Genomic DNA, 57,237 nt, shown 5'->3' with positions numbered 1-57,237 from the left:
CCGAACTCCCTCCTCGAGAAGCACCGCGAGCGCCTCGACTCCGCGGTGAAGGCCTGCTCGACGCGCAGCTACTACTCGGCGTTCGACGAGTCGCCGTCCCCCCGGGTGTACGGCGAGCACGCCGCGGCCGAGGGCAAGGCGGCGTTCGAGGCCTGGCAGGGCCAGAGCTTCCCGCTCGACACCCCGGGCTCGCAGGGGCATGTCGCGACCGAGCGGTCGCCGTACGGGTTCGACCTCGAGGTCTCCTACCCTCACGTCACGGACGTCGACCCGCTCATCGAGGCGGCGCTGGCCGGCATGCGGCCGTGGCGCGACGCGCGGCCCGAGGGCCGCACCGGCGTGTGCCTGGAGATCCTGGACCGGCTGCACGCGCGCGTCTTCGAGCTGGCCAACGCGGTGCAGCACACGAGCGGGCAGGCGTTCGTGATGGCGTTCCAGGCCGGTGGCGCGCACGCGCTGGACCGCGCGCTGGAGGCGATCGCCTACTCGTGGACCGAGATGACGCGGACGCCGACCACGGCGCTGTGGGAGAAGCCGGCCCGCGGCGAGCCGCTGGTGATGGAGAAGACGTTCACGGTCGTGCCGCGCGGGCTGGCCCTGGTGATCGGCTGCAACACCTTCCCGACCTGGAACTCGTGGCCCGGGCTCTTCGCGTCGCTGGTCTGCGGCAACCCCGTCGTCGTGAAGCCGCACCCGGGCGCCGTGCTGCCTCTCGCGATCACCGTGCAGGTCTGCCAGCAGGTGCTGGAGGAGGCGGGCTTCGACCCGCACCTGGTCACGCTGGCGGCCGAGGGTCCCGACGACAAGCTGGCCGCCACGCTGGCGGTGCGGCCCGAGGTCAGGCTCATCGACTACACCGGCGGCAACGCCTTCGGCGACTGGCTGGAGGAGCACGCGCGGCAGGCGGTCGTGTTCACCGAGAAGGCCGGGGTGAACACCGTCGTCATCGACTCGACGTCGTCCTTCGCGGGCATGTGCCAGAACCTCGCCTTCTCCTTCGCGCTGTACACCGGCCAGATGTGCACGGCCCCCCAGAACGTCTATCTCCCCGCCGGCGGCATCGACACCGACGAGGGCCACAAGTCCGTCGCCGACGTGGCCGCCGGGCTGGGTGCCGCCCTCGACAAGCTGCTCGGCGACGACGCCCGGGCCGTCGAGCTCCTCGGCGGCGTCGTCAACGGCGGGGTGCTGGCGCGGCTCTCGGAGGCCGCGTCCCACGGCGAGGTGCTCGTCGCGTCGCGGACCGTGACCCACCCGGCGTACCCCGACGCCACCGTCCGCACCCCCACGATCATCGGCCTGACGTCCGAGGACTCCGACGTCTACGAGGCCGAGTGCTTCGGCCCGGTCGCCTACCTGATCGCCACCGCGAGCACCGACGAGTCGACCCAGCTGTTCCGCGACACCGTCCGCCGCCACGGCGCGATGACCGCCTCGGTCTACTCGACGTCGCCGGCGGTGATCGACGACGTGAGGGACGCCGCCCTCGACGCCGGCGTCGCGCTCTCCGAGAACCTCCTCGGCGGCGTGTTCGTCAACCAGTCCGCGGCGTACTCCGACTTCCACGGCACCGGCGCCAACCCCGCCGCCAACGCGTCGTACACCGACGGTGCGTACGTCGCCTCCCGGTTCCGGATCATCCAGTCCCGCCGGCACGTGTGATCGTCGGCCGTCGGAGAGTCAGCCCAGCCGGCGCCGGATCTCGCCGACGATGTCGGTGATCGGGCCGAAGAGCTCGGGCGTCGACAGCTCGAACAACGCGTCCGCCAGGAGGTCGCGGTCACCCGGGTCCAGCTCGATGTCCTCGCGGCCGTGGACCTCTTCCGCCCAGGCGACGAGGTCCGCCTCGGCGAGCGTGCCTTCGTCGAACCGGTCGAGCGCCTTCCTGAGGTCGTCGGTCGTCAGCGTCTGTTGCTCTGGGTTCGAGGTCATGGAACCAACTTGTGCTTGATGTGGAGGACGCTTCCATCGGGCGCGACCTTGGTCTTGGTGTAGGCGATGGTTCTTCCGCTCGCGTCCACCACCTTCTCGTAGATCGCGTACGAGCCCGGAACCCGGCCCGGCACCTTGGTGCTGAGGTGGATCGCGCCGTCGGAACCGCGTGTGATGACCGTGGACTCGGCGCCCGCGGGCAGCTTCTTGGTGTAGCGGGACAAGTTGGCCAGCTGAGCATCGTTGAGATCAGTGCGGCACATGAGCCTGCTGGCGTCCGCCCGCAGGCGCCTCGCCCGCTTCAACCGGGCGAGCACCGACCGCAGCGGACCGATCCGCTCGACGACGCTCGTCAGCCGGGCGACGGCACGAGCGCGGGCGAGCTCGTGCAGGGCGCGGAGGGTGGTGAGCACCTTCTTCGCGGCCGAGGCGATCCGCCAGCCGGCGAGCGCCGCGCCGGCGGCCGCGCCGCCGCCGAAGGTGACGAAGCCGACGACCGCGCCGGCCACGACCGTCAGGCCGGCCTCGACGGCCATCTCGGTGAGGATGCCGCGGACGATCGCGCGGTGCTCCTCGACGACCGCGGCGTACTCCTCGCACGAGTCGCCGACCCCGCGCAGCTCGACGGCCAGGCCGACCACGACGTCGCGCAGGTCCCCGACCGCCCGTGTCGCCAGCGGGATCTCCGGCGACTGCTGGGTCTCGAGCCGGGCGACGGCGGAGTCGCAGCCCGACACCAGCCGCTCCACGTCGTCGGCGGCCGACCACCAGGAGGTGGCCGCGTCGCGGAGGCGGCCGGTGTCGGCGTTCGGCCAGGCGTAGCCCTCGAGGTGGTCGAGGACCTGCTCCCAGAACTGAGGCAGGTCGGCGTCGTTGGCGCCCAGTGCCGTCGGCAGCCGTACCGAGCCGACGTCGACCGTGCCGGGCTCGAAGCCGGGGTCGTCGGGGTCGGCGGCGGGATGGCCGTACGCCGCCGCGGCGTTCGCCCGCCGGTGGTGGGCGTGCGAACGCCGGACCAGCGAGGCGAGCGACCCGAACGCGTCGACCAGGTCGTCGAGCCCGTCGACGGCCTCCTGCGCCGCGGCGTCGTACTGCCGGGCGAACTCCTGCGACGTGACGTCGTCGCCGGCCATCCCGGCGCAGCCCACCAGCTTCTGGGTCAGCGTGCCGTAGTGCTGCGCCGCCAGCTCGTTGCCGCCCAGCAACGCCGAGGCCGCGCCGCCGTAGCCGTGCGCGTCCACCGCAACCCTCACGGAGCGACCTCCCGCCACATCGCGACGTTGGTGGCCGCGGCGCCGGCGTACTCCTCGTGTGCGAGCCGTGCCGCGGCGCGCAGCTCGCCGAGAGAGCCGCGCATCGCGGTCATGCCCTCCGACCAGTCGAGGTGCGCCAGGCGCTGTGCGTCCGCCGCGAGCCCGCGCCAAGTGCCGTGCAGGGCCGCCACCTGGCGGTCGAGGTCCTCGACCAGCAGGGCCAGGTGACGCTCGCACGCCTCGAGGTCACCGACGACGTCGGCCAGCTCGTCGAGCTCGACGACGAAGTCCTCGCTCACCGCAGGTCCTCGGCCACGGCCGTGTCGCGGGCGTGTAGGTCGTGCTGGGTGGCGGCCATCAGCTCCGCCATCGTGGTCAGCCCGTCCTCGACCCGCCGGGCAGCCAGCCGCCAGTCGTCGAAGGCGTCGACGAAGGCCTCGGCGGCCAGGCCCCGCCACCCGGCACCCACGAACCCGGTGACGCGGCGGTCGGCCCGGTCCCGCGCCGTGCGCAGCCGGTGCGCGGCTTCGCGGATGTCGGCGCGTCCGCGGTCGAACGCCGCGTCGTCCAGGTTGATCGTCATCGTCCCTCCCCGAGATGAGAGGGCCCCAGGATCACCCCGGAGAGAGCGCGGCGGAAGGCCCTCCCGGCAGGCTGTGGACGACGACGCCGGACGTCTAGGGTCGCCTTGTGCACCCCGCCCTCCGCGACCTCGTCGCCACCGGCCCGCTCTGCCACCTGACGACGCTCAACCCCGACGGCAGCCCGCAGGTCACCGTGGTCTGGGTGGGCGTCGACGGGGACGACCTGGTCACCGCACACCTGCCGCACAACCAGAAGGTGCGCAACATGGAGCGTGACCCGCGCGTGGTGCTGTCGTTCCTCGCGCCGCACGAGGAGGGCGCGTTCCTCCAGCCGTACGCCGCCGTCCGGGCCCGCGCCACCGTCACCCCCAGCGACGAGGCGTGGGACGTGCTCGACCGCCTGGGTCGCACGTACGTCGGTCCGGACGTCACGTTCCCGGCTCCGCGTTCCCCCGGGTACGTCGTCCGGTACGCCGTGGAGAGGGTCGGTGGCATCGGGCCCTGGGCCTCGCCCGAGCCCTAAGGTCTCGCCATGGACTTCCTCCTCCGTCGCGCCCGCATCGTCGAGCTGGACGGCGGACCGGGGTGGGCCGGTCCGGTGGACGTCCTGGTCGAGGCCGGCCGCATCCGCGACATCGACCACGACCTGCCGCGGCCGCCGGGCATCCCCGAGGTCGACGCCGAGGAGCGCTGGCTCATCCCGGGGCTGTGGGACCACCACACCCACCTGAAGATGTGGACCGCCACGTCCGGCCGGCTCGACACGATCGGCACCCGCTCGGCCGACGAGGTCCTCTCCCGGGTGCGCGGCCGGCTGGCCGCGGCGCCGGGCGAGCCCGTGGTCGGGTACGGCCACCGCCCCGTCACCTGGCCCACCCAGCCGACGGTGGCGGCGCTCGACGCGGTCGCCCCCGACGTACCCGTCGTCCTCGTCAGCGGCGACAGCCACCACGGCTGGCTCAACTCGGTCGCGCTCGAGCAGCTCGGCCTGGCCCCGATCGAGGGCGTGCTGACGGAGGCCGAGTGGTTCTCGGTCTACCCGCGCGTCGCCGAGATCGCCGGGGACGAGAGCTCGGACGAGGCGTACCTGCGCACCCTGCAAGCCGCGACCGCCCTGGGCATCACCGGCGTCGTCGACCTGGAGTACGGCGAGAAGGTCGGTGCCTGGGTACCTCGCTGGGAGGCCGGCGTCGACCTGGTCCGGGTCCGACGGGCGACGTACCCGATGCACCTCGACGAGGTCATCGACGCCGGCCTGCGCTCGGGCGACCCGCTCGTCGAGGGCCAGGACCTGCTGGTGATGGGGCCGCTCAAGGTGATCAGCGACGGCTCGCTGAACACGCGGTCGGCGTGGTGCGAGCACCCGTACGCCGACGGGTCCGGCTCCGGTGCTCCCAACCAGTCGCCGGCCGAGCTGCGGGAGCTGATGAGCCGCGCCACCGAGCACGGCCTGGAGACCGCGATCCACGCGATCGGCGACGCGGCCTGCCACGACGTGCTGGCGGCGTACGAGGAGACGGGCGCCCGCGGCTCGATGGAGCACGCTCAGCTGATGACCCGCGAGGACGTGACCCGCATGGGCCGGCTCGGCGTCCGCGCCAGCGTCCAGCCCGCGCACCTGCTCGACGACCGCGACGTCAGCGAGCTGATCTGGCCCGACCGCACCGACCGCTGCTTCCCGCTGCGGTGGATGCTCGACGACGGCGTGCCGCTCGCCTTCGGCTCCGACGCCCCGGTCTCCCCGCTCGACCCCTGGCTGGCCATCGCCGCGGCCGTGCACCGCTCCGCCGACGACCGCCCGGCGTGGCACGGCGAGCAGGCGGTCACGCCCCGCGAGGCGCTGGCCGCCTCCGTCGACGGGCAGGGTTCGGTGCACGCCGGCGCGCGGGGCGACCTGGTGCTGCTGGACGCCGACCCGCTCGACGACTCGGGTACGACGGCCGACCAGGCCGCCCGCCTGCGCGCCATGCCCGTCGCCGCGACCTGGGTCGCCGGCCGGCTCGTGCACGGCGACGAGGGGCTGTTCGGGGGCTAGCTCGAGTGGAAGTCCAGCACATTCACGCCGACAGCGCGATCGTCAGCTCCAGGACGGTCTCGGGGTCGTCGAGACGGTCGCCGTACAGGTCGCGGAGCTGGTTCATCCGGTACCTGACCGTCTGCGGGTGGACGAACAGCTCGGCGGCGACGTCCTCCCGGCGGCCGTGGTGGAAGAGCCAGGACCTCAGCGTGTCGGTGAGCTTCTCGGCGACCGCGGGCCGCAGGTCGGCGAGGGGTGCCAGGGCCCGGGCCCGCAGGTCGGCCAGGGCCTCGGGGTCGGCGGTGAGCACGAGCTGGGTCAGGTGCAGCTCGGTGTCGCCGGTGAGGCCGCTCTCGTGGGCGCGCAGGGCACGGTCGTACGACGCGCGGACCTGCAGCCACGGCCGCGGCGGGCCGGCGATGCAACCCCGGCCCAGCGCCGCCAGCAGGCCCGCCCGTTCGCGGCCGTGGGCGTCGGGCACCAGGAGGAGGGCGCGGTCCGGGATGTCGCTGCGGTCCACGGCCTGGAGCACGACGCCGGGCAGCGACCCCCGTACCCGCCGCGCCTGGGCCTCCGGGACGATCACGGCCGTCAGCGTCTTGGGCTCCGGCCACTCCGCGCGGGCCGCGGCCTCGACGACCTCGTCGGTCGACGCGCCGTCGAGCAGGTCCTTGGCCAGCCGCTCGAGCAGCCGCTCGCGCACCCGCCCGCTCGTGGCCAGCTCGTCGGTGTGCCCGGCGACGCTGGCCGCCGACAGCTCGTCGATGTAGGCGAACACCAGCTCCGCGAACCCGGCCAGCCGGTCCGCCGGGATCCCCGACCGCACCGCGGTCGCCGACATCTCGCGCCACGCGACCCGGGCGCCGATGCGGTACGCCGACAGGAGGGCGTCGGTCGTGCGGCCGTTGCGCGCCTCGCCGCGCCCGAGCTGGTAGGCGCCCTCGACCGACGGCGCGGCCGGCGTGCCCGGGTCCGCGCCACGTCGCCCGCCGGCCAGGGAGAGGAACCCGCCCAGCGCCAGCTGCACGGCGTTCCGGATGATCTCGCCCATCGAGCCGCTGAGGGCGTCCTGGTAGCTCGGGACCTCCTCGGTGATCGCCGCGACGGTGCGGTCGGCGACGTCGGGCAGGTGGGCGCGCATCTCCGCGATGACCTCGGGGTCCAGGAGGACGCCGTGACCAGCGGTACGCCGTGGACCGCGTGTGGCCATGCTTTCGTTCCCGTCGCACAAATTCGGGCGAGCGATTCACCCGACAGGGTCAGGATTTTGTCACATCACTCGGGCATGCTGGTCAGGTGACCCCCACCGATGCTGTACCGACCCCTGGACCGGCCCCCCGTGGCCGACTGTCCACTCGTCTGGGCGGCCACATCTCGCGCGTCGCGCACGCGGCCAGCAGCCCGCTCGTGCCCGCCGACTTCCTGGACCTGTTCGCCCCGCTGCGCCGGGGCGCCGAGCTCCGCGGCCGGGTCGTCTCGGTCCACCCGGAGACCAAGGACGCCGCGACCCTCCTCATCAAGCCGGGCGCCGACTGGGCCGGGCACGTGCCCGGCCAGTACCTCCGACTCGGCATCGACGTCAACGGCGTCCGCCAGTGGCGCGCCTACTCCCTGACCCACGGCCCGCGCCCCGACGGCCTCATCTCGATCACCGTCAAGGCCGTCCCGGACGGGCTGGTCAGCCACCACGTCGTGCACGACTGCACGCCCGGGACGCTCGTCCACCTCGAGCAGGCGCAGGGCGAGTTCGTCCTCCCCGAGGGCGGCGGCAAGCTCCTCTTCGTGACCGCCGGGTCCGGCATCACGCCGGTCATCGGCATGCTCCGCAACCTCTTCCCCAGCACCGACTCGGGCGTCCTCCGCCTCAAGCGCAGCGCCGACTACGACATCGTCGTGCTGCACGTGGCGCCCAGCCGGCCCGACTCGATCTTCCGCCGCGACCTCCAGGCCCTGCACGACGCGGGCGCGATCCGGCTCGTGGCCCGGTACGACGACGAGCACGGGTTGCTCGACCTCGACCGGCTCACCGAGCTCGTGCCCGACCTCGGTGCGCGCACGACGTTCGGCTGCGGCCCCTCGGGCCTGCTGGACGCCCTGGCCGCCCACCACGAGCGGGCCGGGCTGAAGCTGTTCACCGAGCAGTTCCGCACCACGCGCATCGCCGACCCCGGCGAGGGCGGCACCGTCCGCTTCGAGACCAACGACGTCGTCGTCGAGGCGCCCGGTGACTCACCGATCCTCGACGCGGCCGAGGCGGCCGGTGTGCTGATGCCGAGCGGGTGCCGGATGGGCATCTGCTACGGCTGCGTCCTGCCGCTCAAGGAAGGCAGCGTGCGCGACCTGCGCACGGGCGCCGTCACCACCGCCGTACCGGGCGAGGGCCCGGCCATCAAGGTGCAGACCTGCATCAACGCGGCAGCCGGCGACTGCCACCTCGACCACTGACCACGTTCCACCGACAGACCCCTGAGAGAAGGGAACTCCTGTGACCGTCATCCAGAAGAAGAAGCAGACCGGCGACAGCCAGATCGCGCACCTCACCCCCGAGGACGTCGAGATGCTCGGCATCGAGCTCGACGCGATCCGGCAGAGCGTGATCGACACCCGCGGCGCGAGCGACGCGGCGTACATCCGCAAGGTCATCAAGACCCAGCGCAGCCTGGAGCTCGGCAGCCGCGCCGTGCTGCTGTTCTCGATCTTCCCGCCCGCGTGGCTCGTCGGCACCGCCGGCCTGTCGGTGGCCAAGATCCTCGACAACATGGAGATCGGCCACAACATCCTCCACGGCCAGTGGGACTGGATGCGCGACCCGAAGATCCACTCGACGACCTGGGAGTGGGACCACGCCACGCCGGCCGAGCAGTGGAAGGTCAGCCACAACGAGCTGCACCACAACTTCACCAACGTCGTCGGCAAGGACAACGACCTCGGCTACGGCATCATGCGCGTCGACGAGGACCAGCCCTGGCAGCCCTTCTACATCATCCAGCCCGTGTGGAACTTCCTGAACGCGCTGTTCTTCGAGTACGGCATCGCGGCCTACGACCTGGAGCTGCGTGGCGCGCTGGCGTCCAAGAAGACGAAGGACCCCGAGTTCCGCAAGCAGGCCAAGAAGGTCGTCAACAAGATCCGCCGGCAGATGACCAAGGACTACGTCGTCCACCCGATCCTGTCCGGCCCCTCGGCGCTGCACACCCTCGCCGCGAACTTCACCGCGAACATCGTGCGCAACGTCTGGGCGCACTCGGTCATCATGTGCGGCCACTTCCCCGAGGGCGTCGAGACCTTCGAGCGGAAGTCGATCGAGGGTGAGACGCACGGCGAGTGGTACCTGCGCCAGATGCTCGGCTCGGCCAACATCTCCGGCTCGCCGCTGATGCACCTGATGTCCGGCAACCTGTCCCACCAGATCGAGCACCACCTCTTCCCGGACCTCCCGTCGAACCGTTACAAGGAGATCGCGCCGAAGGTGGAGGCGCTGTTCGAGAAGTACGGCCTGAGCTACTGCGCTCGTCCGCTGCCGCAGCAGGTCTACTCTGCTTGGCACAAGGTGGTGCGCCTGTCCCTGCCGAACGGCTGGCTCGAGGCCACCACCCGCAAGAACCTTCCTTCCCAGCTCGGAAAGCTGTACAAGATGGTGACAGGTACCCCGCGCGAACGCCGCCTCATCCAGGCGTCGCTCACGCGAGAGGTGCGCCGCCTGAAGGCGGCCTGAGGACGCCCCTTGGGGGGGCTGACCGGCGGTGAGGACGCTGCATGGTTCGCGGGGGGCGAGCCGCAGAACCTCACCGCCGGGCTCTACTCAGCTGGTCGGCCTGGTGTGCCGGAAATCGCGCGATCGCGCGGTTATGGCAGATTCCGGGCGCCGAAATCTGTCATACGGCCGCGATCGCGCGATTACCGGCACCAGCGATCTCCGGCACCAGACCAGCTCACACGTACCTGAACGCCCGCCGCTCCGCCCGCTCGTACCTTCCGCGCAGCAGCCTCAGCAGCAGCCCGTACGCCGGCCCGGCCGACTCGACGATGCGTCGGCGTACGTCGTCCGGCAGGCCGTCGGACGCCCACGGCAGCAGGAACGGGATCATCCGCAGCGGGTAGGCGCGCTGGGCCGCCTTCTCGAACGCCGCGTTCTGCTCGACGCTCAGGGTGCGCTGGAGCAGCGGCAGCGCCTCGGTCTCCTCGTGGGCCAGGTGCGCGAGCAGGGCCGCGCGGGTCGCGGTGACGTGCACGTCCAGCGCGTTGCGGTGGTCGGCGCAGGGGTGCTCGACCATCGTGGCGAACCCGGCCGCCACCGCCGTCAGGGACGGGTCGATCCGCTCGTGCTCGGCCTGCATCGCGTGCAGCAGCGCGGTGCCCGTGGCGTCCTCGGTGGTCGCGGCCAGCAGGACCGGCCACAGGTGCTCGTCCTCGACGCCGTGGTGGTGGTGCAGCACCGTCGCGAAGTCGGTCCAGCGGTCTCCCAGCGCGCGCCACGTCGCCGCGTCGCCGATCGGGGTCGCGCGGACGGCGGCCTCGAACGCCGCGAGGTCGCGCCGGAACGCGTGGTGCATGACGTACATCCCGGACTGGTCGTGCGGGCCGTCGGCGACCGACGACTGGCCGGGGAGGGTGATCTGCTCGGGGTACGTGTCGTTCATGGGAGGAGCGTCGCCGCCGCGGCTTTCACGCTCCTTGTGCCCGGCTTGTGCCGTTAGGTTGTGCCGGTGCGCGTGGGGGTGTTCGGGGAGACGCGGGTCGAGGTGCCCGGTGACGACGATGCTCCGCACTGGGTCGACGCGGGTGCCCGCAAGCCCCGCTCGATCGTCGCCGCGCTGGCCCTCGAGCCCGGGCGCCCCCTGGACGCCGACCGGCTGGCCGACCTGGTGTGGGCGGGCGACCCGCCGCGCGCCCCGCACGGTGCGCTGCACGCGTACATCTCGCGGCTGCGGCGGATCCTGGCGCCGGGATCCCTCGAGACGACCGACCACGGGTACGTCCTCCGGGTCGCGCCGGCGGACGTCGACACGCACGCCTTCGCCGCCGCCGTACGGCGCGGGGTCGCGGCCCTCGAACCGCTCCGGGCGCGCGCCCCCTGGCCGGACCGCACGCTCGTCGCCACCCACGTCGACGAGCTCGACCTCGCGCTGGCGTCATGGACGGGCCGGCCGTACGCCGACCTCGGCGAGCACCCCGACGTCGACGCGGAGCGCGCGGCCCTCGACCACCTCCGGGTCGCCGGCGAGCAGGCCCGCGTGCTCGGGCTGCTCGCCCTGGGCGAGCACGCCGGGGTGCTGTCGGCCACCGAGTCGGCGGTGGCCGCCCATCCGCTGGTCGAGCGGTGGTGGGCGTTGCACGCCCTCGCCCTGACCCGGTCCGGTCGGCAGGCGGACGCGCTGGCGGCGCTGCGGCAGGTACGCGAGCTGCTGGCCGACGAGCTCGGCCTCGACCCCGGCCCCGAGCTCCGCGAGCTCGAGGCCGCGATCCTGCGCCAGGACCCCCAGCTCCAGCAGACCCTCGAACAGTCGCCGGTGACCGCACCGGTGCCCGAGCCCGTCATCACGCCGCAGGCCGTCGGCGTCGGCCGTCGGGCCGAGCAGCACGCCCTCGCCGACCTCGTCGAGCGCGCGGCGGCCGGCCGGTCCGGGACCGCGCTCCTGGTCGGTGAGCCCGGGATCGGCAAGTCCTGGCTGCTCGACCGGGTGGCGACGTACGCCGCCGACCACGGCTTCACGGTCGGCCGCGGGCGCTGCTCGCAGGACGACGGGGCACCGCCCCTGTGGCCGTGGCTGCAGGTGCTGCGCGACCTCGACGCCGGCACGTCGCTGGCCGACCTGGTGCAGCCGGAGAGCCCGGGCGAGAGCGCCGCGCGGCTGGCGTTCGAGACCTCCGACCGGATCGCCGAGGCCCTGCTCGCGGCGGCCGCGGAGAAGCCGGTGCTCGTCCTGCTCGACGACCTCCACTGGGCGGACGACGCGACGCTGCGCACGCTGCGTCACGTGCTCGACGTCCTGCCCACGGACTCCCGGCTGCTCGTGGTCGGCACGCGTCGCGTGCACCCCGAGCCGACCGGTGCCGCCGCCCTGGTCGCCGAGGCGTTCGCCCGCCGCCACGCCCTGCGGCTGGACCTCGCCGGTCTCGACCGCGAGGACGCCGCCGAGCTGGCGCGGTCCGTGAGCCCGCGGCACGTCACGATCGTGGAGACCGCCGCGTGGCACCAGCGCTCGGGCGGCAACCCGTTCTTCGTCGTCGAGCTGGCCCGGCTGGGCGACACCGGTGACGACGTACCCGTCAGCGTCCGCGAGGTCGTCGGCCGCCGGTTCGAGGGGCTCCCGGCCCGGGCCGTGGACACGCTGCGGTTCGCGGCCGCGCTCGGGCGTTGGTTCCGGCCCGAGGTGCTCGCCGCCGCGGCGGCCCGGGACGTCGACGAGGTGCTCGACGACCTCGAGGTCGCCCGCTCGGCCGGGCTGGTGGACGAGGACGAGAGCGGCGAGTTCGCGTTCGCGCACGCGCTGACCCGCGACGCCGTGCTGCGGACGATGCCGCCCAACCGCCGCGCGCGGCTGCACGCCGAGCTGGCCCGCGTGCTGGAGTCCGACGCCGAGGTCCGGCGCTGGTACGACGACGCCGAGCTCACCGCGGACCTGGCGCTCCAGTGGCTGGCCGCCGGACCCAGCCACGTGGACCGGGCCTGGCCGGCGGCCCGTGCCGCGGCCGACCTGGCGCACGCGTTGTCGTCCTACCGCGACGCGATGGACCTGCGCCGCGCCGCCGTCGAGGCGCACCGACGGGCCGCCGGCCCCGACGAGACCGAGCGTTTCGCGCTGCTGAGGGAGCTGGCCCGCGAGGCGTCGTACGCCGCGCAGTGGCCCGAGGTCGTGGCGGCCAGCTTCGAGGCGGTCGCGCTCGCCCGCACGCTCGGCTCGCCCGAGCTGGTGGCCGAGGCGGCGGCCGGCATCACGACGTACACGGTCTGGACCCCGCACGACTGGATGGAGCTGTTCGAGGACGTCGTCGACGACCTGCGGTGGGCGCTCGCGACGCTGCCCGAGGACGACTCGGGGGCGCGCTGCCGGCTGCTGCTGTCGCTGGCCGTGGAGCTGTACTACGACGTCGGCGCGATCGCCGAGCGCCAGGCCCTGGTCGAGGCCGGGCTGGCCCTGGCGCGTCGGCTCGGCGACCCGCAGGTCCTGTGGTGGGCGACGCGGGCGGCGTACATCGCGAGCTGGTCGCCGTCCTTCACCGAGCAGCGGATCGCCTGGGGCGAGGAGGGGCTGGTCGCGGCGCGGGAGACCGGTGACCGGGCGGCCGAGGCGGTCACGCTCGTCTGCCTGGCCAACGACCACCTCGAGCTCGGCGACATGGACGCATGGGAGCGGCTGTCCGCCGAGGCCGACGCGCTGTCGCGGCACGAACGCCTGCCCTACGTCCTGTTCACCCTGCGCTGGGTCGAGTCGACGCTCGAGGCCCTGCGCGGCCACCCCGAGGAGCGGGACCGCAGGATCGCGCAGATCGCCGAGGTCGTGCCCGACGTCGCGGTGCCGAGCATCGAGCTGATGGTGCCGGCGATGGCGGTGATCTCCCGGATGTGGGAGCGCGAGATCAGCCAGTACGTCGAGCCGCTGCAGATGATGGCCGCGATGTCGCCGATGTCGCGAGCGACCATGCACGCGCTCCTGGGGCGGGCCGCCGGGCCGGCCGTCGTGCGGGCCAGCCTCGACCAGCAGCCCTACGAGGAGCCGCTGGAGCTGTGGCAGAGCCTGATGACCGCGTGCTGCGAGGCGGAGGCCGCCAGCCACGTCGGCGACGTGGCCCTGGCGCGCCGCGTGAAGCCGATGATGGAGCGCTTCCCCGACCGCAACGCCCTGGCCGGCGTGGCGGTCGTGTTCGGCCCGGTCGCCGGGTACCTCGCCCTCGCCGAGGCCACTCTCGGCGACCACGCCGCCGCGGCCCGTTGGGCCGACCGCGCAGTGGAGCTGGCCGACGAGCGCGGCTTCCCGCCCTACCGCGACTGGCTGCTGGCCCACCGGTCCCGGCTCGGCTTCTGAACCGACCTCTGGGTCACCAGCTCCCGCACCCGCATCAGCGCGAGCACGCCGACCGCCCCCGTGACGGTCAGCAGCAGCACCTGGTACGCCGCCAGCCCGGTCGTCAGCTCGTCGTTCCCGAGCCCGCCGTCGAAGAAGCCGGACGCCACGCTGACCAGGCACGCGGTGGCCAGCAGGCCGGCCGCGACGCGGGAGCGACGGCGTACGGCGAGCCAGGTCAGCGCGACCTGCACCGCGATCATCGGCAGCGGGGCCGCGAGCAGCGCCTTGCTGCCCCACGCCTCGCCCCAGGTGTTCACGTCGGACGCGACGGCCAGCAGGCCGGCGACGAGGTCGGTCGCGAGCAGGAGGCCGACGGGGCCGACCAGCGATGTCGTTGTCTTCATGGGAGGACCGTCGCGCGACGACCTTGCACCGGGCTTGTGCCAGCCTGTCGGTCGTGGACCTGGTGGCCGACTGCTCGCGATGTGTCGGTCTGTGCTGCGTGCTGCTGCCGTTCCAGCGGTCGGCGGACTTCGCCTTCGACAAGGCGGCCGGGGAGCCGTGCCGACACCTGGACGACGGCCACCGCTGCCGCATCCACGCCTCGTTGCTGGAGGACGGGATGCGCGGCTGCGTGGCCTACGACTGCTTCGGGGCCGGCCAGACGGTGACCGAGGCGGACCGTCTCGGCGACTTCCACCTCGTCGAGCAGGTGCACGAGATCGCGTGGTACCTCGCCGACGCCGGTGACTCGACCCTGACGGCCGACGCCGGGCGACTGGCCGGTTCCCCGACCGCCGAGGGAGTAGCGGACCTCCGGGCCCGCGCCGTACCGGTCCTGCGCGCGGCCGCCGAGCGTGCGCGGGCGGCGTACGTCGGGTGGCGCGACCTCGCGGGCGCCGACCTGGCGGGCGCCGACCTCCGTGACGAGGACCTCCGGGGCGCGAGCCTGCGGGGCACGGTGCTCATCGGCGCCGGCCTCGACGGCTGCGACCTCGCCGGCGCCGACATGCTCGGGGCGGACGTCCGGGGCGCGTCGATGGCGGGCGCGGACCTGTCGCGGGCGCTCTACGTGACGCGCCGGCAACTGGGGTCGTTGCGCCTGCGTCCCGACGAGGCGGGAACCCCGCCGCGGCTGCGGGCGTGAGCGCTCAGGCGCTGGCGGCCACCGGCCAGTAGATCTCGGTGCGGGTCTCGTCCTCCGGGGTGCCGGGCTCGCTCCAGTACTCCTCCCACATCGGCTGGCCCCAGGCGACCGGCCGGCCGATCCGGCCCGCCTGCTCCTGGAGGTCGGCGTACGCGGTGGTGAGCTCCTCGTAGGGACCGAGGTGGGTGGTGTGCGCGGCCTCGGCCGCGCTCAGGTCCAACCGCTCGAGTCCCTGTGGCGCCACGAACTCCGGGGCCACGTGGAAGCCGGTGGCGACGTCGAAGCCGTCCGCCGTCGGCTCGTACACCGCGACCGCCGGGCCGTTGGGGATGACTTTCGCCTCCCCGAGCCTCGTCATCACCGACGCGAAGGCCTGCTCCATCCGTTCCCCGATCCTGGGCAGCTCGTCGTGGGTGACGTGGAAGCGGATCACCGCGGCCGTGCTGGCGGGGACCCGCACGATCTCGACCTCGTGCTGCATCTCGACCCTCCTCCCCTCATCTTCCATTGCCTCGCACAGACGCTCCGGTCGCCAGGGGCGAAGGTCCCCGAGTGCGCCGCCGAAGGCCAGCAAGAGCGTCCACACGGCGGCCGCCGCTCACGGCAGGGCGGCGGCGTACCTCTCGGCCAGGTCCCGCACGTGCTCCACGAGCTGCGGCGGTTCGGTGACGTGGAACGGCATGCCCAGCATCGAGATCCAGACGGCGACGACCTCGAGGCTGTCGCCGCCGGTGACGAGGACGCTGCCGCCCTCGGGGTGGGCCTCGACGGTGCCGACCGCCGGGTTGATGCGCGCCACCACCTCGTCCGCCGGGGCGTCGACGCGGATCCGTGCGTGGACGGCCCAGCCGGTGCGGGCCACCTCACGCACGACGAACTCGGTGATGTCGCCCGGGAACCCGGCCGGCGTGAACCGGCGGCCGCCGGGGGTCTTGAGCCGCAGCCAGTCGACGCGGTACGGCGCCCAGGCGTCGGCTCGCGGGTCGCGCGCGACCCGCGGGTCGCGCGCGACGAGGTACCAGCGACGCTGCCAGGCGACCAGGTGGTACGGCTCGATCTCCGTCGGCCGGTCGCGGTAGTCGCAGCGGAGGCCGTCGTGGTCGCGGATCGCGAGGGAGATGGCCTCGAGGACGGCCGGGTCGACCTCCGGGTCCTCGACGTTGCTGTCGGTGTTCACCGGTCCGGCGGTGGTCGCCTTGACCAGGGCGTGCAGCTTGCGGCGAAGCCGCTCGGGCAGCACCTGCTCGAGCTTGGCCAGCGCGCGGGCGCTGGTCTCCTCGACGCCGGCGACACCGGTCGCGGCGCGCAGCCCGACCGCGACCGCGACGGCCTCCTCGTCGTCGAGCAGCAACGGGGGGAGCTTGGCACCGACGCCGAGCCGGTACCGGCCGCCCGGTCCGCGGGTCGCGTCGACCGGGTACCCGAGCTCGCGCAGCCGGCTGACGTCGTGACGGACGGTCCGGTCGGAGACTCCGAGCCGTTGGGCCAGGTCGGCGCCGGACCAGTCGGAGCGCGTCTGCAGCAGCGACAACAGCGCCAGGATCCGGGTAGACGTCTCCATATTTCCGGAACCATATCTTCCGGAGTGCCTCCTAGCGTCAGCGACATGACCACCACCCAGAACACCGAGATCCGCCCCTTCACCGTCACGATCGACCAGGCCGACCTGGACGACCTCCAGCACCGCCTCGAGCGCACCCGCTACGCCGCGCCCGCCCCCGGCGACGGGTGGGAGTACGGCACCCCGACGGCGTACCTGCGCGACATGGTCGAGCGCTGGAAGTCCTTCGACTGGCGCGAGGTCGAGGCGCGCATCAACGCCCACCCGAACTTCACGACCGAGGTCGACGGGCAGACGATCCACTTCGTCCACGTCCGCTCGGAGGTACCGGGTGCCACGGCGCTGCTGCTCGCGCACACCTACCCCGGCTCGTTCCTGGAGTTCCTGCCGCTCGTGGCCCCGCTGACCGACGCCGGCTTCGACCTCGTGATCCCCTCGATGCCCGGCTTCGGCTTCTCCACCCCGGTCGTCGACGGCGGCTGGACCATGGCCCGTGTCGCCCGCGCCTACGACGAGCTGATGCGGCGCCTCGGCTACTCGTCGTACGGCGTCCACGGCTCCGACGGCGGCGCGATGGTCGGCCGCGAGCTGGCGATCCTGGACCCCGAGGGCTTCCTCGGCGCCCACGTGCTGCAGCTGTTCTCGTTCCCGAGCGGTGACCCGGCGGAGTTCGAGGGCTTCGGCCCGAAGGAGTACGCCGCGCTCGAGCACATGCAGTGGTTCCAGTCCGTCGGCGGCTACAACGCGATGAACGGCTCGCGCCCGCAGACCGTCGCCGCCGGCCTGTCCGACAGCCCGGTCGGGCAGCTGGCGTACTCCGAGCTGTTCGAGAGCTTCGGCAACGGGACCTCGCTGGTGCGGCCCGAGCAGGTGCTGGAGCAGGTCACGCTGTACTGGCTGACCAACACCTCGGCCGGCTCGGTGCGCTACCACTACGAGGAGGCGCGCGCCCGGACGAGTGACCAGCGCGAGCCCGTCGTCAGCACCGGCCGCCTGGGCGTCGCGGTCTTCAAGGACGACTTCCAGACCATCCGCTCGCTGGCCGAGCGCGACAACGCCAACATCCAGCACTGGTCGGAGTTCGACGAGGGCGGCCACTTCGCGGTCCTGGAGAACCCGGACGCGATCGTCGCCGACCTGCGGGTGTTCTTCGCCGGCTGAGCCGAGGAGGTCGAGTGCCGGGGGTGGTCGCCAGGACAGCCACCTCGGCACACGATCAGTTGTCAGGGCAGACGGACTGGTAGGGCTGGTCGGGCAGCAGGGTCTCCCACTCCTCCTCCGTCAGGTCTCGTCCGGCCATCTGGCAGGCGAAGTCGATGGCCCGGTACAGGTCGGTCTCCCACCGGTAGACCCGGCCGTCGTACGACGCGATGGCGACGTCGTGGGTGTCGCCGATGAACTGCGCCCCTGCCGGGACCGGCTCTCCCTGGTGCGGTGCATAGACGGTGCCCAGCAGGTCGAGGGTCGTGGCGTCCCAGAGGCTGACCCCGCCGTCCGTGGCGCCGGAGACGAGCAGCTCGCCGTCGTCGGAGTAGTTGAGCCATCGCACGGCGGTGCCGAGCCCGGTTGATCGCCGGTGGTCTCCGGTCAGGACGTCGATGGAGACGATCTCGCCCGCCTGTCCAGCGATCGCGACCACGGAGCCGTCCGGAGAGGCAGCGGATGCATAGGGATAACCGCCGATGTTCACGTCCCCCTCGCGGCCGACCTCGCCGGTGTCGACGTCGATGATCCGCCAGTGGATCGAAGCGCCGTCGTTGGAGTACTCCGGGATCATCGCCGTGCTGCCGTCACCGATCGCGGCGGTGCAGCAGTGCGCGAGCAGGTCGAAGGGCCCACCTCGGGTTTGAAGCGTCTCGGCATCGAGGACGCGGGTGCCGTTCGGATCGCCCACCAGCAGGGAGCGACCCTGGTCGACGTACGCCAGTGAGTAGATCGCGTCCTCGCCGTCGACGACGTCCTGCTCGCGTCGGAGGGGTTGGCCCGTGGCTGAGTCGAGGACGGTCACGGTGCCGGGTCGATGCGCGTTGCACAACAGGTCGTCGCAATACGCGGCGTACTGCCCGCCCTCGGGATGCCAGGCGCCGCTTGCCCAACCGGTCCTCTCGGCCGGCACTCGCGTAGCAGGCGTCGCGTCTCCGGTGACGACGTCGACGAACCTGACCCATCCCCCACTCGTGCTGTCACGCCAGTTGTACGCCACCCGCTGCCCGTCCGGGGAGAAGTCGGCGTGGTGGAACACCTCGGCACCGCCGACCTGGGTCGTCTGCTGCAGGTAGGTGTCCTGCGAGGACAGGTCCCAGGTGCGGAGCATCGCGTCGATGCCGCCGCCGTAGTAGACCAGGTGGTTGTCCGGGCTGAAGCCGACGCCCCACTGGTCGGAGGTGTTCCATCGTTCCAGCTGGTGGCCGGTGAGCGTGTCCCAGACGATGAGCTCGCCGTCGTTGGCGACCGACCCGACGAGCGTGCCGTCGGGTGAGAACCGCAGGTCGCGGACTCCGGCCCGGTGTCCGCGCAGTCTCCGGACGGTCTCGCCGCTGGCGGCGTCCACCAGGAACAGGTCTTTCCCGGACCCCTCCGCAAGGAGGGTTCCCTTCCGGTTCAGGTCGAGGATCCCTTCGGTCAGGTTCGGACGTTCCCAGATCGTGCCGCCCGTCGCCACGTCGTACGCCGTCAGCGGCGAGGCCGTGTAGAGGGTCTGACCGTCCGGACTGAGCGCCATCGACTGGAGGTCTGGGTTGGTCTCCAGTCGCACAGGTGCGGTAGTCGGGGAGCCCAGGTCCCACACCAACGCGTACGCCGGCTTCTCCTCGGTGGTGAAGTTGAGCGCCGGATCCTCCTTCAGCATGGTGACGCCGAGGTAGCGGCCGTCGCCGCTGTACCCGATGTCGAGCGCGAAACCCGGCTCTCCTCGCGGCCGGCTGAGCATCGCCGTCGGCTGCATGGTCGTCGGGTCCAGCAGGCGCACCGGCTCGGTCTCCCCGCGGGTCAGGATGACGGCGAGCTGCCTGCTGTCGGGGCTGAACACCCCCTCGAGCCACACCTGCTCGTCCTCGGAGGGACGGCCGGCGTCGTAGCTGCGCACGTGCCTGTTGGTGGCGGCGTCGTAGAGGTGCATCCGGTTCTGGGCGTCCGATGCGGCGATCCAGCGGCCGTCGCGACTCACGTCGAAAACCTCCATGTATCCGCCCTCGGCGGGTGTGGAGCGGGCCAGCTGGGGCCGCCTCGCGAGCGCGGCGAGGAGGCTCACCCGCGTCTCCGGAGAGTCGTCCAGCCGAACGCCCGCGGCTGCCAGCAGGAGCGACAGGCTGTTGTCGTCGGTGAGCTGCGACCGGGCTCCGACCCGCCGCGCATCGGCGGAGACGGCAGCCTGGCGAGCCGTGTCCGCAGCGGCGCGGGCCTCGGCCGCGTGGCGACCGGCGCGGTTCGACTGCACGACGGCTGTACCGCCGGCGACGAGCGCGAAGACGAGGAGCACGGCGGCGCCACCCAGCACGAACCGGAGTCGGCGGATCAGCCGAGCCTGCGCGCGTGCTCGCTCGGCCACGCTCTCCTGCTCGGCCTCGGCGAGGCGGGAGGACGCTCCGAGGAACTGGATCTCACCCTCGGTGAGGGCCGTGCCGTTGTCGGCATGCCACTCGAGCGCCCGGGCCAGTCTGACGCCGCGGTAGAGCTCGCTGTCAGGACGGTCGAGTGCCTCCCAGGCGTCGGCGGCGGCGGAGAGGTGGTGACGGAGTCGTTGGCCGTCGATGTCGTCGTCGAGCCACGCCCGAAGCCGGGGCCACTCGCGCGCCAAGGCCTCGTGGGCCAGCGTGATGTTGCCGTCGTCGCTGGTGAGGAGGCGCGATCCGACGAGCAGCTCGACCAGCCGCTCCTGCTCGGGCCGGGTGACGGCGCGGTCTCGCGAGATCCGGATCCGCGTCGGCTCGCCCTCGGCGCCGGGAGCCACCAGCCGCATCAGCAGGTCTCGGAGCTGGTCGCGCTGCTCGAGCGGGATCTCGTCGTACACGGCCTCGGCCGACTGCGCGATCGAGCCGCGGACACCGCCGCTCGCGAGGTACCCGTCGACGGTGAGGGTCCTCCCCTCCCGCCGATTCCACGTCTCCACCAGCGAGTGCGACAGCAGGGGAAGGGCGCCGGGCTCGTCGAGGACCTCGCGGAGCAACAGGTCGACGAGGCCGGGTTCGACGAGGAACCCGGCCTGCCGGGCGGGACGCTCGATCGCGGTCCGCAGTCCCGTGGCGTCGATGGCACTCAGCAGGTACCAGCCTCGCTCCAGGAGCCGAGCCAGCTCCGGCTCGCCGGCGAGCTCCGGTGTCCGGTCGGCGCGGAGCGCGACCACCAGCTCGCCTCCGCCGCCCCGTCGGGACAGCGCCTCCAGGTACGCGGCACGGTGCTCGGGCGTGACGCCCGGCGCGAACACCTCCTCCAGCTGGTCGACCACCAGCACCGTGCGGATCGGCGTTCGCAGGACGGCGTCCACCTCGCTCGGGCCGGCACGACCGGGTGACACGACCCTGACCTCCCGACCGCCCGCCTGCAACGACGCAGCGATGCCGGCCCGGAGCAGCGAGGACTTGCCGCTTCCCGATGGGCCGACCACGGCCAGGACCCCTCGGTCCTGCAACAACCGCAAGCAGGCGGCTGTCTCGGTGTCCCTTCCGCAGAACGACTCACGGTCCTCGACGTCGTACGACGTCAGGCCGGGCCACGGGCAGCTCGTTCCCTGACCCGACGTGGCCGCGATCATCAGGTCGGGATCCTGCAGCAGGACTGCCTGCTCCAGCGCCGCGGCCTCGGGGCCGGGGTCGACGCCCAGCTCGTCGAGCAGCCGCTCGCGGAGTCCCCGCAAGGTGGTCAAGGCCTCGACCTGCTCCCCCGAGCGGTACTGCGCCAGGGCGAGCTGGACATGGCGTCTCTCACGCAACGGCTGCTCGGTCACCAGTGCTCGAGCCTGCGACAGCACCTCCTGGTGCTGACCCGCGGCAAGCAGGGCGTCGACCCGGAGCTCCTCCGCACCCCACCGGACCTCGCGCAGACGCTCCGCCTCGAGGACGCCTACGTCCCAGCCCGACAGGTCCTCCAGCGGCTCGCCCTGGAACAGGTCCAGGGCCTCGTCGAGGACGTACGCCGCCCGGTCCGGCTCGCGCAACATCAGCAGCTCGCGGCCGCGTTGCACCAGGTGTTCGAAGGAGTGGCTGTCGATGTCGGTCGGCGGCAGCGCCAATCGGTAGCCCGAGGCGGTGGTCTCGATCGCGTCGCGGCCCAGCTCCTTGCGCAACCGTGCGATGCAGCTCTGCAGGTTCTTGTGGGCCGAAGCAGGCGGCTCCTCACCCCACAGTGCGTCGGCGAGCCAGTCGACGGTCACGTTCTCGCCCGCGCGGATCGTCAGCGCCTCGAGGACCATCCGGTCCCTGGGCGTGATCCGAGGCTGGTGGCCACCGAGACGCAGCGGCCCGAGCACTGCAATCCGGGCCACCTGGGCGACCCGCACTCTCCGAATGTGCAGGTCGGCAGGGGGTACGTCAACACCGGCGATGCGGCCGAAGTCGGCGCTGGAAGTGGCTTGGACGCGGTGACGTGGTGCTGCGCTCATGCAGCACCACGTATCGCGCACCGGTATGCACCTGGTATGCGTCGGACGCAGATCCCCACGTCTGCGGCCGAGCTAGCGGACCGACCGGTGGCATCGGGGCAGCGGACCCTCGAGGGCGACGTCCCAGTCGTGCGGGGTGGTGAAGCAGGCGACCTCCACGAGGTGCCCCTTGTCGACCGGGCCGGAGCCGCCGCCCTGGCCGTCGGTCCGGGTCGGGGCAGCAGTGGAGATGGCCATGGTGGCCATGAGCAGCGTCGCGGCCAGTCCCGAGGAGACCCCTGCAGTGAGAGTTGCTGCGACCAGCTGGCGTCCGGCGGAGTGGCGGGTTGCTGTGGAAGCGTTCATCGATCTGTTCCTTCGGGCTTTCGAGGCCCTGGTGGCCTCCGACTGCCGAAGTTGTCCTCCCACCCGGTATGCGGCCGCCCCACGGCCGGTATGCGACCGGTATGCGCCAGCGCGAACGGCCCGGACCCCATGAGGGGTCCCGGGCCGCTCGTCGGTTCCGCCGGGTGGACACGGCGCCGCTGATCAGTCGCGGGAGGGGCAGCCCTCCGCCTCGTCAGCCCTCGGGAACAGGCGGCTCGTCCTGGACCTGGCGCAGGGTGGCCACGATGCTGGCCTCGGGCCAGTGCTGCGCGTGCAGGTCGGCGAACGCCTGCTGGTCGGCCACGGCGTCCTCGAGGCTGTCGTACTGCAGCAGCGACCAGCCGCCGACGACCTCCTTGGCCTCGGCGTACGGCCCGTCGACCCGGCTGACCGTCCCGTCGCGCACGATGAAGTTCACGGCGTCCTCGGTCCCGTACAGCCCGCCGCCGTCGAGGAAGGTGCCGTTGGCGGCCCGCTCCCCGATGTAGGCGTCCATCGCGTCGAACAGTGACTGCGGCGGCGTACCGACGCCCTCTTCCATCCGGACGAATCCCATGAAACGCGGCATTTCCTCACTCCTACCGATAGCTGGACTGGTGCGTTCTCGCTCGTACGTCGAGCGGCCGGGACCGTCTTCGACATCGACACCCGAGCCGGTTCAGGCGCCCAGCGCTGCTGACACGACCTCCCGCGCCGCGGCCTGCACCTCCGCCAGGTGGTCCGGCCCGCGGAACGACTCGGCGTAGATCTTGTAGACGTCCTCGGTGCCGGACGGGCGGGCCGCGAACCAGGCGCTCTCGGTCGTCACCTTGAGGCCGCCGATCTTGGCGCCGTTGCCGGGAGCCTCGGTGAGCTTGGCCGTGATGGGTTCCCCGGCGAGTGACGTCGCGGAGACGTCGGAAGGCGAGAGGGCGGCGAGCTTGGCCTTCTGCTCGCGGTTGGCGGGGGCGTCGACGCGGGCGTACGCCGGGTCGCCGTACTTCGCCACCAGCTCGGCGTAGTGCCTCGACGGGGTCTCGCCGGTCTTCGCGAGGATCTCGGAGGCCAGCAGGCAGAGCAGGATGCCGTCCTTGTCGGTGGTCCACGACGAGCCGTCCATCCGCAGGAACGACGCGCCCGCGGACTCCTCGCCGCCGAACCCGAACGACCCGTCGATCAGGCCCGGGACGAACCACTTGAAGCCGACCGGCACCTCGACCAGCGGCTTCCCCCTTCCGTTGTCCAGTCCTGAGGCGACGCGGTCGATCATCGAGGAAGAAACAAGCGTCTTGCCGATGCGGGCGGTCTCCGGCCAGCCGGGGCGGGCGCCGCCGAACAGGTAGCCGATCGCGACGGCCAGGTAGTGGTTGGGGTTCATCAGGCCGGCGTCCGGCGTGACGATGCCGTGCCGGTCGGCGTCCGCGTCGTTGCCGGTGGCGATGTCGTAGTCGTCCTTGCGGCCGATCAGGGACGCCATCGCCGACGGCGACGAGCAGTCCATCCGGATCTTGCCGTCCCAGTCCAGCGTCATGAACCGCCACGTCGGGTCCACCAACGGGTTCACCACGGTCAGCTCGAGGCCGTGCCGCTCGCCGATCGCGCCCCAGTAGTCGACCGACGCGCCGCCGAGCGGGTCGGCACCGATCCGCACGCCCGCGGCCCGGATCGCCTCGACGTCCACGACGGACGGCAGGTCGCCGACGTACTCGCCCATGAAGTCGTACGACGACGCGGCCGCACGCGCTCGCGCGAACGGGATGCGCCTCACCTCGCCCAGCCCCGCCTTGATCAGCTCGTTGGCGCGGGCGGCGATCACCGAGGTAGCGTCGGTGTCGGCCGGGCCACCGTGCGGAGGGTTGTACTTGAAGCCGCCGTCGGACGGCGGGTTGTGCGACGGCGTGACGACGATGCCGTCGGCGAGGCCCGACCCGGTCTGCCGGCCGCCGTTCGCCTTGATGATGGCGTGCGAGACCGCAGGCGTCGGCGTGTACCGGTCGGCCCAGTCGACCAGGACCGTCACGTCGTTGGCGGCCAGCACCTCGAGGGCCGTCGCCCAGGCCGGTTCGGAGAGGCCGTGGGTGTCGCGACCGATGAACAGCGGCCCGTCGTACCCCTGCTCCTTGCGGTAGTCGCAGATCGCCTGCGTGGTCGCGAGGATGTGCGTCTCGTTGAACGCCGTCCTGAGGCTGCTGCCGCGGTGACCGCTGGTGCCGAACGCGACCTGCTGGTCGATGTTCTCGGGGTCCGGAACGCCCGTGTAGTACGCCGTCACGAGGTGCGCGACGTCGACCAGGTCGTCGGGGGTGGCGAGGGTTCCAGCACGTGAGCCGGGGTCAGAGGGCATGCTGCCACCCTGACGCACGAGCCCTGCTCTCGCTAGGGTCGATGGATGGCCGTCCCCGGCAGACCTTCCCACTGGGCGCCACCCGATCTCGCCGCGACCGAGCTGTTCGCGGTGGACGCCTACACGACCGAGTTCGCCGCCCAGGTGGTCGAGGTGGACCGCGAGGGCGTCCGGATCCGGCTGGACCGGACGGCGTTCTACCCGGGCGGCGGCGGTCAGCCGCACGACCTCGGCACCATCCAGAGCAGCGAGGGGACGCTGTTCGTCACGTCGGTACGCCGGGAGGGCGGCGCGATCTGGCACACGGTCGGCGACCTCGACCTCGACCTCGACATCTCCGAGGGCACCGAGGTGCAGGGCGTCCTGGACTGGACCCGGCGCCACCAGCTGATGCGCACCCACACCGCGCTGCACATCCTGTGCGGCGTGATCTGGGCCGACCACGGGATCCCGGTCACCGGCGGCAACATGGAGCCCCTCAAGGGCCGGCTCGACTTCCCGTTCCCGTCGATGTCCGCCGACCTCGGCGCGCAGGTCGAGAAGCGGATCAACGAGGAGATCGCGAAGGCGCACGAGATCCTGGTCGACTTCGTGCCGCGGAGCCTGGCCGACGCGGACCCCGCGCTGATCCGCACCAGCGCGAACCTGATCCCCCAGGCGATCGACCCGCTGCGGATCATCGACATCGTCGGCCTGGACAAGCAGGCCGACGGCGGCACGCACGTGCTCTCGACGGCGGAGGTGGGTGCGGTGCGCGTCACCGGCACCGAGAGCAAGGGCAAGGACAACAAGCGGATCCGCTTGGAAGTGCTGGACCCCCAGGCGCACGACACGGAGAGGAGCGAGGATGCCTGACCACCTGATCGGCCTGCTGCTGGGAGCCGAGGAAGACTGGCCGCAAGCGTTCGAGGCGATCCTGGGGCGGGTCGGCAAGATCCAGCTCGCCGACGGGAGCACGCACACCTTCCGCAGCGAGCGCCTGACGATCGAACCGTTCGACCTGGTGGACCCCGTGCGCACCGAGCTGGTGATCGACCGGCTCGCCTACTGGTACTACCACCCGCGCGAGTGGCTCAAGAAGGCCGCGCTGGTCAACGGGACCTACCTGCTCAACAGCCCGTTCACGTTCCAGTCGATGGAGAAGCACTCGGCGTACTGCGCCATGCTCCGCCTCGGGCTCAAGGTGCCGCGCACGATCCTGGTGCCCTACAAGAACCCCGTCGACAACGTGCGCTGGGCCTACACCTCGCAGAAGTACAACCAGCCCTTCGACCTCGACAAGATCGCCGAGGAGCTCGGCTACCCGATGTACATGAAGCCGTTCGACGGCGGCGGCTGGCGCGGCGTCTCGCGGATCAACAACCGCGACGACCTGCACCAGGCGTACGACGAGTCCGGCGAGATGCTGATGCACCTCCAGGCCACCGTCGAGTACGAGCACTTCGCGCGGGCGCTGTCCATCGGGCCCGAGACGATGGTGATGAAGTTCCAGCCGGACGAGCCGATGCACAACCGGTACGCCGTCTCGCACGGCTTCCTCAGCGAGAAGGCCGGCGGCGAGGCGGTCGCCATCTCCCGCATCGTGAACGCCTTCTTCGGCTGGGAGTTCAACTCATGCGAGATGCTGGTGGCCGACGACGAGGTCTACCCGATCGACTACGCCAACGCCTGCCCCGACGTCGCGGTCACGTCGCTGCACTACTACTTCCCGTGGGCGATCTCGGCGCTGGTGCGCTGGTCGGTCTTCACCCTCGCCACCGGCCGCAAGGGCCGCGTCGACCTGCACACCCGCAGGTACTTCGAGATCGCCGACGACGATTCGCTCTCCTACGACGCCAAGATCACGGCGTACCTGGCCCTCGCGGACGAGCACTTCGACAGCGCGAGGTACTGGCAGTGGTGCGCCGAGAACCTCCCGCACCTCGACGAGCAGGTCCACGACTGGGTGACCTCGAAGGACTTCGAGCGCCTGCTGCGCGAGACCGTCGTGTCGATGTACCCCGCCCACGAGCACGACCAGTTCATGGCGCACTTCAAGGGCCTCACCGACCTCTGGGCGGCGGACAACAAGCACTGACCGCTGGTCGAGGAGGGACGCTGGAGTCAAGCGCTGACGGTTCCCAGCGCCACCTCCTCGACCATCGATTCAGTAGCGTTCCGGCATGAGCATCGCCGACTTCCCGCGGTACCCCCTGACGTTCGGGCCGAGCCCCGTGCACGAGCTCAAGCGGCTCGGCGCTCACCTCGGCGGGGCGAACATCTGGGCCAAGCGCGAGGACGTGAGCAGCGGGCTGGCGTACGGCGGCAACAAGGTGCGCAAGCTGGAGTACCTCGTCCCCGAGGCGATCGCCCAGGGCGCGGACACCCTGGTCAGCATCGGCGGCTACCAGTCCAACCACACCCGACAGGTCGCGGCCGTCGCCGCGCACCTCGGCATGGCGTGCGTGCTGGTGCAGGAGAAGTGGGTCGACTGGCCGGACTCGGTCAACGACCGGGTCGGCAACATCATGCTCAGCCGGATCATGGGCGCTGAGGTCCGTCTCGACGAGGCCGGGTTCGACATCGGGTTCCGCGACTCGTGGAAGCAGGCGATCGCGGACGTCGAGGAGCGGGGAGGGACGCCGTACGCCATCCCGGCCGGCGCCAGCGACCACCCGCTCGGCGGGCTGGGCTTCGCGAACTGGGCCTTCGAGGTCGCGCAGCAGGAGGAGCAGCTCGGCGTCTTCTTCGACACGGTCGTGGTCTGCACGGTGACCGGGTCGACCCACGCCGGGATGATCGCCGGGTTCGCGGCGCTCGAGGCCGCGGGCGGCCGGCCCCGCACGGTGATCGGCATCGACGCGAGCGCCACGTTGGACAAGACGCGCGAGCAGGTCGGCCGGATCGCGCGGCGTACCGCCGAGCTCATCGACGTCGGCCGTGACCTGCGCGACGACGAGATCGACGTGCGGGAGGGATGGGCCGGGGACCTGTACGGCATCCCCGTGCAGTCCACGCTCGACGCGATCCGGCTCACCGGCCAGCTCGAGGGCGTGATCCTCGACCCGGTCTACGAGGGCAAGTCGATGGCCGGTCTCATCGACCTGGTGCGCGACGGCACGATCCCCAGGGACTCGACGGTGCTGTACGCGCACCTCGGCGGACAGCAGGCGCTCAACGCCTACTCGGCGCTGTTCACCACGACCCAGCGAGTCGGCCAGCGGGTGGGCGAGTGAGCGGGCTCGAGGACCTCTTCGTCCGTGCCGCTCGAGAAGGCGCCGCGTTCCGCGACGGGGTCGGCGAGCGACCGGTGGCCGGGACGGCGTCGCGCGAGGACGCCTGGGCGGCGTTCGGTGGTGCGCTGCCGGACGGCCCGACGCCGGCGTCGCAGGTGCTCGACGACCTGCTCGCCGCGGCGGAGGGGCACCTCGTCGGCTCGGTCGGTCCGCGGTACTTCGGGTTCGTCACCGGCGGCTCGACCCCCGCGGCCGCGGCCGCCGACATCCTGGCCGTCGGCTGGGACCAGAACTCATTCAACCCGCTGATGTCGCCGGCCGCCGAGGCCGCGGAGCGCGCGGCGGGCGGCTGGGTCAAGGACCTGCTCGGCCTGCCGAGCGGCGCCTCGGTCGGGTTCGTCACCGGCGCCCAGGCGGCGAACACCGTCGGCCTGGCGTGCGGCCGGCACCAGGTGCTGGAGCGGGCGGGGTACGACGTCGAGACGGACGGCCTCATCGGCGCTCCCCGCGTGCGGGTGGTCAGCGGCTTCGAGCGGCACGCGACCGTCGACCGGTCGCTGCGGCTGCTCGGGCTCGGCACGGCGTCCCTGATCGGCGTGCTCACCGACGACCAGGGAAGGATCGACGTCGCCGACCTGGAGAAGGTGCTGGCCACCGAGCCCGAGCGACCCACGATCGTCTGCCTCCAGGCCGGCAACGTGAACACCGGCGCCTCGGACGCCTTCGCGAGCGCGATCCCGCTCGCTCACGAGGCCGGTGCCTGGGTGCACGTCGACGGCGCCTTCGGGCTCTGGGCGGCGTCGTCACCCCAGCGGGCGCACCTCGTCGACGGCGTCGAGCGGGCCGACTCGTGGGCCACCGACGCGCACAAGTGGCTGAACGTGCCCTACGACAGCGGGCTGGCGATCGTCCGCGACCCGGTCGTGCACGGGACATCGATGGCGTACTCCGCGGCGTACCTCGCCGGCTCCGGCCGCACCGACTTCTCCCTCGGCGACCTGGTCCCGGACTCCTCGCGCCGGGCTCGCGGCTTCGCGGTCTGGGCGGCGCTGCGCGAGCTCGGACGGTCCGGCGTGGCCGACCTCGTCGAGCGGTGCTGCCTGCTCGCCGGCCGGATGGCCGAGCGGCTCGCCGAGGGCGGGGCGACCATCCACAACGACGTGGTGCTCAACCAGGTGCTGGTCGGGTTCGGGGACACCTCGCTCAAGGACGACGACCCGTCGACGCGGACCGACGCGATCGTGGAGGCCGTGCAGCGGGACGGTACGTGCTGGCTCGGCGCCACCACCTGGCACGACCAGCGCCTGATCCGCATCTCGGTCTCCAACGCCACCACCACCGAGGCCGACATCGACCGCTCCGCCGCCGCGATCCTGGCGGCTGCGGCGCGGGTGGGGTTGGGCTGAGGGGTCGGGATACCCGCTCGAGCGGGTATCCCGGACGTTCGGCGTCGTTGCAACGACGCCGAAGAGGCAGGAACGACGCCGAAGTACGGCGCTAGAACCAGCGCGAACGCCCCACGGCCTCGTCCACCCGGGTGACGAGGCACTTCCGGTACGGCGGTGTCTCGGCGATGGCGGCACCCTCCTGACCGCCTCGACCGGGCGGGAACAGGTTGCTAGCGTCCGAGGCGCGTCGGACGGGACCGGGCTCGACGCGGCCGAGTACGTGAAGGGGGAGAGCAGCCGATGAGCTCCCTCCTCCGTGACCGTGACTACCTGCGCTACCTCGTGTCGCGGGTGCTCTCGGGCGCCGGCAACATCGTCACGCTCATCACCTTGCCGATCATCGTCTACCGCTCGAGCGGGTCCGCATCCCTCACGGCGCTGGTCGCGGCGTGCGAGGCCGCGCCGTACCTCCTCTTCGGTCTCTTCTCCGGCGCCCTGACCGACCGGTGGAACCGCCAGAAGGTGATGGTGCGGGCCGACGTCCTCAGCGCGCTGCTCGTCGTCACCCTGCCGCTGGCCGACCTGTTCGCCGAGGTGACCGTGCCGCACGTGCTCGTCGTCGCGTTCCTCGGCCCGACGATCGGCGTCTTCTTCGACGGTGCGGTCTTCGGCGCGCTGCCGACGCTCGTGGGCCGGGACCGGATCGCGGAGGCCAACTCGATCTCGTGGGCGGCGCAGTCCGTGGTGGAGATGGCCGTCCCCTCTCTCGTCGGCCTGGCCCTCGCCTTCCTCCACCCGGCGTGGCTGCTCGGCTTCGACAGCCTGACCTTCGCGGTCTCCGCCGCGCTGATCGCGGGCATCGTGCGCCCGACGTACGACGCGACGCGCGAGCGTCCGCCGCTCACCGTCCGCCAGGTCCTCGGCGACATCCGCGAGGGGCTCGGCTACCTGGTCCGGCACGCGGGCGTGCGCACCTTCACGATCATCGGGTTCCTCCAGTGCCTGGGCGCGGGTGGCTTCGTGGCGCTGATGGTCGTCTGGATCGACCAGCGGCTGGGCGTCGGGACGGAGGGTCTCCGGTTCGGGCTGGTCTTCGGCGCGTTCTCGGTCGGCGGGCTGGCCGCCTCGCTCGCGCTGCCCTGGCTCGTACGCCGCGTGCCCGCCGCTGCGATCGCCCTGGTGGCGTCCCCGGTGGCGGCGGCCTTCGCGGTCGTGCTGCCGCTGGTCACCTCGTGGTGGCTGGCCGGCATCACCCTGGTCCTGTGGGGCGTCGCCTACCAGCTGGTCGTGGTCAACTCGATCACCTACCGCCAGCAGGTGACGCCCGAGCACCTGCTGGGCCGGGTGAACACCGCGGGCCGGATGCTGGCGTGGGGCATGGGGTGGACCGGCGGCGCCTTCGTGGCCGGGGCCCTGGTCGGCTGGCTGGGTCTGGTCGGCACGCTCGTCGTGCTCTCCCTGACCCACGTGGTCGCGGTCGTCGTGGCCTGGACGTCACCGCTGCGCGCCCAGCTCAGGGATACCGCAGCCCTACCGTCTCCTCGCTGAGCTCCCACAGGCGCCGCGCCGCGTCGGGGTCGCGCGCCAGGTCGCTGCAGCCGACGAGGCCCGGCTCGCCGCGCGCCTCGCGGAACCCGGTCGGACCGACGTACGTCGACCCCGGCAGGTCCGCGGTCGCGGCCATGAGCACGGGGCGTGCGCCCTCGGCCGCCGACTGCGAGACCGCTCGCTGCGCGGCGTCGAGGATCGAGCCGACCGCGCCCGTGAACCCGCCGACCTGGCCGTTGGCGAACAGGTGCGTACCGGCGAGACCCGGATGCGCGGCCAGCGCCCTCACCGGCAGCCCGACCGCGGCCAGCCTCCGGTCGAGCTCGAAGGTGAAGAGCAGGTTGGCCACCTTCGTCTGCCCGTACACCGCCCACCGCGAGTACGGGTGCGGCTTGGACCGCGGGTCGTGCAGGGGAGCGTGCCGGGCGAGCCGGTGCCCGACGCTCGACACGGTGACCACGCGCGAGTCGCCGCCGGCGACGAGCTGCGGCAGCAGCAGACCGGTGAGCAGGAACGGACCCCAGTGGTTGGTGGCCATCTGGAGGTCGAGGCCGTCCGCCGTGCGGGTGTACGGCGGCGCCATCACGCCCGCGTTGTTGACCAGCAGCCCGAGCGGGCCCAGGTCGGCCGCACGAGCAGCGGCGGACCGGACCGTGGCCAGCTCGGCGAGGTCGAGGTCGAGCAGCTCGATGCGGGCGCGAGGTACGTCGGCGCGGATCGCGGCAGCCGTCTCCTCGAGGCGCGAGCGGGTGCGACCGGCCAGCACGACACGGTCACCGCGCCGCGCGAGGCCGGCCGCGACGTACTGTCCCAGCCCGCCGGGCGAGGGGCCGGTGACGACGGATGTCGAGGTCACGACGTGACGCGTATTTCGTCGCGAATCCGGCTCAACCATGCGGGACCGTTCATCACCGGGAGCCTAGGGCGCTGACGTGGAGGGGTGTGCGAGAGTACCCCCCATGGAGGAGGGAGCCGGTCCGATCAGCGCGGCCATCGTCAGCGCGCACGACATCGTGCACACCGGTCTCGAGGGCATGTTCGCCACCCGGCCCGGCGCGATCGAGGTGGTGCCGCTCGACCTCGGCGCACCGGACGACCAGCTGCCCGACGTGATCCTGTACGACGTCTTCGGTCTCCACGAGGGCGACGGCGACGACCTCGACCGCTACGTCAAGGACACCGACTCCGCCGTCGTCGCGATGGCGCGCGACCTCCGCCCGGACCTGGCCGCTCGTGCCGTCGCCAAGGGCGTCGACGCCTGCGTCTCGATGGCCACCGACGTGGACGAGATCCTCGAGGTGATCCGCTCCGCGGTCGCCGGCGACGGCCAGCCGGACGCGTCCGGTCCCGGCGCCGAGCACGGGGCGGCGTACGCCGTCCTCGGCGAGGAGGTCGGCCTCACCCCGCGCGAGACCGAGATCCTTCGTCTGCTCACCCTGGGCCTGAGCAACCAGCAGATCGCCGACGAGTGCTTCCTCTCCATCAACTCGGTGAAGTCCTACATCCGCTCGGCGTACCGCCGCATCGGCGTGACCAGCCGCAGCCAGGCCGTGGTCTGGTGCCTGCAGCACGGCTTCGAGCCGCCCCAGGACGAGCCGGGGATGCCGAGCGCCGGCGAGCCGGTCGCCGACGTCTGACCTAGCCCGACACGGCGAGCGACACCGCGATCGTGAGCATGGTCAGGCCGATCAGGACGTCGAGGACCTGCCACGCACGGGGCCGCGCGAGCAGGGGACTCAGCAGGCGGGCGCCGTAGCCGAGACCGAGGAACCAGGCGACGCTCGCGAGCCCGGCCCCGACGGCGAACCCCCACCGGCCGCCCGGACCGTGGCTGGCGGCCAGCGATCCGAGCAACAGGACGGTGTCGAGGTAGACGTGCGGGTTCAGCCAGGTCAGCGCGAGAGCGCGTGCGGCGACCCCGCCCAGGCTGCTGGCCGGCGCGTCCGCCGCTCGCAGTGCCTCCGGTGAGCGGGCGCGCCACAGCGACATCACGCCGTACACCGTGAGGAACGCGACGCCCAGCCAGCGGACCGCGTCGAGGGCCCACCCGGCGTTCTCGACGAGCACGCCGACACCTGCGACGCCCGCGACGATCAGCAGCACGTCGGACGCCGCGCAGATCGCGACGACCACCCCGACCCGGTCGCGGGCGAGGCCCTGGCGCAGGACGTAGGCGTTCTGCGCGCCGATCGCCACGATCAGCGACAGGCCGGTCAGCAAGCCGGTCAGGGTCGCGGCGAGCACGCCGCGACCCTAGCCAGGAATCAGAAGGCATCCTCCGACAGGTCCATCAGCGCGAGGTCGGTGTGCTCGGCGATGGCCCGCTCGGCGGCGAGCTTCGGCAGGACGTTCTGCGCGAAGAACTGCGCCGCCGCGATCTTGCCCTCGTAGAAGGACTTGTCCTTGCCGGACACCTCGCCGGCCAGCTTGCTCAGCGCCACGTCGGCACCGCGCAGCAGCAGCCACGCGCAGACCACGTCACCGAGCGCCATCAGCAGGCGCGAGGTGTTGAGGCCGACCTTGTAGACGTTGCGGGCGTCGCCGCCCTCGGCCGAGGGGTCGGAGGCCATCAGGTCGTTGATCATCGCGCCGACGATCGCGTTGGCGTCCTCGAGCGCCGTGGCGAGCAGGGCCCGCTCGACCTTGAGCCGGCCGTTCCCCGCCTCGGAGGCGATGAACGACTCGATCTCCTTGGCCAGGTGACCGAGGGCGCGACCCTGGTCCTTGACGATCTTGCGGAAGAAGAAGTCCTGGCCCTGGATCGCCGTCGTGCCCTCGTAGAGGGTGTCGATCTTGGCGTCGCGGACGTACTGCTCGATCGGGTACTCGGTCAGGAACCCCGAGCCACCGAGCGTCTGCAGGGACTCGGTGCCGAGCAGCACCCACGAGCGCTCCGAGCCGTAGCCCTTCACGATCGGCAGCAGCAGGTCGTTGACCGCCATCGCCAGCTCGTCGGTCTCCCCGTTGTGCTCGGCGACCATGACGCGGTCCTGCCACGACGCGGCGTACAGGACCAGCGAGCGCATCGCCTCGGCGTACGACTTCTGCGTCATCAGCGAGCGACGTACGTCGGGGTGGTGGGTGATCGTCACGCGCGGGGCCGTCTTGTCCGCGGCCTGGGTGAGGTCGGCGCCCTGGACGCGCTCCTTGGCGTACTCGAGCGCGTTGAGGTACCCCGTCGACAGCGTGGCGATCGCCTTGGTGCCCACCATCATCCGGGCGTTCTCGATGACCTGGAACATCTGCGCGATGCCGTTGTGCACCTCGCCGAGCAGCCAGCCGCGGGCCGGCTCGCCGCCGCCGACGCCCGGGTCGCCGAAGGTGACCTCGCAGGTGTTGGAGACCTTGATGCCCATCTTGTGCTCGACGCCGGTGACGTAGACGCCGTTGCGCTCGCCGGTCAGCTCGCCGGTCTCCGGGTCGAAGTGGTGCTTGGGGACGATGAACAGGGACAGTCCCTTGGTCCCCGGCCCGCCGGCTCCTTCGACACCCGAGGGGCGGGCGAGCACGAGGTGCACGATGTTCTCGCAGAGGTCGCTCTCACCGGAGGTGATGAAGCGCTTCACGCCGGTGATGTTCCAGGTGCCGTCGTCGTTCGGCGTGGCCTTGGTGCGCCCCGAGCCGACGTCCGAGCCGGCATCCGGCTCGGTCAGCACCATCGTGGTGTTCCAGCCCTTGTCGACGATCAGGCGGGCGATCTTCTTGTCGCGCTCGTTGCCGTTGCGCTGCACGACGCCGGCGAACATCGGGCCGGCGCCGTACATCCAGATCGCCGGGTTGGCGCCCAGCACGAGCTCGCCGAGGGCCCAGCCCACGCTGGACGGCGCGGGCGTGCCGCCGAGCTCGGCCATCGTCATCAGCCGCCAGTACTCGGCGTCCATCCACGCGTGGTAGCTCTTCTTGAAGGCCTCGGGCAGCGGGGCCTCGTGGGTCTCCGGGTCGAACGTCGGGGGGTTGCGGTCGGCGTCCTCGAACGACGCCGCCAGGTCCTCGCGCGCCAGCCGGTCGACCTCGCGGAGCACCTCCTTGACGGTGTCGGTGTCCACGTCCGCGAAGGGACCGGTGCCCAACAGCTCGTCGCGGCCGAGCACCTCGAAGAGGTTGAACTCGATGTCGCGGATGTTGCTCCTGTAGTGGCCCATCGGAAACCAGCCCCACCTGTTCGTGTCGGAAATGCGGCTTGCTACTCGTCAGTAACTTCATTCTGCCCCGACGGACGAGGGGCGGCAAGGACTCTGGCGAGAAGTGACCCGGCTCACCGGGCCTCCCCGGTCACGAATCTCGAGACGTGTCGCGCGTCCCGTCGCTTGCGCTCCGGTGCGCGCCGACGCTCCTCGATCTCCCGGGAATTGGCGGCTAGACCGAGTGACACGACTGAATGAGTGGACATCTCTGGAACAATGCGCGCATGCGGGTGTCCGCCAAGACCGACTACGCACTCCGTGCGCTCCTCGAGATGTCCTCGCGTGACGACGCGCGCCCGGTGAGCGCGGAGGAGCTCGGGCGCCTCCAGGACATCCCCCACGGGTTCCTCCAGGCGATCCTGGCCGACCTCCGCAAGGCCGGCGTGGTCATCGCTCAACGCGGGCAGTCCGGTGGCTGGCGGATGAACCGCGACCCCAAGGACGTCACCGTCGCCGACGTGATCCGCGCCGTCGACGGACCGCTCGTCTCCGTGTACGGCGTGCGCCCCGAGGCGGTCTCGTACAACGAGAAGGCCGAGGTGCTCCAGCTCGTCTGGATCGCCGCGCGCTCCGCACTGCGCGAGGTGTTCGAGAACGTCAGCCTCGCGGACCTCGCCGGCGCCTCGCTGCCGCCCGCGGTCACCGCGCTGACCGCCGACGAAGACGCCTGGCAGCCGCATTAAATGCCCCGCTGGTCGAGGCGGGACGAAGTCCCGTCACGAAACCAGCCGGTGGTCTCGTGACAGGCGTCACCGCGCCTTCCTCGACCAACGGAGGCACGGGTGTCGCGTGGGCCGAGCAGGAGCTGGGTCGAGCGGTCCTCGAGGTCGAGCCGCTCAGCGGAGGCTGGACGTCGACGATGCTCAAGCTCACCGACGAGTCCGGCGCGCAGAGCGTGCTGCGGCTGATGACCAACGAACCCTGGCGCACCCACGGCGCCGAGCTCACGACCCGCGAGCACGAGACGCAGCTGATGCTCGCGGACACCGACGTACCCGCCCCGCGGTCGATCGCGCTCGACGCGACGGGGGAGCATGCCGGCGACCCGGCTCACCTCATGTCGATGCTCCCCGGGACCCTGGACCTCGGGCGCGGCTCTGCGGCTGATCTCGCGACGCTGGCCCGCACGATGGCGGACGTCCACGCCCTGCGGCCCGCCGTGCGTCCCCGGGACTACCAGTCGTGGGCCGTCCCGGCCAAGCGGGTGGTCCCGCCCTGGGCGCGCGTCCCGGCGGCGTGGGAGCAGGCCTTCGCGATCCTGGAGCAGGACCCGCCGGCGTACGACGGGACGTTCCTGCACCGCGACTTCTCGCCGCGCAACCTGCTGTGGGTCGGTGACCGCCTCACCGGCATCGTGGACTGGGTCGAGACGTCGTGGGGCCCGGCCTGGCTCGACGTGGCGCACACCCGGAGCATCCTGGCGATCCACCACGGGACCGAGGTGGCCGACCGGTTCGGCGCCGAGTACGTCGCGTTGACGGGCCGCGAGCCCCAGCCGTACTTCGACGTGATGGACGTGGTCGGTCTACTGCCGCACCCCGACCGGGTGCCGTTCCTCAGCGACCCCGAGCACCAGGAACGGCTCGAGCCCCACCTGCTCAGCCTGCTGTGACGGCGGACCAGACTGGGGCGACCGGCACCGCGGCGTACGACGCGTCGGGCACGCGGATCCCGAGGGCGGCCCACAGCCCCAGGTAGCCGTCGCGGTCGCGGCCGGGGTGGTCGCGCGCGGCCGGGGTCGCCTGGCAGAAGTGCCGGCGTACCGCACACGCATCGACTCCCGCCACGCGCGCGACGAGCTCGAAGTCGCCGCGCCACTCCTGCGCCAGCGCGTGCACGTCGCCGTCGTCCCAGGCCAGCCCGGCGGGGTAGGAGTGGAAGCGGTCGAGCTCGGTGCCGCAGCCGAAGAGGTGGTGCGACCAGCCCTCGTCGGTGGTCGTCGTGACGGCGCTGACGACGGCACGCAGCTCGCGCGAGAGCACGCGGCAGACGTCGAGGTCGCGCGGGGCGAAGTACGCCGGCCAGGTGAGCGTGGTCCAGCCGCCGAGCTCGGGGGCCACCAGCACCTGCGTGCGCGCCTCGTCGTCCGCGGTCCCCAGGCACTCCTGGACCACGTCCACCACGCGCTGCGGTGCGACCCCCCGGATGGCCGACCGTGAGGTCAGCTCCACGCGCTCACCGTAGGCGGCCAACGTCTCGTCACACAGTCATTTGGGGAACAGAATCGACGCGTGCGCGTCGCCGTGGTCGGAGCGGGCCCCACCGGGCTCGTGCTCGGCACCGCCCTCGCCCGCCGCGGCCACACCGTCACCCTGGTCGACCGCGACCCGGGCCCGCCCGATCAGCACACCTGGCCGCGCAAGGGCGTCATGCAGTTCCACCACGCGCACCTGTTCCGCAGCACCGCCGTGGCCGTCGCCCGAGCCGAGATGCCCGACGCGTACGACGCGTGGCTGGCCCTGGGCGCCGAGCCGGCGTACGTCGACGACGCCCTGCTCGGGGTGAGGTCGACGCGGGAGACCTTCGAGCGTGCCGTGCGCTCGACCGCGGAAGCCCAAGCGGGCTTGACGATCCGGCGCGGCCATGCCGACGAGGTGTTGGTCGTGGGCGGTCGGGCCGCCGGTCTGCACGTGGACGGCGAGGAGCTGCCGGCCGACGTCGTCGTGGACGCGTCCGGTCGCTCGGGGCGGGCGACCGCCGACCTGGGTGAGCGCGCGGGACTGGGTGGCGCGTGCGGGATCGCCTACGTGGACCGCGTCTACCGCCTGCGTCGCGACGCGGAGCCGGGGCCGATGTCCACGCCGATGGCGTACTTCAGCGACCACCTCGGCTACCTGGTGCTGATCTTCCCCCACGAGCACGGGCTGTTCTCGGTCATCCTCATCCGCGGCAGCAAGGACAAGCAGCTCACCCAGCTGCGGGAGACGCACGTCTTCGACGCTGCGTGCCGGGCGGTCCCGGGCCTGGCCGACTGGACCGACCCGGAGCGAGCGGTGCCGGTGACGTCGGCGCTCACCGGCGGCAACCTGCTCAACGTCTACCGCTCGCACCGCCGGCCCGACGGCGCCCTGCTGCTGCCCGGGCTGCTCTTCGCCGGGGACTCCGTGTGCACGACCACGCCGATCTTCGGCCGTGGCGTGGCCACCTCGCTCCTGCAGGTGGCCGAGCTGCTGCGGCTGCTCGACGACGAGCCCGACGTCGATGCGGTGGCCGAGCGGTACGCCGACTGGTGCGACACGACGATGCAGCCATGGGTCGTCGACCACATCGAGATCGACGAGGGGCTCGCGCGACGCTGGTCGGGTCAGGACATCGACCTCGAGGGACGCATCCCCTCCGACCTGGTCCTCGAGGCCGCGGGCCAGGACCCGGAGATCGCCGCGGCCGTCGGCCCCTGGGCCTCCATGACCGGCCTCCCCGCGTCGCTCGACCCGGTCCGCGAGCGCGCCCGGGCCGTGTACGCCGGCGGCTGGCGGCCGCCGTACGCCCCCGGCCCGTCGCGCGACGAGCTGGTCGCGCTGCTCGGTCTCTAGGCCGAGTTGCGCTTCCGGTACCTGCGAGTTGCGTTTCCGGTACGTACGAGCCAGCCCTGCCGGACCGTCGGAGGTGCCGGTGGCGCATCTCGGCGGTGCCGGGGACGCAGCTCGGCGGTGCCGGGGGCGCAACTCGGCCGGCTAGTGCCCCTCCGGACGACCCTCGTCGTGGTCGGCGTCGTAGTCGTCGGGGACGACGACCGGCCGCAGCCGGCACCAGGCGATGAAGGCGACGCCGACGACGAGCAGCACCAGGCCGGCCCAGAGGTTGGCGTTGATGCCGCCGGTCTTCTCCTCCTCGGTGTCGGCGAAGATGCCGGCGAGCAGCAGGATCAGTCCGTCGATCGCGAGCAGCGAGCCGATGATGTTGCGGATGTCGAGGAGACCGGCGGTGTGACCGGGCTTGCGCCTCGCGGTGGCAGAGGTGTCGCTCATCTCGACTCCTTCCCTAGAAGATCGTGTTGAGGACGATGACCATGACCAGCGCGATGCTCGCGAGGGGCACGGTGCGGCGGTACCACGGGTAGGTCGCCTCGTTCGGGTCGGTGCGGTCCTCCACGGGTGTCTCGGAGTACACCAGTCCCCGGAGCTCCGAGGCGGGCTTGGGCTCGGTCACCATCGACACCCCGACGCTCAGCGCGATGTCGACGACGAAGGCGACCGAGGCAGCCAGGAACGCCGCGCCCTGACCGCCGAGCGGGATCACGCCGGTGCTCCAGCTGCCGAAGGCGTCCTCGCTGAGAAAGGCGACCGCGACCGCCGACAGCGTGCCGGACACGAGGCCGACCCAGCCGGCCGTGGGGGTCATCCGCTTCCAGAACATGCCGAGGATGAACGTCGCGAACAGCGGGGCGTTGAAGAACCCGAACAGCACCTGGAGGTAGTCCATGACGTTGGAGAAGTTCGCCGCCAGCGTCGCGGTGAAGATGGCGATGGCGGTCGCAGCGACGGTCGCGATGCGGCCGATGCGCAGGTAGTAGTCGTCGTCGCGGTCCTTGACGACGTAGTCGGCCCACAGGTCGTAGGAGAAGACGGTGTTGAACGCCGAGATGTTGGCCGCCATGCCCGCCATGAACGCCGCGAGCAGACCCGTGATCGCCAGGCCCAGCAGGCCGTTGGGCAGGAGGTCTCGCATCAGCAGGATCAGGGAGTCGTTGTAGGTCACCCCGTCTCCCGACGACCCGCCGGGCACGGTCTCGCCGGCCTTCACCTTGGCGATGTCGGTGACCAGCACCGCCGCGATCATGCCCGGGATGATCGTGATGAACGGTACGAACATCTTCGGGAAGGCGCCGATGATCGGCGTCTTGCGGGCCGAGGAGATGGAGTCCGACGCCATCGCGCGCTGGACCTCGACGAAGTTCGTCGTCCAGTAGCCGAAGGACAGGACGAAGCCCAGGCCGAACACGATGCCGACCACCGACCAGAACGACGAGTCGAACCCGGACAGCGCCTGGCCGGGCCACGAGTTGAGCTGCTGGTCCGCGGGCGGTCCGTGGCCGGCGTCCCCGGCCGCCGTGATCTTGTCGGTCAGCCCGTTCCAGCCGCCGACCCGGTGCAGGCCGAGGATCGTCAGCGGGGCCAGCGCGGCCACGATGATGAAGAACTGGAGCACCTCGTTGTAGATCGCGGCCGAGAGTCCGCCGAGGGTGATGTAGGACAGCACGATGAGGGCGGCCACGATGAGCGCGACGGGCAGCGGCCACCCGAGCAGCGCGTGCACGATGCTGCCGAGCAGGTAGAGGTTCACCCCCGCGATCAGCAGCTGGGCCACGGCGAACGAGATCGCGTTGACCAGGTGGGCGCCCTGGCCGAAGCGGCGGAGCATGAACTCCGGGACCGACCGCACCTTCGAGCCGTAGTAGAACGGCATCATCACGACGCCGAGGAAGAGCATCGCCGGGATCGCGCCGACCCAGAAGTAGTGCACCGCCGGCAGCCCGAAGTCTGCACCGTTGGCGGACATGCCCATGATCTCGACGGCGCCGAGGTTCGCCGAGATGAAGGCCAGGCCGGTCACCCACGCGGGCAACGAGCGCCCGGACAGGAAGAAGTCCATCGACTCCGAGACCTGCGACTTCGCCAGGAACCCGATGCCGAGCACGAAGGCGAAGTAGATGACCAGGATCAGGTAGTCGACGAACGACGCATCGATCAGCGTCGCCATCGGCACGATCAACGGCTCGACCGTTGGGCTCACGTGATGCTCCTCCCGAGTGAGGCTGCTCTCGCTGGCAACCTAGACCCGCCGCCGTTCGGGGCGACACTGCCCCTTGGGGTGGAGCCACCCCTGGTCGAGGAGGGCCGGGAGCCGTCAGAGGCGCTTGACGAACTCGGCGGAGACCTCGATGGGCGTGAAGCCCATCCGCTCGTTGATCGAGACCATGTAGTCGTTGGTCTCGGCGTTCTGCGTGGTCACGAGGGTGAGGTCGTCGCGCGCGGACTGCACGGCGCGCAGGTTGACGGCCTTGGTGGCCAGGCCGAGGGAGTGGCCGCGGTGCTCGCGGTGCACGAACGTGCCCCACTGGAAGACCACCGGGTCGCCCTCGGTCGACAGGGCGAGGGTGGACTGGGCGACGACCTGCCGGTCCGGGGTGAGGGCCACGGTCTCGTAGGTGACCCGTCCCATGGACTTCACGCCGTCCATCATCTCGGCGTACCGCTGCGCGTCGATGACCTCCTCCTCGAAGTCGACCGCACCCGTCGGTGCGTCGACGGCGAGCTGGCCGACCAGCAGGCAGAGGCCGTCGACGAGGTCGGCCGGGACACCGCCGACGAAGGTCTCGATGGTGTAGCCCTCGTGCTTGGGCGCGGCGGCGTCGATCCAGCCCTGGATGGCGTCGTCGGGCACGGGCAGGGTCAGGTGGCGGAGGATCTCGTCGATCGACCAGGTGTAGCCGCAGGCCTCGGCGAACCGTTCGTGCCCGTGCTCGCGTCGCTCCTCGAACGGCACCTGCGTGCTGGTCAGCAGCACCGAGCGGTTGTCCGACCGGGCGCTCTCCTCGGCCCGGGCGAGGAGCGCGCGGCCGATGCCACGGCGGCGGTAGGGGACGTCGACAGCGAGGTTGACGTAGGCCTTCTCGGTGTTGTCCGCGAGCGGGAACCAGATCACGAGGGCGCCGACGATGACGTCGCCGTCGTACGCGGCGTACATCTCGTGCCGCTCGCCGCTGTCGGGTGAGCGGAAGGCGCCGAGGAACTCCCGGAAGGACCAGAACGGCATGTGCTCGCGCCCGAGCAGCTCGGCGCGACGGGTGACGTCGTACCACTCGCGCATGAGCGCGTCATCGGCGATGGCCGCGTCGTCGAGCAGTCGGATGTCCACGAGCAACGAGGCTAGGTAGGCCCGGGCCGAGACGGAAACGGTTATTCGGCGGAGGTGCGGGCGAGCCACTCGATGAGCGGACGCAGCGCGCGCCAGTCCGCCCGCACCTCGTCCAGCAGCGCCGCGGTGTGGATGACCTTCTCGAAACCGTAGGACCTGCCGGCGTGCAGCGACTTGTGCCGGAGCAGGTCGACGCGCTTGTGGTCCTTGTCGTACCCGCGCGGCGTGGTCTTGAGCGCCTCGCCGCCGAGCTCGAAGCCGGCCTTGGTGAGCTTGGTCGTGATCCGGGTCAGCTGTGCGCCGGTCTTGTCGTCGGCGACGGCGTCGCGGTACGCCGCCAGCCGCGGACCGCCCATGTCGTAGCAGCCACCGCCGGTGCGGACCCCGCGGGCCGAGATCTCGACGTACCAACCCGTCGCGGGCGCGACCGCGACGTAGGCGCCCTGGTTGGTCTTGTACGGCGTCTTGTCCTTGGCGAAGCGAACGTCGCGGTAGGGCCGGAACACCTTGTAGGACTGGCGATCCAGCGCGAACTCCGGGGCCAGCGCCGACACGAGCGCGGTCATCGGCGCCTTGACGTCGGCGTCGTACGTCGCCTTGTGCTTCTCCCAGTACGACTTGGTGTTGTCGACCTCCAGGTCGTCGTAGAAGTCGAGGGCCGCGACGGGGAAGCCCTGGAAGTCGCTCACCCGCGTCAGCCTAGGTCGGCGGTCACCTGCTCGTCGCCCTGGTCCCCGTAGCTGGTGATCGTGATGGCGTCGCCGCCGCAGCGCGGTGCGGAGAGGAACGCGTTGCCGCGGCTCCCGGACTCGTAGACGACCGTGGTCGCGCCGTGCGGGTCGACGCGGACCAGCCGCGCGGGGTCGTCGTCGGCCTGGGGGTCGCGGACGAAGTACGCCGACCCGGCGCAGTACGTGAGGGTGCCGGTCGTGGCCGCTCCGAGGTCGAGGACCTGCCCGTCGAGGCGGCCGTGGATCTCGGCCTCCTCGTTGCGCTTCGGGTCGGGCACCTCGGACCAGACCTCGCCGTCACCGAGCCGCATCGCGTCCCAGCCCTGGCAGTCGGTCACGCCCTCGAACGGTGTCGCCGTGCTGCCGTCGACCGCCAGCAAGGTCGCGCACGAGACGGGTCGCCGGTCGTCGAAGGACATCACGGAGAGGCCGGCGTCGCTGATGACCGCGCCGCGGAAGCCGTGCCGCGGCTCGGCGCACCAGGGGGCGTCTCCCTGCCCGCTCTCGAGGCTCACGGTCGCCAGGCAGTAGGCGCCGTCGTTGATCACGGTGGCGTGCACCAGCGTGTCCTGGCCCATGGCCCACGTCCCGCCGGTCGTGGTCGGCGGGAACGACGTCCCGTCGAGCGTCGCGGTGCCACCCGAGGAGTCGATGATCGTGGCCTCGTCCCCGCGCTCGGCGTGCTCGTCCTCCATGACCACGACCACCCGCTGCTGGTCGACGAGCACCGTCGAGACCGCGGTCCGGCCGCCCGAGCCGAGGCCCAGCGACTCGGGGCCCTCGATGCGGGCCTCGCTCCTGTCCTTGGTCACCGTGACGGTCCAGGTGCTGCTGCGGGTCACGGTGTCGTCGACGGGACCGGGCACGCGCTTCCAGTCGAGCGGGGTGACGGGCGTGGACGGGTCCTTCGTCGGGCTCGGCGACCCACTCGTCGGGGCGGACGTGCCGGACGACGAGGTCGGCGGCTCCGGCGACGGCTCGGGCGTCGATGACGAGTCGTCGGTCGACGTACACCCGGCGAGCGCGAGCACGCCGGCCGCGACGACCACGAGGTGCCTCATCAGACCCCGATGTCGTGGGCCGGGTGGGCGAGGTTCGCGCGGTAGCTGCGGTAGGCGTCGCGCCACTGCACCCGGCTGATGAACGGCTCCGAGGGGTCGAACCGCTGCTGGTTCCAGGGCTCGAAGTAGCTGACCTCGGTGGGCTTGCCCTCGCGCTCCATGTACCCGCGGCCGACCTGGTAGTGCCCGGAGGCGTCGTCGTCGAGGTACGGGTAGAACTGCTTGAGCAGGATGGGGTGGTAGATCAGCGGGGCCGTGTAGTCGACGACGTGCTTCATGTTCAGCAGCAGCCACTGCTGGAAGGTGAAGTCGCCGACGTCGAGCACGACGTACTTGCCGGCGTGGCTCGGGAGGTCCCAACCGGTGTTGCCGTTGGTCACCCGCACCATGTCGACGATCGACGTGCCGGCGCTGGTCGTGCCGAGCTTGCCGGCCCAATAGTCCTGGCCCTTGTCGACGTGCTTCCAGCCCCAGGCGATCATCTGCATCGACGTCGGGCCGCACCAGTACGTGCGGGTCTGCTCGGCCGTCTCCGCGGGGTCGAGGATGGTGGCCTCGACGGGGTAGTCGGCGATCGTCTTCTCCGGCGTGGGCGTCGCGGTCGGGGACGGCGTGGGCGTCGGTGGCGGCGAGCAGTCGCACGGCGGCGCGGTGAAGTCGGCCTGCGGCTGGAGCGCCGGTCCCGCCGCGCGGGCCTCGGGATGCTTCTGGAGGAAGTCATCGGGCAGCGGCACGCCCTGGATCTCGTGGCGCAGCACCCACACCTTGGCCACCGACCGCGCGGCCAGCGTCAGCTCGCGCCGATCGGCCCCGGCCCGGGCGGCCGGTGACATGGACGCCGTACGCCGCAGCGCATCGAGGGCGTCGAGGTCACCGGTCGTCTCGGTCGACGTGGTCCGCGCGGTGCGGGCGGCCACCTGCATCCGCGCCCGCACCTGGGCCTGCGTGCTGTCGGTCCAGCCGATGCCGAGGCAGTAGGTCTGGCCGTCCAGGTCCGCGCAGCGCACCTGCGACTCGACGAGCCGGGCGGCGGGCTGCTTGACGGTGGAGAGTGGCGTCGCGCGCGCGGCCTCCACGACGCGGTCGATCTCGGCGCGCATCGCCCGCGTGACCCGTCCCGCTCCGGGCGAGGTGGACAGCCTCCAGCCGTCGTCGCGGCCGGAGGGGCGCAGACCGTCGTCCTCCGCCCCGCGCGGGACCAGCGGGGTCAGGGCGAGCAGCAGCACCAGCAGGGCAGCACCCAGCAGGAACAGGCGAGGACGAGACATCGGGGAAGAGACCTCAGGGGTTGACGGGAGTCACACCAGTCACACTGTCCACACCCTCCAGGCAGGGGTCAAGTCGCCGCGAGGGACCGGCTACCATTCCTCTGCCGGTCTGACCGGCATGCGGATGTAGCTCAGTTGGTAGAGCGCGACCTTCCCAAGGTCGATGTCGCGAGTTCGAGCCTCGTCATCCGCTCCACCTCACGAGCCTCAGGCGAACGGCCCGAGCTCGGGACGCTTCGGGCGGATCGCGTCGCCGCTCGACCGGCCGGTCAGCCGGCGCTGCACCCACGGGACCAGGTGGGTGCGGGTCCAGGCGGCGTTGGCGCGGTACCGGCCGCCGCGGGTCAGCACCACCTCCGGCGGCAGGTCGGGCTGGTCGACGCCGTGCGGGACGCCGAGGAGGTCGAGCACCTGGATCGCGATGAACTGGTGGCCCGCGGGGCCGAGGTGGAGGCGGTCCTCGTCCCAGTACCGCCAGTCCCGCAGCACCCGGAACCGCCAGAAGTCGACGATGGTCGCGCCGTGCCGGTCGGCGGCCCAGCGCACCATCTCGTTGTACAGCGCGAACCGTCCGCGCAGCGGCCGGTAGATCGCCGAGCCGCCGGGGTCGAACGCCGTGAACACCAGCATCCGGGCGCCGGTGGCCGCGAGCTTGCCGAGCGCCGCGTCGTACTTCTCGACCAGCGCGTCGATGTCGACCTTGGGCCGCATGATGTCGTTGGCGCCGGCGTAGATCGTGACCAGGTCCGGCTCGAGCGCGACCGCGGGCTCGATCTGCTCGGCCAGCACGCCGTCGAGCTTGCGGCCGCGGACGGCGAGGTTGGCGTAGGTGAAGTCGGGCGACTGCTCGGCGAGCACGGCGGCGACGCGGTCGGCCCAGCCGCGCAGGCCGTTCGGGGCGGAGGGCTCGGGGTCGCCGACGCCCTCGGCGAAGGAGTCGCCGAGCGCGACGTAGCGGTGGAAGGGCACCTGTGGAGCCTAGATCGCTGGTCGAGGAGGGCCGTCAAGGCCCGTCACGAGACCCGGTACGGAGATCCGCGACGTTGCTGGGTCTCGTGACGGTCGCTGCGCGACCTCCTCGACCAGCGGAGGCTAGGGTTCCGTCGTGCTGCTCTCCGACCGCGACATCCTGGCCGAGCTCGACGCGGGCCGGATCCGGATGGAGCCGTACGACGCGGCGATGATGCAGCCGTCGTCCATCGACGTGCGGCTGGACCGGTTCTTCCGGGTGTTCGAGAACCACCGGTACCCGCACATCGACCCAGCCGCCGACCAGTCCGACCTGACCCGCGAGGTGGAGCCGGAGGGCGACGAGCCGTTCATCCTGCACCCGGGCGAGTTCGTGCTGGGGTCGACGTACGAGGTCGTCACGCTACCCGACGACATCGCCGCGCGCGTCGAGGGCAAGTCGTCGCTCGGCCGGCTCGGGCTGCTGACCCACGCGACGGCCGGCTTCGTCGACCCGGGGTTCTCCGGGCACGTCACGCTCGAGCTCGCGAACGTGGCGACGCTGCCGATCAAGCTGTACCCGGGCATGAAGATCGGGCAGTTCTGCTTCTTCCGGCTGTCCTCGCCGTCGCAGCACCCGTACGGCTCGGAGAAGTACGGGTCGCGGTACCAGGGCCAGCGCGGCCCGACCCCGTCGCGCTCCTTCCAGAGCTTCCACCGCACCGACATCACGCCGGGCAGGTAGGCCGCACACAGCACTGACCCGCCCGGTGGATCCGGGCGGGTCAGGTCGGGCTGCGGCTCACTTGTCCAGGCGGTTGGCCCAGCGGTGCATGCTCTGCGCCAGCCGGTGGCGGCGGGAGCCGGTGTGGATGTGGGGCTCTGCGGCCCGCGCCACGCGCTCCTTGATGAGGTGGTGGGTCAGCTGCTCGTTGAGGACCAGGCTGTTCGACATGGCTGTTGTCTCCTTGGTTTCGTGGGTCTGGGTTGGTGGTGGTCAGACTTCGCTGAGGTGGATGTCGCCGCTGACGGTCTTCGCCCGCAGCTCGATGTAGTCCGCGCCGGGCTCGGGCTGGCCGGCGCCCTGGAGGTCGGAGCTGATGTCCCCGCTGACGGTGGTGAGGTCCGTCCACACCGGGACGCCGGCCGGGATGCCGATGAGCACGTCGCCCGAGGCGCCCTTGGCGCTGAGCTTGCCCTTGGTGGCGTTGCGGATCCGCATGTCACCGCTGCCGGTCGACATCGAGACGCCGTCGCCGGCGCGGCCGATCTCCAGGTCGCCCGAACCGGTCTTCACGACGGTCGGTGCGTGCGTCGTGCCGAGCTGGACGTCGCCGGAGCCGGTGGACACCGAAGAGGTGCCCTGCACCTGCTCGACGTTCACGTCGCCGGAGCCGCTCTTGATGCGGAGCTCGGCGCCGGCCCGCGTGATGGCGATGTCGCCGGAGCCGGTCTCGACGATCACCGGGGCCTCGAAGGTGTCGAGGGTGACGTCGCCGGAACCGCTCTTGACCTGGCCGTGCCCGAAGGTGCCGTCGAGCTGGACGTCGGCGCTCCCGGTCTTGACGACCGCGTTGCTGCGGGTCGGCAGGCTGATCGTGATCTCGTACTGCGGCTCGCCGCCGAACAGCCCCCGGTTGCTCTTGGGACCGATGACGCTGATCTGGCGGCCGTCCTGGCGGACCTCGACCTTCTCGGGCTCGCGACCCTCGACCTCGACGGTCGTGGCCGTGGTGTCGGACGCGGTGACGTGGACGTTGCCCTTGCCGATCTCGACGTACAGGTCGACCGGCTCGTGGGTCTCGAACTCGTGGATCTCCATGGTGTCTCCAGGGTGTGTTCGTCCGCGGGACCAGCCGAGTGCGGCTGTCGCAGGGTGGGTGAGTGGTGGTGGGGCCGGAGGTCTAGAGCCAGCCGGTCATGCGGCGGTTGCCGCGCTGCTTGCCGCCCCCGAAGGGGTCGTTGCCGAAGAACGGGATGCTCGAGAGGTCGATGTCGACGTTGATCGCGCCCTCGCGGGTGGCGGAACGGACGACGTTGACCAGCCAGGTGTTGAGCGACTGGCCGGACCGGGCCGCCATCTCCTCGGCCCTGGTCTTGACCGACTCCGGGATGCGGAGCGTGATCCGGGCCAGGCCGCCCTCCTCGTCGTCCTCGCCGGGCATCGGCGGTGCGGGAGGAGCCGGCGGGGCCGGCGCGGCGCTCGGCGCGTGCACGACGAAGTCGAGGTCGCGGCCGTCGAGCCGGACGTCGACGCCGCCACTGGGCAGCTCGGCGGTGATCTCGGCGGCGGCCTGTGAGATGGCCTCCATCAGGGCGAGCCGGGCGGCGGGGTCGAGGGCGTAGGTCAGCCGCTCGGCGGTGTTCCGCGCCTCGTCACCGGCGGCCTCGGCGGCGGCCATGAGGTCCCGCTTCAGGCTGTCGACGTACGGGGTGATGTCCATGTGCATCAGCATGACATCACAGTGATGTCATGTCAAGCGATTGGTGACATCAGATCGGCGTCACGTGGCATCGTACGGCGTCTGCGCAGGTCAGCGGCCTGATCCCCGGGTGAGTCGGGTGCCCCGCGACGCCTGGTGCGCGTCCTCGGGCACCCCACCCGGTGTCGCGGTGACGTCATCGGTGTCAGAGGTCGAAGAGGGAGCCGGCCTCGTCGATCCTGCCGTCGGCGGGCCTCGGCTTGGCCTCGGCCTGCGGCGCCGCGGGCTCCGGCTCGTCAGGCCGCGGCTCGTCGTCGGCGTCGAGGATGGTGTCCGGGTCGCCGGAAGCGGCCGCGGTGGCGGCCTGGCTCAGCGCCACCGGATCCGGAGCCGCGCTGGTTGCCGCGCTGGGGGCCGCGCTGGGGGCCGGGTCCCCCACGTCGAAGAGGGACACGTCGTCGGGAAGCTTGCCGGCCAGGCCCGGCTTCGCGGGCTCGGCCTTCGCGGCCGGCTCCGGCTCGGGCTCCGGCTCGGGCTCGGGCTCGGGCTCCGGCTCAGCGGCAGGAGCAGCCGGCGCGTCGCCGATGTCGAAGAGTGACGCGCTCTCGTCGATCTTCGCCGAGGCAGGCTTCTCCTCGGGGGTGGCGGGCCCGGGCTCGGGTGTCTTCCCAGGCTCGGCCGCGGGGGCGGGGGTGTCGAAGAGCGAGGTGCCCTCGTCGACGAGCGACCCGCCCGCGGGCTTCGGCTCCTCGGGCGGGGGCTCCGCGGCCTTCGGGGCCTCGGCGGGAGCCGGAGTGTCGAAGAGCGACGAGGCGTCGTCGAAGAGGGAGCCGCCCGCCTTCTCCGCGGGCTCGGCCTCGACCGGCTTCTCCTGGACCGGGGCCGGGGTGTCGAACAGCGAGCCGGCGTCGTCCGGGACGGCCGGTGGCGCCTCGGTGTCCGTCGTGCCGGTCGGTGACGACTCGGACTCACCGGCGGCCGGCGGGGCGGACGGGCCCGGGGCCGAGCCGGCCACGACCGGTGCCTTCGTCGCCGAGACGCCCTTGACCGAGGCGAGCAGCATCTGCGCGACGTCGAGGACCTCGACCTCCTCGCGGGCCTCGCCGCGCGACTGCGCGGCGGTCAGCCCGTCGTCCAGCATCACGCGGCAGAAGGGGCAGCCGACGGCGATCTGGTCGGCGCCGGTGCCGACGGCCTCGCGGGTGCGGTTCTCGTTGATCCGCTCCCCGATCCGCTCCTCCATCCACATGCGGGCGCCGCCGGCGCCGCAGCAGAAGGAGCGTTCCTGGGACCGCTCCATCTCGACGTACTCGGCCCCGGGCAGCACCTGGAGCAGCTCGCGGGGCGGGCTGTAGACCTGGTTGTGGCGCCCGAGGAAGCACGGGTCGTGGTAGGTGATCGACCGCTTCGAGGCGCCCTCGCCGGACGCGACCGGCGTCAGCTTGCCCTCGCGCACGAGCCGGTTGAGCAGCTGGGTGTGGTGGACGACCTCGAGCTCGATGCCGAAGTCCTTGTACTCGTTCTTCAGCGTGTTGAAGCAGTGTGCGCAGGTGGTGACGACCTGCTTGACCTTCGCCTCGGTCAGCGTCGCGACGTTCTCCTGCGCCAGGCCTTGGTAGACGAACTCGTTGCCGGCGCGCCGGGCGGGGTCGCCGGTGCAGGTCTCGCCGTTGCCCAGGACGCCGAACGAGACGCCCGCGATGTGGAGCAGCTCGGCGACGGCGCGGGTGGTCTTCTTGGCGCGGTCCTCGTAGGCCCCGGCGCAGCCGACCCAGAACAGCCAGTCCACCGACTCCAGCGACTCGATGTCGTCGCCGACGACCGGGACCTCGAAGTCGAGGCCCTTGGCCCAGTCGAGGCGGCCCTGCGCCGACATGTTCCAGGGGTTGCCCTTGCCCTCCAGGCCGCGGAACAGCTGGCTCAGCTCGGCGGGGAAGTTGTTCTCGACGAGCACCTGGTAGCGGCGCATGTCGATGATGTGGTCGACGTGCTCGATGTCGACGGGGCACTGGTTCACGCAGGCGCCGCAGTTCGTGCACGACCACAGGACGTCGGGGTCGATGACGCCGTACGCCGCCTCGTCTGCGATGAGCGGGCGCGCGGCCTCCTCCTTTGCGGCGGTCGAGAGCCCGTCGCGGGCGCCCTCGGAGGCCAGGATGTACGGCGCCTTAGCGAACGCGTGGTCGCGCAGGTCGAGGATGAGCATCTTGGGCGAGAGCGGCTTCTCGGTGTTCCAGGCCGGGCACTGCGACTGGCAGCGACCGCACTCGGTGCAGGTCGCGAAGTCGAGCAGGCCCTTCCACGTGAAGTCCTCGACGGCGCCGACGCCGAGACGGGCGTCCTCGTCGAGGTCGTCCATGTCGTCGAGGGTCACCGGCTTGCCGCCGGACCTCATCGGCACCACCGCACCCAGCGCCTGGGGCGAGCGGCCGAACATGACGTTCAGCGGCGCGACGAAGATGTGCAGGTGCTTGGAGTGCACCACGTCGACCAGGAACACCAGCATGATGCCGATGTGGAGCAGCAGGCCGAGGTGCTCGAGGAACTCCACGGTCCCGTGGTCCAACCCGTCGAGCCAGTTCCCCACGGCGATCGACATGAACGCGCCGGACTTGTAGGGCAGGTTGCCCAGCGCCGACGCCGCGCCGCGGAACAGGAACAGCGACCAGATGACGTTGAAGATCATGAAGAGCACGACCCAGGCACCGCCCAGGTGCGAGCCCTTGAAGCGGGACTTGCGGCCCAGCCGCTCAGGGGAGTTCTGCAGGCGGATGACCGCGAAGGTGATGATGCCGGCCAGCGCCATCAGCGCGATGAAGTCCTGGAGGAAGCCCAGCAGGGCCCAGTGCCCGATCAGCGGGATCGCGAAGTGCGAGTCGAACAGCGCGCCGTACGCCTCCAGGTAGACGCTGGCGAGGATCACGAACGCCCAGAACACGAAGAAGTGCGCGGCGCCCGGCAGGCTCCACTTGAGCAGCTTGCGCTGGCCGAACACCTCGACCAGCTGCCGCTTCAGGGTCGCCCCCAACCGGCCGGTGACGCCCTCGATGCGACCGGGTGCGGGCTGGCCGGCGGTGATCAGGCGGTAGAGGAACACCACGCGCCTGGCCACGATCGGCAGGGCGATGACGTTGAGCAGCAGGCCGATCAGCAGGACCCAGTTCACGAGGAGCACTCCAGGTTGTCGGTCAGACGCCGTGTGACTGCCCGAGCCTAGAGGGGGTCGTCGACCAGGTCAGCCGGTGACCGGCGTGAGAAATGCCCTACTCGTCGGTAACTTGTGAGGTGGTCGAGCCCTTCGAGACGAGGCGTCTCGAAGGGCTCGACCACCATCAGCGCTAGTTGACCGAGACCGCCGACCAGGCCGCCTGCACGGCGTTGGTCTGCGCCGAGGTGGCGCCGTACAGGGCGGTGGAGGCGCTGATCGTCGCGACCCGGGCACCGGCGTAGTTGGTGCTGGAGGTCATGTAGCTGGTCAGCGCGGAGTACCAGATCCGCTGCGCCGCGTCCCGGCCGATTCCGGTGATCGTGGAGCCGTTGCAGGTCGGGCTGTTGTAGGCGATGCCGTTGATCGACTTCGCGCCGCTGCCCTCGGACAGCAGGTAGAAGAAGTGGTTGGCGATGCCCGAGGAGTAGTGCACGTCGACCGACTTCGCGCGCCGGGAGTAGCAGCTGAGGCTGCCGCCGTCGAGTGCCGGGTTGTCCATCCGGCGCACGTAGTTGGTCGCCGGGTTGTAGCTCCGGTAGATCTCCTCGCCGATCACGTAGTCGGGGACGTCGTTGGCGTTGTTCGCGTACCACTCGACGTTGGTGCCGAAGATGTCCGACGTCGCCTCGTTCAGGCCGCCGGACTCACCGCGGTAGGTGAGGTTGGCCGACCGGCTGGTGACGCCGTGGCTCATCTCGTGGCCGGCGATGTCGAGGGCGACCAACGGGTACGTCGTGGCGTCGCCGTCGCCGTACCGCATGCAGAAGCACGAGTCGCTCCAGGACGCGTTGACGTAGGCACCGTCGTGGACGAAGGCGCGGGCGCCCTTGCCGTCGTTGGCGATGCCGCGACGGTTGAAGGTGGTGAGGTAGTAGTCCCAGGTCTTGGCGATGCCGTAGTGGGCGTCGACGCCGGCCGTCGCCGGGTCGCTCGTCGTGCCGTTGCCCCAGACGTTGTCCGCGTCGGCGAACAGCGGCGCGGCGGTGGCGGGGCCGTTGTGGGTCTCGTTGCCGCCACGGTTGGGGTCGACCATCGTGAAGCCCGAGCCGGTGTTCGTGGTGTCGATCGGCACCTGGCCCAGCGTCAGGCTGTTGCCCGTGCCGGTGTCGTTGAGCACCGACGGCCAGCTCGCGAGGACGCGGCCGGACCTGGCACCGACGAACACGTACTTGCCGGCGGGCGAGCCGTCGGCGCGGCGCCCTTCGACGGTGACCTTCCAGGCCAGCCGCGGGGACTTGCCGGTGGCCAGCACGACCAGGCGCGGGGTGGACCGCGTGGCCCTGTAGTGGACCAGGCCGGTCGCGCGGTGGGCCGCGCGCTGCGGTGCGACCGTGGCGCGCGTGGAGAGGGTGAACGGGGCGAGGTGCTTGCCGGAGTACGACGTGTAACGGCCGTCGGTGTTCTGGTGCACGACGAAGTCGCCGCCCACCACCTCGAGGCCCCGGTAGGTGCGCTCGAAGCGGACGTGGCTGCCCGACCGGTCGAGGACGGTGTCGGTGACTCGCGCGCCCTGTCCGCGCGTGACGCCGGCGTGCAACGTGGCGTTGGCCCGGGCGGTGGCGATGGCGGCGGCCCGGGACTGGTGCGGGCCGGCCTGGTTCGGCGCGGCCTGCGAGGTGCCGGTGCCGGCGGCGATGGCTGCGGTGACGCAGCCGGCCGCGGCGACGGCAGCCAGGAGTTGCTTCTTCATGAGACTCCCTGGAAGAGAGCACCGGGCCGATCCCCGGTGCGGGTCGCGCAGATTCCAGCGCATCCGGAGTGGGGGGGCAAGGGTCTACACCCCTCATCTATACGTCCTGCAGAAACTTGCAGGCGGTGTCAGCCCGAGCCCAAGCCGTACGCCCGCGTCGCGTTCTCCGCGGCCACCTGCCGGCCGATCCGTGCCGCGTCCGCCTCCGACAGCTCGTCGCGCATGACCAGGTCCTCGAGCACGTCGTGCAGACCTTGCCGGAACAGCGCGGTGCCGAGGTAGTACAGCTCGGCCAGCCCGAACGCGTCGGACGAGTGCAGCAGCTTGCCGAACGGCACCAGCTCCAGCGTGTCCTCGATGACCCGCCGCGAGAGGGCGCCGGTGTTGTGGACGGCCAGGCCCACGTCCATGAAGACGTGGTCGAAGACCTGGGCGAGGTACGCCGCGTGGCGGTGGAACGGGTAGTTGTGCAGCAGCAGCACGGGGACGTCGTAGCGCTGGGTGGCCCGCAGGAACGCCGTCAGGTGCAGCGGGTCGCAGGCGAGCAGGTCGACGTCGCTGTCGCCGTACCCGACGTGCAGCTGCAGCGGGAGACCGGCCTCGATGGCCGTCCACGCCAGGGCGCTGACGACCGTGCGGTCGGTGATCCGCCAGGTCTCGCCGTCCGCCGGCCGTTGCCGGTGCAGGGCGGCCGCCACCTCCATGTCGGTCGGGCGCCCGTCGAGGAGGTCCAGGCCGCAGCGGTACGCCGCGATGCTCTTGGCGGCGACCGCCTCGGACTCCGCCAGCCGCTGCCGGACCGCCGTGCGCAGCTCCTTCGGGTCGGTGCCCTCGGCCAGCAGGTCCTGGGCCGTGGTCTCCAGCCGGATGACCTGGTGCGAGCGCGTGGTGTCGCCCGCGAGGGCGGCGACCTCGGCCGGCGAGCAGATCTCGTCGGGCTGGAAGCCGGTGTCGACGAGGAGCGTGCCGATGTCGGCCGCGCCGAGCATCCGCCGCGCCACCTCCTCGTGGCCGAGGGCCTGCCGGCGACCGAGGTAGGTGTCGGCGTCCGCATGCGGCTCGAGCCCCAGCAGCGGAGCGCAGTGACGCCGGATCGCCAGGCCGAGCATCGAGTCGAACGGTGACCCGGTCCACCTGCCGCTGCCCGGTCCCTCGTTCATCAGCGCCTCGAACGCCGGCCGGTCGAGGTCGCGCAGGACGAGCCCGTGGCAGTGGTGGTCGACGACCGGCCCGGTGACGTACCCAGCCGTCGGAAGCGTGTCGCTCACGCGTGCCGGTCGGCTTCTTCGAGGGAGACCGACAGCTTGCGGGCGAGTCCCGGCGTCGCCACCATCAGGACCGCGACGAGCAGCACCCACCCGAAGGCGACGATCACGAGGGCCCGGCCCGGGTTGGCGTCGGGGAACGGGATCACGTTGCGCCAGATCGTGTAGCCGAGCATCACCAGGGCGGCGAGGGGGACCACAATCTCCCAGGTCGGCACCGACATCTTCTTGTCGATGAAGAGCAGCTTGATGCAGCCGACCGTCGCCAGCACGTAGGCGACGAGCAGGATCAGCGTGCCGATCGTGCCGCTCCAGAGGAACGTGTCGAACGGCACGGCGTCGAAGAACACCGCACAGACCAGGGCGATCAGGGCGATCGCGACGCTGACGACGACCGCGGCGGCGGCCGGGGTGTCGTTGCGTCCGGTGCGGCTGAGGGCCGAGCCGGGGCTGGCGTCGCGCGCCACGGCGTACAGGAGCCTCGACGCGCCGACGACGCAGGCGAGGCAGCAGGCGAAGGCGCTGACCGCTGCTCCCAGGGTGACCGTCTCGCCCAGCCAGGACGCGATGTAGTCGGTGCCGATGTCGCCCATCAGGGCGCTCGAGTGGACGAACCTACCGACCCCGCCGGCGTCGGTGCCGAACGCCATCATCTCGACGGCCGTCACGAACGTGAAGTAGATGCCGCCGAAGATCGCGGTGCCGAGGATCGCGCGCGGGATGTCGCGGCGTGGTTCGTGGGCCTCCTCGCCGAGCGTCGCGGCGGCCTCGAAGCCGGCGAACGAGAGCAGGCCGAAGATGATGCCGAGGAAGAGTGTCGAGGCGTCGGTGCCCGGGGCGACCTTGAAGACGTCGAGCGTGAGGCTCGCGTCGCCCGGCGCGGAGCCGGCGGCCATCTTGATGAACGCGACCAGCGCGATGACCAGGATCAGCAGCACGGTGACGCCCTCGATGACGAGCAGGGTGGTGGTCGCGCGGCGGGCGGGCACGATCGCGAGCCAGAGCACCAGCACGAGGGCCAGGCCCCCGACCACGAACCCGGCCCAGCTCGGCTGGTCGTCCCAGACGTTGGTGTCGTCGAGGAACTGCGCCCCGAAGACGCCGGAGGCACTGGCCGTGACCAGGCCGTAGAACGTGTACGTGCCGAGCAGGCTGAGGCCCGCGGTCGCGCCGGCCTGCGGGCCGAGGGTGGCGCCGGCGAAGACGTAGACCGAGCCGGCGTGCTGGTAGTACTGGCACAGCCGGACGAAGACGTAGGCGATCAGCAGCACCGCCACGGCCGCGAGGAAGAACGCGAGGGGCGTGGCCCGGCCGACGAGGCCGGCGGTGCCCTGCGGGTTGATGTTGGCCGCCATGCTCGGCGCCATCAGGGCCACCGAGATGCCGACGGCCTGCCAGATCGAGAGTCCCCGTCGCAGGCCTGCTGATGGGCGGGACTTCTGGCCCGAGTACGAGTGCGTCACGATGCGAGTGTGGAGCACGTCGCCGACCTGGACCAGACCGAACGGGACGCCCGTTCGACGCTCGCCACCACCCTGCTCGGGCCCCTCTCGGAGCGCGGCGTGGTGGGCGTGGCGACGACCTTCGTGGACAACTCGGGAGTGGCCCGGGTGAAGTCGGTGCCGCTCGAGCGGCTGCCCCACCTGGCCGCGTGGGGGGTCGGGTCGTCGGTGTCCTTCGACCGGTTCCGCTTCGACGACTGGATCGTCGGCGCCGGCGAGGGGCGCGAGGCCGTGGGCGACCTCCGGATGATGCCCGACGTACGGCGCGTGGTCCCGCTGGCCGCCCAGCCCGGGTGGGCCTGGGCTCCCGCGGACCGGTACGCGCAGGACGGCTCCCCGCACCCGCAGTGCGGACGGCTGCTGCTCTCGTCGCTGGTCTCGGCGCTGCAGGCGTCCGGGATCACGATGAAGGCAGCCGTGGAGATCGAGTGGGTCGTGTCGTCCGCACCGGGCGACGACCTGGTGCCCGGTGTCAGCGGGCCGGCGTACGGGATGGCGCGTCTCGTCGACGCCTCCGACTACTCGCGCGACGTGCTCACGGCGCTGGCGGAGTCCGGCGTGACCGTGGAGCAGTTCCACCCCGAGTACGCGCCGGGCCAGCTCGAGCTGTCCGTCGCGCCCGAGGACCCGGTCTCCGCCGCGGACACCTCCGTGCTGGTGCGGACGGTGATCGCCGGGGTCGGCGCGCGGCACGGGCTGCGCACGTCGTTCTCCCCCAAGGTCGCCGTGCCCGGCGTCGGCAACGGCGGCCACGTGCACGTCTCGCTGTGGCGCGACGGCACGAACCTGATGGCGGGCGGGGCCGCCGAGCACTTCGGGCTGTCGCCGGACGGCGAGGCGTTCGCGGCCGGGGTGCTCACGCACCTGCCGGCCCTGATGGCGGTCGGCGCCCCCGGTGTGACGTCGTACCTGCGCCACCTCCCCAGCCACTGGGCCGGCACGTACGCCTGCTGGGGGCTGGAGAACCGCGAGGCCGCGGTGCGGATGGTGACCGGCTCGCCGGGCGCGTCCTCGTCGGCGGCGAACATCGAGGTGAAGTGCTTCGACCTGCACGCCAACCCGTACCTCGTGTTCGCCGGCCTCATCGCCGCCGGGCTCGCCGGCCTGTCGTCGTCGTCCAGGTTGCCCGATCCGGTCGACGTCGACCCGGCCGTGCTGTC

Annotated in this window: 50 protein-coding genes and 1 tRNA gene (2 of these 51 only partly in view); 20 read left to right on the top strand and 31 right to left on the bottom strand. The window is 71.7% G+C overall.

What is annotated here, in order from left to right; all coding sequences use genetic code 11:
* Window positions 1-1,662, top strand: the 3' portion of a protein-coding gene (gene paaN, locus ISU07_RS01630) for a phenylacetic acid degradation protein PaaN (RefSeq protein ID WP_194705001.1). It extends 21 nt beyond the left edge of the window; 1,662 of the gene's 1,683 nt are visible here — the last part of the coding sequence; its start codon lies off the left edge, out of view; its stop codon occupies window positions 1,660-1,662.
* Between the two features lie 18 nt (window positions 1,663-1,680).
* Here paaN and ISU07_RS01625 read toward each other — a convergent pair whose 3' ends face one another.
* From ISU07_RS01625 to ISU07_RS01610, 4 genes are read right to left on the bottom strand one after another with little or no spacing between them, the layout of a single operon-like run.
* A complete protein-coding gene (locus ISU07_RS01625; RefSeq protein WP_194705775.1) occupies window positions 1,681-1,932 on the bottom strand; it encodes a hypothetical protein in 252 nt (83 codons plus the stop codon).
* Window positions 1,929-3,185, bottom strand: a complete 1,257-nt coding sequence (locus ISU07_RS01620) for a WXG100-like domain-containing protein (RefSeq protein ID WP_194705000.1) — start codon at window positions 3,183-3,185, stop codon at window positions 1,929-1,931. The genes ISU07_RS01625 and ISU07_RS01620 overlap by 4 nt, the downstream gene beginning before the upstream one ends.
* A complete protein-coding gene (locus ISU07_RS24375; RefSeq protein ID WP_194704999.1) occupies window positions 3,182-3,484 on the bottom strand; it encodes a WXG100 family type VII secretion target in 303 nt (100 codons plus the stop codon). Before ISU07_RS24375 ends, ISU07_RS01620 begins: the two co-directional genes overlap by 4 nt.
* A complete protein-coding gene (locus ISU07_RS01610) occupies window positions 3,481-3,768 on the bottom strand; it encodes a WXG100 family type VII secretion target (protein WP_194704998.1) in 288 nt (95 codons plus the stop codon). The genes ISU07_RS24375 and ISU07_RS01610 overlap by 4 nt, the downstream gene beginning before the upstream one ends.
* A 107-nt stretch (window positions 3,769-3,875) precedes the next feature.
* Between ISU07_RS01610 and ISU07_RS01605 the strand changes: the two genes are divergently transcribed.
* Together ISU07_RS01605 and ISU07_RS01600 are read left to right on the top strand one after the other, a co-directional pair.
* The gene (locus ISU07_RS01605) at window positions 3,876-4,292 is read left to right on the top strand and encodes a PPOX class F420-dependent oxidoreductase (RefSeq protein WP_194704997.1); all 417 of its coding nucleotides are present in this window, start codon (window positions 3,876-3,878) and stop codon (window positions 4,290-4,292) included.
* 9 nt (window positions 4,293-4,301) lie between these two features.
* Complete coding sequence (locus ISU07_RS01600) at window positions 4,302-5,804, top strand: amidohydrolase (protein WP_194704996.1); 1,503 nt, start codon at window positions 4,302-4,304, stop codon at window positions 5,802-5,804.
* Window positions 5,805-5,826: 22 nt separating this feature from the next.
* Here the strand turns inward: ISU07_RS01600 and ISU07_RS01595 are convergent, their stop codons facing one another.
* On the bottom strand, window positions 5,827-6,996 hold the full coding sequence (locus ISU07_RS01595; RefSeq protein WP_194704995.1) for a PucR family transcriptional regulator: 1,170 nt from the start codon (window positions 6,994-6,996) through the stop codon (window positions 5,827-5,829).
* A 197-nt stretch (window positions 6,997-7,193) separates the two neighbouring features.
* Between ISU07_RS01595 and ISU07_RS01590 the strand changes: the two genes are divergently transcribed.
* Window positions 7,194-8,231, top strand: coding sequence for a ferredoxin reductase (locus ISU07_RS01590; RefSeq protein WP_323742361.1), 1,038 nt, complete (start codon window positions 7,194-7,196; stop codon window positions 8,229-8,231).
* A 40-nt stretch (window positions 8,232-8,271) separates the two neighbouring features.
* Window positions 8,272-9,501, top strand: coding sequence for a fatty acid desaturase family protein (locus ISU07_RS01585; protein WP_194704994.1), 1,230 nt, complete (start codon window positions 8,272-8,274; stop codon window positions 9,499-9,501).
* Between the two features lie 217 nt (window positions 9,502-9,718).
* Here ISU07_RS01585 and ISU07_RS01580 read toward each other — a convergent pair whose 3' ends face one another.
* Window positions 9,719-10,426, bottom strand: a complete 708-nt coding sequence (locus ISU07_RS01580; protein WP_194704993.1) for a hemerythrin domain-containing protein — start codon at window positions 10,424-10,426, stop codon at window positions 9,719-9,721.
* 66 nt (window positions 10,427-10,492) lie between these two features.
* On the opposite strand from ISU07_RS01580, the gene ISU07_RS01575 reads away from it, so the two are divergent.
* Complete coding sequence (locus ISU07_RS01575) at window positions 10,493-13,813, top strand: BREX system ATP-binding domain-containing protein (RefSeq protein ID WP_194704992.1); 3,321 nt, start codon at window positions 10,493-10,495, stop codon at window positions 13,811-13,813.
* On the opposite strand, the gene ISU07_RS01570 is transcribed toward ISU07_RS01575, so the two are convergent.
* Complete coding sequence (locus tag ISU07_RS01570; RefSeq protein WP_194704991.1) at window positions 13,768-14,199, bottom strand: hypothetical protein; 432 nt, start codon at window positions 14,197-14,199, stop codon at window positions 13,768-13,770. The genes ISU07_RS01575 and ISU07_RS01570 overlap by 46 nt on opposite strands.
* Window positions 14,200-14,252: 53 nt before the next feature.
* On the opposite strand from ISU07_RS01570, the gene ISU07_RS01565 reads away from it, so the two are divergent.
* The gene (locus ISU07_RS01565) at window positions 14,253-14,942 is read left to right on the top strand and encodes a pentapeptide repeat-containing protein (protein WP_323742360.1); all 690 of its coding nucleotides are present in this window, start codon (window positions 14,253-14,255) and stop codon (window positions 14,940-14,942) included.
* A 4-nt stretch (window positions 14,943-14,946) separates the two neighbouring features.
* On the opposite strand, the gene ISU07_RS01560 is transcribed toward ISU07_RS01565, so the two are convergent.
* Together ISU07_RS01560 and ISU07_RS01555 are read right to left on the bottom strand one after the other, a co-directional pair.
* Complete coding sequence (locus tag ISU07_RS01560) at window positions 14,947-15,423, bottom strand: GyrI-like domain-containing protein (RefSeq protein WP_194704989.1); 477 nt, start codon at window positions 15,421-15,423, stop codon at window positions 14,947-14,949.
* A 117-nt stretch (window positions 15,424-15,540) separates the two neighbouring features.
* Window positions 15,541-16,503, bottom strand: coding sequence for a helix-turn-helix transcriptional regulator (locus ISU07_RS01555; RefSeq protein ID WP_194704988.1), 963 nt, complete (start codon window positions 16,501-16,503; stop codon window positions 15,541-15,543).
* Window positions 16,504-16,548: 45 nt separating this feature from the next.
* On the opposite strand from ISU07_RS01555, the gene ISU07_RS01550 reads away from it, so the two are divergent.
* On the top strand, window positions 16,549-17,664 hold the full coding sequence (locus ISU07_RS01550) for an epoxide hydrolase family protein (protein WP_194704987.1): 1,116 nt from the start codon (window positions 16,549-16,551) through the stop codon (window positions 17,662-17,664).
* 55 nt (window positions 17,665-17,719) lie between these two features.
* Here the strand turns inward: ISU07_RS01550 and ISU07_RS01545 are convergent, their stop codons facing one another.
* From ISU07_RS01545 to pgm, 4 genes are all read right to left on the bottom strand, one after another.
* Entirely contained in the window at window positions 17,720-21,997 is a 4,278-nt protein-coding gene (locus ISU07_RS01545; RefSeq protein WP_194704986.1) for an nSTAND1 domain-containing NTPase, read from the bottom strand.
* 174 nt (window positions 21,998-22,171) lie between these two features.
* Window positions 22,172-22,444, bottom strand: a complete 273-nt coding sequence (locus ISU07_RS01540) for a hypothetical protein (RefSeq protein WP_194704985.1) — start codon at window positions 22,442-22,444, stop codon at window positions 22,172-22,174.
* Window positions 22,445-22,658: 214 nt separating this feature from the next.
* Window positions 22,659-23,033, bottom strand: coding sequence for a YciI family protein (locus ISU07_RS01535; protein WP_194704984.1), 375 nt, complete (start codon window positions 23,031-23,033; stop codon window positions 22,659-22,661).
* Window positions 23,034-23,123: 90 nt separating this feature from the next.
* Complete coding sequence (gene pgm, locus ISU07_RS01530; protein ID WP_194704983.1) at window positions 23,124-24,788, bottom strand: phosphoglucomutase (alpha-D-glucose-1,6-bisphosphate-dependent); 1,665 nt, start codon at window positions 24,786-24,788, stop codon at window positions 23,124-23,126.
* A 45-nt stretch (window positions 24,789-24,833) separates the two neighbouring features.
* On the opposite strand from pgm, the gene ISU07_RS01525 reads away from it, so the two are divergent.
* From ISU07_RS01525 to ISU07_RS01505, 5 genes are all read left to right on the top strand, one after another.
* Window positions 24,834-25,643, top strand: a complete 810-nt coding sequence (locus ISU07_RS01525) for an alanyl-tRNA editing protein (protein ID WP_194704982.1) — start codon at window positions 24,834-24,836, stop codon at window positions 25,641-25,643.
* On the top strand, window positions 25,636-26,865 hold the full coding sequence (locus tag ISU07_RS01520; protein WP_194704981.1) for an ATP-grasp domain-containing protein: 1,230 nt from the start codon (window positions 25,636-25,638) through the stop codon (window positions 26,863-26,865). Before ISU07_RS01525 ends, ISU07_RS01520 begins: the two co-directional genes overlap by 8 nt.
* A gap of 85 nt (window positions 26,866-26,950) precedes the next feature.
* Complete coding sequence (locus ISU07_RS01515) at window positions 26,951-28,003, top strand: 1-aminocyclopropane-1-carboxylate deaminase (RefSeq protein ID WP_194704980.1); 1,053 nt, start codon at window positions 26,951-26,953, stop codon at window positions 28,001-28,003.
* Complete coding sequence (locus ISU07_RS01510) at window positions 28,000-29,409, top strand: pyridoxal phosphate-dependent decarboxylase family protein (protein ID WP_194704979.1); 1,410 nt, start codon at window positions 28,000-28,002, stop codon at window positions 29,407-29,409. Before ISU07_RS01515 ends, ISU07_RS01510 begins: the two co-directional genes overlap by 4 nt.
* A gap of 282 nt (window positions 29,410-29,691) precedes the next feature.
* Window positions 29,692-30,939, top strand: a complete 1,248-nt coding sequence (locus tag ISU07_RS01505) for an MFS transporter (RefSeq protein ID WP_194704978.1) — start codon at window positions 29,692-29,694, stop codon at window positions 30,937-30,939.
* On the opposite strand, the gene ISU07_RS01500 is transcribed toward ISU07_RS01505, so the two are convergent.
* On the bottom strand, window positions 30,905-31,795 hold the full coding sequence (locus tag ISU07_RS01500) for an SDR family NAD(P)-dependent oxidoreductase (protein ID WP_323742359.1): 891 nt from the start codon (window positions 31,793-31,795) through the stop codon (window positions 30,905-30,907). The genes ISU07_RS01505 and ISU07_RS01500 overlap by 35 nt on opposite strands.
* Before the next feature lie 103 nt (window positions 31,796-31,898).
* Between ISU07_RS01500 and ISU07_RS01495 the strand changes: the two genes are divergently transcribed.
* Window positions 31,899-32,576 (top strand): response regulator transcription factor, encoded by a 678-nt coding sequence (locus tag ISU07_RS01495; RefSeq protein ID WP_194704976.1) that lies wholly within the window; start codon window positions 31,899-31,901, stop codon window positions 32,574-32,576.
* Window position 32,577: 1 nt separating this feature from the next.
* Here the strand turns inward: ISU07_RS01495 and ISU07_RS01490 are convergent, their stop codons facing one another.
* Both ISU07_RS01490 and ISU07_RS01485 read right to left on the bottom strand, forming a co-directional pair.
* Window positions 32,578-33,183, bottom strand: coding sequence for a LysE/ArgO family amino acid transporter (locus ISU07_RS01490; protein WP_194704975.1), 606 nt, complete (start codon window positions 33,181-33,183; stop codon window positions 32,578-32,580).
* Window positions 33,184-33,203: 20 nt separating this feature from the next.
* Window positions 33,204-35,081 (bottom strand): acyl-CoA dehydrogenase, encoded by a 1,878-nt coding sequence (locus ISU07_RS01485; protein WP_194704974.1) that lies wholly within the window; start codon window positions 35,079-35,081, stop codon window positions 33,204-33,206.
* Between the two features lie 266 nt (window positions 35,082-35,347).
* On the opposite strand from ISU07_RS01485, the gene ISU07_RS01480 reads away from it, so the two are divergent.
* Both ISU07_RS01480 and ISU07_RS01475 read left to right on the top strand, forming a co-directional pair.
* The gene (locus tag ISU07_RS01480) at window positions 35,348-35,806 is read left to right on the top strand and encodes an RrF2 family transcriptional regulator (RefSeq protein WP_194704973.1); all 459 of its coding nucleotides are present in this window, start codon (window positions 35,348-35,350) and stop codon (window positions 35,804-35,806) included.
* Between the two features lie 56 nt (window positions 35,807-35,862).
* Entirely contained in the window at window positions 35,863-36,735 is an 873-nt protein-coding gene (locus tag ISU07_RS01475; RefSeq protein ID WP_194704972.1) for a phosphotransferase family protein, read from the top strand.
* Here the strand turns inward: ISU07_RS01475 and ISU07_RS01470 are convergent.
* Window positions 36,722-37,294, bottom strand: coding sequence for a hypothetical protein (locus tag ISU07_RS01470; protein ID WP_194704971.1), 573 nt, complete (start codon window positions 37,292-37,294; stop codon window positions 36,722-36,724). The two genes, ISU07_RS01475 and ISU07_RS01470, sit on opposite strands and share 14 nt — an antisense overlap.
* Before the next feature lie 60 nt (window positions 37,295-37,354).
* Here ISU07_RS01470 and ISU07_RS01465 point away from each other — a divergent pair, with 60 nt between their 5' ends.
* Window positions 37,355-38,656 (top strand): FAD-dependent oxidoreductase, encoded by a 1,302-nt coding sequence (locus ISU07_RS01465; protein ID WP_194704970.1) that lies wholly within the window; start codon window positions 37,355-37,357, stop codon window positions 38,654-38,656.
* 141 nt (window positions 38,657-38,797) lie between these two features.
* Here ISU07_RS01465 and ISU07_RS01460 read toward each other — a convergent pair whose 3' ends face one another.
* The 6 genes from ISU07_RS01460 to ISU07_RS01435 form a co-directional block, all read right to left on the bottom strand.
* Window positions 38,798-39,091 carry a hypothetical protein gene (locus tag ISU07_RS01460; protein WP_194704969.1) on the bottom strand — a complete coding sequence of 98 codons (294 nt, stop codon included), beginning with the start codon at window positions 39,089-39,091 and terminating at the stop codon, window positions 38,798-38,800.
* 13 nt (window positions 39,092-39,104) lie between these two features.
* Window positions 39,105-40,829, bottom strand: a complete 1,725-nt coding sequence (locus ISU07_RS01455; protein ID WP_194705683.1) for a sodium:solute symporter family protein — start codon at window positions 40,827-40,829, stop codon at window positions 39,105-39,107.
* 141 nt (window positions 40,830-40,970) lie between these two features.
* Window positions 40,971-41,981, bottom strand: coding sequence for a GNAT family N-acetyltransferase (locus ISU07_RS01450; RefSeq protein WP_194704968.1), 1,011 nt, complete (start codon window positions 41,979-41,981; stop codon window positions 40,971-40,973).
* 41 nt (window positions 41,982-42,022) lie between these two features.
* Window positions 42,023-42,670: a DUF2461 domain-containing protein gene (locus ISU07_RS01445; protein WP_194704967.1), complete on the bottom strand. Its 648-nt coding sequence runs from the start codon at window positions 42,668-42,670 to the stop codon at window positions 42,023-42,025.
* A 5-nt stretch (window positions 42,671-42,675) separates the two neighbouring features.
* Entirely contained in the window at window positions 42,676-43,773 is a 1,098-nt protein-coding gene (locus tag ISU07_RS01440) for a hypothetical protein (protein ID WP_194704966.1), read from the bottom strand.
* A complete protein-coding gene (locus ISU07_RS01435) occupies window positions 43,773-45,041 on the bottom strand; it encodes a C39 family peptidase (protein ID WP_194704965.1) in 1,269 nt (422 codons plus the stop codon). The genes ISU07_RS01440 and ISU07_RS01435 overlap by 1 nt, the downstream gene beginning before the upstream one ends.
* 120 nt (window positions 45,042-45,161) lie before the next feature.
* Between ISU07_RS01435 and ISU07_RS01430 the strand changes: the two genes are divergently transcribed.
* Window positions 45,162-45,237: transfer RNA gene (locus ISU07_RS01430), tRNA-Gly, on the top strand.
* A gap of 11 nt (window positions 45,238-45,248) precedes the next feature.
* On the opposite strand, the gene ISU07_RS01425 is transcribed toward ISU07_RS01430, so the two are convergent.
* Complete coding sequence (locus ISU07_RS01425) at window positions 45,249-46,010, bottom strand: SGNH/GDSL hydrolase family protein (protein ID WP_194704964.1); 762 nt, start codon at window positions 46,008-46,010, stop codon at window positions 45,249-45,251.
* Window positions 46,011-46,146: 136 nt separating this feature from the next.
* Here ISU07_RS01425 and dcd point away from each other — a divergent pair, with 136 nt between their 5' ends.
* Window positions 46,147-46,734, top strand: coding sequence for a dCTP deaminase (dcd, locus tag ISU07_RS01420; RefSeq protein ID WP_194704963.1), 588 nt, complete (start codon window positions 46,147-46,149; stop codon window positions 46,732-46,734).
* 57 nt (window positions 46,735-46,791) lie between these two features.
* Here dcd and ISU07_RS01415 read toward each other — a convergent pair whose 3' ends face one another.
* The 7 genes from ISU07_RS01415 to ISU07_RS01385 all read right to left on the bottom strand — a co-directional run bounded on the left by ISU07_RS01415 (window position 46,792) and on the right by ISU07_RS01385 (window position 56,038).
* Window positions 46,792-46,944, bottom strand: coding sequence for a hypothetical protein (locus ISU07_RS01415; RefSeq protein ID WP_194704962.1), 153 nt, complete (start codon window positions 46,942-46,944; stop codon window positions 46,792-46,794).
* Between the two features lie 42 nt (window positions 46,945-46,986).
* Entirely contained in the window at window positions 46,987-47,811 is an 825-nt protein-coding gene (locus ISU07_RS01410) for a DUF4097 family beta strand repeat-containing protein (protein ID WP_194704961.1), read from the bottom strand.
* Window positions 47,812-47,893: 82 nt separating this feature from the next.
* Window positions 47,894-48,445, bottom strand: a complete 552-nt coding sequence (locus ISU07_RS01405; RefSeq protein WP_228521079.1) for a toxin-antitoxin system HicB family antitoxin — start codon at window positions 48,443-48,445, stop codon at window positions 47,894-47,896.
* Between the two features lie 172 nt (window positions 48,446-48,617).
* Window positions 48,618-51,578, bottom strand: coding sequence for a (Fe-S)-binding protein (locus ISU07_RS01400; protein WP_194704960.1), 2,961 nt, complete (start codon window positions 51,576-51,578; stop codon window positions 48,618-48,620).
* A 172-nt stretch (window positions 51,579-51,750) separates the two neighbouring features.
* Window positions 51,751-53,310 (bottom strand): M4 family metallopeptidase, encoded by a 1,560-nt coding sequence (locus ISU07_RS01395; RefSeq protein WP_194704959.1) that lies wholly within the window; start codon window positions 53,308-53,310, stop codon window positions 51,751-51,753.
* A gap of 128 nt (window positions 53,311-53,438) precedes the next feature.
* Complete coding sequence (locus tag ISU07_RS01390) at window positions 53,439-54,578, bottom strand: amidohydrolase family protein (protein ID WP_194704958.1); 1,140 nt, start codon at window positions 54,576-54,578, stop codon at window positions 53,439-53,441.
* Window positions 54,575-56,038, bottom strand: coding sequence for an APC family permease (locus ISU07_RS01385; protein WP_323742358.1), 1,464 nt, complete (start codon window positions 56,036-56,038; stop codon window positions 54,575-54,577). Before ISU07_RS01385 ends, ISU07_RS01390 begins: the two co-directional genes overlap by 4 nt.
* A 9-nt stretch (window positions 56,039-56,047) precedes the next feature.
* Between ISU07_RS01385 and ISU07_RS01380 the strand changes: the two genes are divergently transcribed.
* A protein-coding gene (locus ISU07_RS01380) for a glutamine synthetase family protein (protein WP_323742357.1) crosses the window boundary here: on the top strand, window positions 56,048-57,237 show its 5' portion. The gene runs 208 nt beyond the window's last position; only the first 1,190 of its 1,398 coding nucleotides appear in the window; its start codon is at window positions 56,048-56,050; the stop codon falls past the right edge of the window.

The organism is Nocardioides islandensis (genome assembly GCF_015352455.1).
Taxonomy (GTDB): Bacteria; Actinomycetota; Actinomycetes; order Propionibacteriales; family Nocardioidaceae; genus Nocardioides; species Nocardioides islandensis.
Note: the sequence above shows the minus strand (reverse complement) of the source record. Positions and strands in the feature narration are given on the sequence as shown.

What these genes read in the sequence shown, in the direction of transcription:
- ISU07_RS01625 (WP_194705775.1), bottom strand. Translation starts at nt 1,932, where the DNA reads ATGACCTCGAACCCAGAGCAACAGACGCTGACGACCGACGACCTCAGG.
- ISU07_RS01610 (WP_194704998.1), bottom strand. Translation starts at nt 3,768, where the DNA reads ATGACGATCAACCTGGACGACGCGGCGTTCGACCGCGGACGCGCCGAC.
- ISU07_RS01600 (WP_194704996.1), top strand. Translation starts at nt 4,302, where the DNA reads ATGGACTTCCTCCTCCGTCGCGCCCGCATCGTCGAGCTGGACGGCGGA.
- ISU07_RS01595 (WP_194704995.1), bottom strand. Translation starts at nt 6,996, where the DNA reads ATGGCCACACGCGGTCCACGGCGTACCGCTGGTCACGGCGTCCTCCTG.
- ISU07_RS01580 (WP_194704993.1), bottom strand. Translation starts at nt 10,426, where the DNA reads ATGAACGACACGTACCCCGAGCAGATCACCCTCCCCGGCCAGTCGTCG.
- ISU07_RS01570 (WP_194704991.1), bottom strand. Translation starts at nt 14,199, where the DNA reads ATGAAGACAACGACATCGCTGGTCGGCCCCGTCGGCCTCCTGCTCGCG.
- ISU07_RS01560 (WP_194704989.1), bottom strand. Translation starts at nt 15,423, where the DNA reads ATGCAGCACGAGGTCGAGATCGTGCGGGTCCCCGCCAGCACGGCCGCG.
- ISU07_RS01555 (WP_194704988.1), bottom strand. Translation starts at nt 16,503, where the DNA reads ATGGAGACGTCTACCCGGATCCTGGCGCTGTTGTCGCTGCTGCAGACG.
- ISU07_RS01550 (WP_194704987.1), top strand. Translation starts at nt 16,549, where the DNA reads ATGACCACCACCCAGAACACCGAGATCCGCCCCTTCACCGTCACGATC.
- ISU07_RS01540 (WP_194704985.1), bottom strand. Translation starts at nt 22,444, where the DNA reads ATGAACGCTTCCACAGCAACCCGCCACTCCGCCGGACGCCAGCTGGTC.
- ISU07_RS01535 (WP_194704984.1), bottom strand. Translation starts at nt 23,033, where the DNA reads ATGCCGCGTTTCATGGGATTCGTCCGGATGGAAGAGGGCGTCGGTACG.
- pgm (WP_194704983.1), bottom strand. Translation starts at nt 24,788, where the DNA reads ATGCCCTCTGACCCCGGCTCACGTGCTGGAACCCTCGCCACCCCCGAC.
- ISU07_RS01525 (WP_194704982.1), top strand. Translation starts at nt 24,834, where the DNA reads ATGGCCGTCCCCGGCAGACCTTCCCACTGGGCGCCACCCGATCTCGCC.
- ISU07_RS01520 (WP_194704981.1), top strand. Translation starts at nt 25,636, where the DNA reads ATGCCTGACCACCTGATCGGCCTGCTGCTGGGAGCCGAGGAAGACTGG.
- ISU07_RS01515 (WP_194704980.1), top strand. Translation starts at nt 26,951, where the DNA reads ATGAGCATCGCCGACTTCCCGCGGTACCCCCTGACGTTCGGGCCGAGC.
- ISU07_RS01505 (WP_194704978.1), top strand. Translation starts at nt 29,692, where the DNA reads ATGAGCTCCCTCCTCCGTGACCGTGACTACCTGCGCTACCTCGTGTCG.
- ISU07_RS01495 (WP_194704976.1), top strand. Translation starts at nt 31,899, where the DNA reads ATGGAGGAGGGAGCCGGTCCGATCAGCGCGGCCATCGTCAGCGCGCAC.
- ISU07_RS01485 (WP_194704974.1), bottom strand. Translation starts at nt 35,081, where the DNA reads ATGGGCCACTACAGGAGCAACATCCGCGACATCGAGTTCAACCTCTTC.
- ISU07_RS01480 (WP_194704973.1), top strand. Translation starts at nt 35,348, where the DNA reads ATGCGGGTGTCCGCCAAGACCGACTACGCACTCCGTGCGCTCCTCGAG.
- ISU07_RS01460 (WP_194704969.1), bottom strand. Translation starts at nt 39,091, where the DNA reads ATGAGCGACACCTCTGCCACCGCGAGGCGCAAGCCCGGTCACACCGCC.
- ISU07_RS01440 (WP_194704966.1), bottom strand. Translation starts at nt 43,773, where the DNA reads ATGAGGCACCTCGTGGTCGTCGCGGCCGGCGTGCTCGCGCTCGCCGGG.
- ISU07_RS01435 (WP_194704965.1), bottom strand. Translation starts at nt 45,041, where the DNA reads ATGTCTCGTCCTCGCCTGTTCCTGCTGGGTGCTGCCCTGCTGGTGCTG.
- ISU07_RS01415 (WP_194704962.1), bottom strand. Translation starts at nt 46,944, where the DNA reads ATGTCGAACAGCCTGGTCCTCAACGAGCAGCTGACCCACCACCTCATC.
- ISU07_RS01410 (WP_194704961.1), bottom strand. Translation starts at nt 47,811, where the DNA reads ATGGAGATCCACGAGTTCGAGACCCACGAGCCGGTCGACCTGTACGTC.
- ISU07_RS01405 (WP_228521079.1), bottom strand. Translation starts at nt 48,445, where the DNA reads ATGCTGATGCACATGGACATCACCCCGTACGTCGACAGCCTGAAGCGG.
- ISU07_RS01395 (WP_194704959.1), bottom strand. Translation starts at nt 53,310, where the DNA reads ATGAAGAAGCAACTCCTGGCTGCCGTCGCCGCGGCCGGCTGCGTCACC.